This window comes from Streptomyces sp. NPDC101151, from assembly GCF_044768335.1.
GTDB lineage: Bacteria > Actinomycetota > Actinomycetes > Streptomycetales > Streptomycetaceae > Streptomyces.
In genome coordinates this window covers 1-46,843 of record NZ_JBIWPP010000053.1, presented here as the reverse complement: position 1 = coordinate 46,843, position 46,843 = coordinate 1, and the positions used below count along the sequence as shown (strand labels likewise).

Here is a 46,843-nt window from a genome sequence, read left to right as displayed (position 1 = left end):
CGGGGGCGGGGCGGCGCTGGCGGTCACCAAGCGTTTGTAGGGGGGGTAGTAACGCCCCCCCGCCCACTCACCCCGGGTGTCGACCGGGCGGGGGGTCCGGCACCCGCCGACCCCCGCGCCGTGGTTTGAGGCAGGCTGTGCGCATGAACGAGTCCGGCCGCGTGGAGGCCTTCAGCGACGGTGTGTTCGCCATCGCCATCACCCTGCTCATCCTGGAGATCAAGGTCCCCGAGGTCGGCGAGCACGGGAGTCTGTGGCACGCGTTGGGCGCGCAGTGGCCCTCCTACGCCGCGTACGTGGTGAGTTTCCTGGTCATCGGCATCATGTGGATCAACCACCACCAGCTGTTCAGCTACGTCGCCCGGGTGGACCGGACGCTGATGTTCCTGAACCTGCTGGTGCTCATGGTGGTGGCCGCGGTGCCCTGGCCGACGGCGATGCTCGCGGAGTACCTGCGCGAGGACAAGGCCTCGCACGTGGCCGCCGCCGTGTACAGCCTGGCGATGGTGGCGATGGCGCTCGCCTTCCAGGCCCTGTGGTGGCACCTCACCCGCACCGGCCACCTCTTCGACGCCCGGGTGGACACCCCCGCGGCCAGGGCGACCCGGGTCCGCTTCGCCCTGGGCTCCCTCGGCTATCCGCTGACCGTCGCCCTGGCCTTCGTCTCCGCGCCGCTGACCCTGGCCGCACACGGGCTGCTGGCCCTGTACTACGGCTTCAACCAGGTCCCGATGCCGACGCGTCGGGACCCGGCCACGCCATGAGGTTGGCGAGCAGATCGGCCTGCTCGACAGCGTCGTCGAGTGCGTGGTGCGTGTGGCGACGCCTCGACAGCAGGTGCCTGGGCATGGTGCCCTTCGCGACCGAACGCAGCGGAAGGCCCGCCTTGGTGGCGTACAGCGTCTTCATGTCCAGGCAGCCCGAGTGGCCGAAGGGGCTCTCGCCGGTGAAGCGGATCAGGTACCAGTACAGGAACGTCCAGTCGTACGACGCCGGATAGCCGCACATCACCGGCTGCGCTCCGACGCTCACCTCACGGACCCAGGCGGCGAACTCGCCGAGAGCGACGGCCGGTTCGGCACCCTCGGTCCGGAGCAGGTCCCGGTCCAGACCGCTGACCGCCAGGGCCTCCGGCACGAACTGATCGCTGATCGGGCGCAGTTCGCGGTAGAAGGTCAGCTGCTCCGGGTCGGCGGCCGTGAAGCCGTCGGCGTCCTGCGTCCCCGCGACGGCGGCCCCCAGGCTCAGCATCGAGTACGGGCCCGGAATCGGACCGTCCGCCTCGATGTCGACGGAGATGCAGCGGCCGGGTTTCACACGTCGTGCGGACATGGCACGGGAGCATCGCAGGCGGGAGGCGTCCTGCGCATCCGAATTCAGGGGCGGCGACCCGCCTGGCACGCGGTGGCCGCGGGCCGCCGGCCGGTGAAGTACGAGCGGGGCGGGACACCCATCAGGGCGCGGAAATCGGACGTCATGTGCGACTGGTCGTAGTAGCCGGTGGCGGCGGCCAGTTCGGACCAGGGGGCGGTCGTGGCCCGGTCGATGACCGTGCGGACGCGGTTGATGCGGGCATAGTGCTTCGGGGACACGCCGACACCCTCGGCGAACAGGTTGCGCAACTGCCGCTCGCTTACGGCCAGTTCGCGGGCCACGTCGCGAACCTGGCCGGGTACCCGGCCCGACCCGACGGACAGGGCGTCGACCCCGGCCCGCAGCAGCGCCGTACGGGAGGAGCCGGCGGTGTCGGACAGCAGCTCCGGGAGGACGTCCGCGAGACGGGACGCACCCTCCTCCGGGTCGAGCCACCGCGCCTGGGCGGCCAGCCGGCGCGCCGCCCGGCCCGGCAGCCGGTCCAACGGCACCACCCGGCCGACCAGTTCGGCCGCCGGAACGCCCAGCAGGGGAAGGGACGTGCCGGGGGCCAGACGCAGCTCGACACAGGACACGGGAAGTCCGGCGTCGTGGTACGCGGCACGCACCCGCGGGCCGACGGCCAGTACATCGCGGTGCCCGCCCCTGCCCACCCGTACGACGACCTTCGTCTCGGCGTCCGGGAGGTGCGCGAACGTCTCCTCGGAGGAGGCGGACCCGGAGAGGGCCCGGATCCCGGTGATCCACGGGCGCAGATCCTCGGGCACGGGCAGCGTCCGCTCGGCGGTGGTGTTCGTCACCTCTCCACCGTAAGCGCGCCGCACGAGCCGGCGGGTCGCCAACCGTGCCGGAATTTCCAAGAGTCCGGCCCCTCGCCCGCGCCACCGTGGTCCTCATGATCCTGGTTACGGGTGCCACGGGCACCACCGGCAGTGAAGTCGTACGACAGCTTGCGGCGCGCGGCGAGAAGGTGCGCGCCCTGACACGGGACCCGGCGCGGGCCGCCGTGCCCCCGGGAGTGGAGGTGGTGCGCGGGGACTACCTCGACGCGGATTCGCTGTCCCGCGCGATGTCCGGGGCCACGGCCGCGTACCTGGTGGGCGTTCCGGACGGAGAGGCACAGCACGACCGGGCCCTGGTGGCGGCGGCACGCGTGGCGGGGGTGCCCCGGCTGGTGCTGCTCTCGGCGATCGCAACGGGTGATCCCGACGTCGGTCCGTTCGGCATGTGGCACGCCCTGGGGGAGGAGGCGGTCAAGGAGAGCGGGGCCGAGTGGACCGTCCTGCGGCCCTCCACCTTCGCCTCGAACACCCTTGGCTGGGCACGGGCGGTCACGGCCGGGGAGCCGGTGCCGAACATGACCGGGGAGGGCGCGCAGGGGGTGATCGATCCCCGTGACGTGTCCGAGGTGGCGGCGCGCGCCCTGACCGAGGGCCGGTGGGCGGGGCGGACCTACACCCTGACCGGGCCCGAGGCGCTCACCGTCCCCGACCAGGCCGCCGTGCTCGCCGCCGTCCTGGGCCGCCCGGTCACCACACGCGATCTCTCGCCGGACGAGACGCTCGACCACCTGCGCACCGCGTGGGGTCTGGACGAGTCCGGCGCGGAGGCGGTGCTCACCGCCTCCGCGTACGTCCGTGACGGGCGCAGTGACCTCGTCACCGACGACGTGCCGGAGGTACTGGGCAGGCAGGCCCGGACCTTCCGGGAGTGGGCCCAGGATCACCAGGGGGCGTTCACGGCGGAGTGAGGGGGCGCGCGGCCGGCTTCACCCGTCTCGGCGGTGCCGGTGGCTCGATCCCGCGACTCCGGACTGATCCGCCGGACAGGCCTCAGAGACCGAAAAGGGCGAGGTCCGTCGCCACCTCCTTGAACACCTCCAGGGGATCGGCGATCAGCTTCCGTTCCTGGAGGTTCAGCAGGCCGCCCACCGCGGTCAGCTCCGCCGCCACCGTGCCGTCGGTCCTGCGTATCTCCTGCACAATGCGGAAGGTCTTGCCGTCACCCCATTCGAACGCGCAGGTCACGTCCACCTCGTCGCCGGCGAGCAGCTCGCGTTTGTAGCGGATCGTCGTCTCCAGGGTCACCGGGCCGACGCCCCGGGCGACGAGCCGGGCCTGGCTGATCCCGGTGGCCTGGAGCATCGACCAGCGGGCGTGCTCCGCGTAGTTCATGTACACCGACTGATTGAGGTGCCCCTGCACGTCGGTCTCGTAGCCGCGGACTGTCACACGGACGGAAAACGGTTCAGCCACTGCTTGCCCTTCTCGCGTTCGAATCTTTGATCGATCGATCTTGGCATGCCGGTCACACCCGGCGCGGGGAGGCCAGCAGATAGCGCACCCGGGTGCGCGGCTCGGTGTACTCACCGGCCTGCCAGCCCGCTGCCTCCAGTGTGGCCGCGCAGGACCGCAGGCTCTCGTCTTCCGCCGCGTACACGGCGACCGCCTCCGGCTGCGGGGTCGCGCGCACCCGGTAGCCGTCGCCGTCGGGGCCCGCCGGTCGGTGCCCGGCGGCCTCCAGGGCGAGTGCGGCGGCTTGCACCAGATGCGTCCGCTCCCAGGCGCACGGCCGGTCCGTCGCCCCGCCCGGGTCGGTCATCCGGCGCAGTTCAAGCAGCCCCTGCCAGGCGCTGTGCACCTCTCGCGGCCGGGCCGGACCCGACGCGGGCGCCTCCTCCTCGCCGCCGACACGCGCCGCGAACACCCCGGTGGAGGGCCTCGGTTCTTGCCGGGCCTCGGGCACCGCCTCCCGTATGCGGTGCCCCGCGGCGGTGAGGAAGTGGTCGTGCGGTGGCCGAGGGTGCCGGAAGGCGAGCCCCCGCTTCACCAGCGCGGTCAGCTGCGACTCCGTCCCGTGCAGCCGCCCGGTGACCGTGTCGGCAGCTTCGATCACCCGCCGCTGCGCGGCGGTCGGCGGTCGGGTCACGGTGTGCTCCCTCCGGTGCGTCGGCGCCCTGGAGCCGCCAGGTGGACGGCTCGGTCGAAGCGTACGACCGGGGTCTGACAGTGAGGATGTACGCGGCATCGCTCGGGGGTCTGACTCTGGGTCCGACTGGCGCTTCGGCTGCCTGTGTGTTGAATCGTCGGCCCGCGGGTGATTCCACTGCGTGTACGCGCGGGCGTCCGTGACCTCAGGGGCGTCCTGTCGATCACCCGGCGACGGGCGGTCCGGACGGCGGGGGCCGGCGGACACCCCCGGGGCGGCCGCGTGGCTCAGTCGTGCGGCCGGATGTTCCACCCCGCCACCACCGGCCGCCCGTGTTCCGTGCCGAGCCGGCACAGCGCCCCCGTCGCCAGCTGGAACAGGGCCCCGTGCTGCGGGTGCAGGCCGAGGCGGCGGGCGGTGAGGACACGCAGGAAGTGGCCGTGGGCGACCAGGACGACGACACCCTCGGTGTTGGCGAGAGCGGCGTCCACCTTGCCCAGCATCCGGTCGGCGCGCTCCCCGACCTGCTCCGGACTCTCCCCGGGGCGCTCGGGCGGGCCCGGTGCCACCCCGTCCGTGAACAGGAACCAGTCGGGCCGGGTGCGCTGGATCTCCACGGTGGTCACGCCCTCGTACCCGCCGTAGTCCCACTCGCGCAGGTCGGCGTCGACACGGGCGTCGTGGATCCCGATGAGTTCGGCGGTCTCCCGGGCCCGCTGCAGCGGGCTGACGAAGGCGGCGCCGATCCGGTGCGAGCGGATCAGCGGCACCAGCCGGCGCGCCTCCTCCCGGCCGTGCTCGGTGAGGGGTACGTCGGTCCAGCCGGTGTGCCGTCCGGACCGCGACCACTCGGTCTCACCGTGCCGGACGAGAAAGAGGTCACCCACGTCAGCACCCTTCCCGCTTGCCTTCAGGCACGGTGTCACACGGCCGCGGCGGCCCGCAGGACGGACTGGGCCAGACGGGCCGGGGCCGACCCCCGCCGGGACGACCGAGCGGCCCCCGTCAGTGGTCTCCTGCCGTCGGGCGAGTGGCCGCCGTCAGTGGTCCTCTGCCGTCGGGCGCGGGGCCGCCAGGGCCATGGATTCACCGCAGGCGTCGATCGAGGTCGTCCTGTGGTGCGTGTCCAGGACGGGGACGACGGTGCGGTCGGAGTCGTGCGGTGCCCGGACCACCGCCTCGCTCTGGCGCACGCACCAGGTGTCCGTACCGTTGGTGTCATGGGGCGTGTAGTGGATGTCGACGGTCGCCGTCGCCTTGCCGGCCAGCGGGAACGACGCGGGGTGCCCGTGCCCGGCGCCGTCGATGCTCTCCGCCTTGCCGTTGTGGATCTCGATCCCCGGATAGCCGTCGAACACGCAGGTGTCCGGGCCCTTGTTGACGGCCGTCAGCCGCGCGTTGGGCCGGCTGCCGCCCTTTTCCCCGTCGAGCAGGACCAGCGTCCACTTCAGTGAAGCGGTCCGGCAGTCGGCCGGTTCGGCGTCGTGCGCGTCGGTGGCGGTGGTGGTGCCGCAGGCCGTCAGGGCCAGGGCGGCCATGAGGACGGCCGTGCCGCCGGTCGGACGAGTCGAAGCTCGCATCGTTCCCCCTGGAACTCTGAGTGCGTGGGCGTTCATGTGCCCGGGTGGACCAGCGTGTTCTCGGTACCGAGGGCTGTGGCGCCGGTGTCGGCGTACAGGGTCGTGCCGCCGTCGGACCAGCGGACGATCAGGTCATTGCCGGTGCGGTCGGAGGTGTAGTCGCCCGCCGTCATGACCAGGCCGTGCTTCCACCGGTTGTTCGGGGCGCGCAGCCGCGACTCGGTGCCGAGTCCTGCCGCCGAGGTGCCCACGTGGGCGTCGAGTTCGCCGTCCGTCCAGCGCACGAGAACGTCCCAGTCCGCGCTGCCGCTGAAGTTCCCGCTGGTGAGCAGAGTCGCGTTCCTCCAGGTGCCGTTGGGCGCCCGCAGTCGCTTCTCGGTGCCGAAGGTGCCGGAGCCGACGCGGGTGTGGAGGGTCAGTTCGCCGTCGGCCCAGCGGACCAGCAGGTCGGTGGCGTACCTGTCGCCGCCGTGGAACTGCCCGGCCGCGATCTGGACGGCGTTCTTCCAGACGGAGCCGGGCTTCGCCATCCGGACCTCCCTGCCCAGGCCCGAGGCGCTGACGTCCGGGTAGAGGGTCACCTCGCCGTCGGACCAGCGCACCAGGAGACCGGAGAGTTCGCGGCCGGTGAAGTGACCTCCCGTGAGGGTTCGCGCGTGCGTCCAGGTGGAGTTGGCCGCCCGCAGCCGCTTCTCGTGCCGGAACCCGCCCTTGCCGTCTCCCGGATACAGGGTGGTCTCGCCGTCGGTCCAGACCACGATCAGGTCGCCGCGGTGGTCGCCCGTGTAGTCCCCTGAGGTCATCAGCCTCGCGTGCTGCCACAGCTTGGCTCCGCCCGGGAGCTTCGCCTCGACGCCCTTGTACGGGGGAAGGCCGGACGGCATGGGCTTGTCGGCGACGGCGTGGGCGAGGAGATCGGCGGCCTCGGCCCCGAATGCCGGGGCGTAGCTGATGTAGTCGACGTCGGCGTCGTTTCCGCCGCCGTTGTAGCCACCGAGGTTGCCGATGACATGGCCGGTGCGGGCGTCGTCCTTGTAGTCGGTGATCCACGGGCTGCCGGAGACACCGCCGTAGTAGCCGCCGCAGGTCATGGACATCTGCCGGTACCCGGGCAGCTGCTTCGTCGGGACGGTGCACTTGATGGCGCGTCCGGCGCTGTTGTGCGCGTGCGACGGGTACCCGACCACGGTGACGTTGCGGTGGGTGTAGCCGGACGGCCGGGCGAAGGTCAGTCCGCCTCCCACGGCGTCCTGCAGCTTCTTGCCGCGCTGGTTGGCCGACACGCGGGCGAACGCGGTGTCCAGGTCCGACCAGGGCTTCTTGGTGGTGGTCGAACCCCTGTCGGGGACGTAGCGGGGGTCGATGAAGATCTTCTGGATGTGGAAGATGCCGTAGGGCTGCTGGTCGGGACCGGCTCCCTTCACGAACTTGGGCACGAAGACGTAGTCGCTCCTCATGTTCAGCCCACAGTGCGCGGCGGTGAGCACGATGTTCTTCGACGCGGCGGCGATCACACTGCCTGTGCAGTGCCAGGCGGTGCCGCGCGGGCTGGAACCGAAGAAGGTCCCTATGAGCCGGGTCCCCGCGAACTTCGTGCCCTGGGGCCTGGCCGCTGCCGCGACCCCTGGCGGCTTCGACCCGGACGGCGCCGACCGGACCTCGTCCAGCGGCCGGGCGTCCGCCATGCGCTGCGCGGTCCAGTACCGGGCGGCTTTCCGGGCCTCCTGGCCCGCCTCCCGCCGCGGCGGCGCGGTCGACGCCACGGCGTCAGGCCTGGGGGTGCTCGATGCGACCGCACTCGGGCCGACGCCCGGTGCGACCGTGCCCGGTGCGACCGCGCTCGGTGCGAAGGACGCACGCGGCGAGGGCGGCTCCGCCCGTGCGGCCGGAGCCGCGAGTCCGAGCATGGCCGCGGCGAGCACGCCGACGACCATCCGTCGTCTTCGGTACGACAACAAGTCCGTTCCCCCTGGTGTCACGAAGGCCGGACCAGGAAGGACGAACTCCGCCCGCGCGACGCTGGTCAGGCGCGCACGGCCGAATTCGGTGCGTACTGCGGTGGATCCCCCTGGTCATGTCTGCCGCCGGACGACGGCAGTCCCGGGTGATCTTCGCACATGCTTGCGAGGTGCGGCGGTTCGGGCGGCAGGCCGGTGCGGGGACCGTCGGTCCGGGACGCTGCGCCTGTCCGCTACTGCCGGTAGCCGCTCAGGAACCGTCCGATCCGCCCGATCGCCGCCTCCAGGTCATCGGCGTGGGGCAGGGTGAGGATGCGGAAGTGGTCCGGCGCCGGCCAGTTGAAGCCCGTGCCCTGGACGACCTGGATCTTCTCCCGCAGCAGCAGGTCGAGGACGAACTTCTCGTCGTCGTGGATCCGGTGGACCTTCGGATCCAGGCGCGGGAAGGCGTACAGGGCGCCCTTGGGCTTCACGCAGGACACGCCCGGGATCTCGTTCAGCTTCTCCCAGGCCACGTTCCGCTGCTCGTACAACCGCCCGCCCGGAGCGGCGAGTTCGCCGATGGACTGGCGGCCGCCGAGCGCGGCCTGGATGGCGTACTGGGCGGGCGCGTTGGCACACAGGCGCATGGAGGCCAGCATGGTGAGGCCCTCCAGATAGTCCTTCGCGTGCTGCTTGGGGCCCGTCACCACCAGCCAGCCGGAGCGGAAGCCCGCCACCCGGTACGTCTTCGACAGGCCGCAGAAGGTGAGGACCACCAGGTCGGGGGCGAGGGCGGCGGCCGAGTGGTGGACTGCGTCGTCGTAGAGGATCTGGTCGTAGATCTCGTCGGCCAAGACCATCAGGCCGTGCCGGCGGGCCAGGTCCAGGATGCCCTCCACCACCTCCTTCGGGTACACCGCGCCCGTCGGGTTGTTCGGGTTGATGATGACCACGGCCTTGGTGCGGTCGGTGATCTTCGACGCCATGTCGGCGAGGTCCGGGTTCCAGTCGGCCTGCTCGTCGCACAGGTAGTGGACCGCCTTGCCGCCGGCCAGGGTCGTCACCGCCGTCCACAGGGGGAAGTCCGGCGCGGGGATGAGGATCTCGTCGCCGTCCTCGATCAGCGCCTGCACGGCCATGGACACCAGCTCGGAGACGCCGTTGCCGAGGAAGACGTCGTCGACGTCCACCTCCAGGCCCAGGCTCTGGTAGCGCTGGGCGACCGCGCGGCGGGCGGAGAGGATGCCGCGCGAGTCCGTGTAGCCGTGCGCCTGCGGCAGCATCCGGATCATGTCCTGGAGGATCTCCTCCGGCGCCTCGAAGCCGAACAGTGCGGGGTTGCCGGTGTTCAGGCGCAGCACGCTGTGGCCCGCCTCCTCCAGTGCGTTGGCGTGCTCGATCACCGGGCCGCGGATCTCGTAACAGACCTCGCTGAGCTTGTTCGACTGCCGGAACTCCATGCGCGCTCGCCCCTCCGGTTTCGTGTGTTACTTGGTTTTACCAAGTTCGAGCTTGGAAAGTCCAACAACATGTCTAGACTGCGTCGCATGCCACCACGCCGAAGCTACGACCAGTACTGTTCCGCAGCCCGCGCCCTCGACCTCGTCGGCGACCGCTGGACCCTGCTGATCGTCCGGGAACTGCTCGCCGGCCCGCGCCGCTACACGGACCTGCACGCGGACCTGCCCGGCGTGAGCACGGACGTACTCGCCTCGCGGCTGAAGGACATGGAACGGGACGGGCTCACCACCCGGCGGCGGCTGCCTCCTCCGGGTGCGGCCTATGTGTACGAACTCACCCCGAAGGGCCGTGAGCTGCTGCCCGTACTGCAGGCCCTGGGCCGGTGGGGGCAGACGGAGCTGGGGGAGCGGCGGCCCACGGACGCCGTGCGCGCCCACTGGTTCGCCCTGCCGCTCCTGCGCGCCCTCGAGGGCGAGGGCGTCGTCGAAGTCCGGCTGGAGGAAGGGGAGTTCCATCTGCGCGTCGGCGCCGAGGACGGGCCGGTGTACGGCGACGGGCCCGCGCCCGGCGAGGCGGACGCGCGGCTCGTGATGGACTCCGAGACCTGCGCCGCCCTCGCCCGCGGTGAGTCCACCCTGCCGGAGGCCGTCAACGCCGGGCGAGTCACCGTGACCGGTGACGGCACGCTCGCCAAGGCGCTGCGGGAGGCCTGAGCAAGCAGCCCGGGAACGGCAGTCCGGGACAAGCCGCCGGGAATACAGGCGGAAAAGGCAGAAGGCCCGCCGGGCAGGCGGGCCTTCGGGCGGCTCAGACGTTCGACGGGACCCGGGACGGCCGCCCCGAGCCGCGCGTGAGCGCGTACCCGCCGATGCCCGCGAGCGCGGCGAGCAGTCCGCCCACCGCGGTCCACACCCAGCGGTCGGACCACCAGCCGGAGGACCAGCCGTCGTCGGGCTCGATGCTCGACAGCACCGCCGACTTCGAACCGTCCTCCTTCGCCTCGGACTTGACGGCCACACCCGGGACGAGCGGCTCGGCCAGCGAGCCGTCCACGGCCGCAGCCCCGCCGATGTCCTTGCAGTCGACGCGCACCTCGGTGCTCACCGGCTGGCCGAGATCGGAGGAACCGAGGTCCACCACCGTCAGCCGGACGTAGTACGTGCCGGGCAGCGGGTCGTTGGCCCACGGCTCCGACCAGGCGCGCACCGTGCGCAGCACACAGGCGAGCTCGACCAGGGACGCCCCCTGCGCGGCGGCGCGCGTCGCCGCGCCGTACTGGCAGGACTGCCGGCGCCGCAGACCGTCGTAGACGTCGATCTGCCAGGTCTGCGTCCCGTGCGTCTCGGGCAGCTTCACGGTCGCCTTGACCGTCGGGCGCTGCCCGGCGTCCGCGGGGAACGACCAGTACAGGTAGTCGCCGGTGGAACCGGACGCGGTGGCCTGCTGCCCCTGCTCGATCTCGGTCGCCGTACGGAAGGACGTGCCGGCCCGGGTGGGCGCCTTGCCGTCGTCCGAGGCGCTCGGCGACGGAGAGCTGTCGGCCGCCGCGGGTCCCGCGGCCAGTCCGAGCGCCAGCAGCGTGGCACCCAGTACTCGCGTGATACGCATCAGTTCGTCCTCCAGACGGCGACCCGCCAGCGCGACAGCCAGCCCCACAGCAGACCGGCCACAAAGCCGGCCAGCACCAGCGCGCCCAGCAGCCACCAGCCGCGCCCCAGCCCGAAGGAGGCCACGTCGCCCGCCTTGCTCGGGCCGTCCACGACGTCGACGGTCAGCTCCAGCGGCAGACCCGGCGTCGTCTTGACGCCCGCGGCGGCCGAGAAGGAGTTGGTGACCTGCAGACACACCGTCTCGGCGGTGGCGGAGTCGTCGTCGCTCTCGGGCTTCGGATACCGCAGGCCCGTGGACACGACGTCCGTACGGCCGTTGCCGGCCGCCTCACCGCGCACGATCTCCCTGCCGTGCAGTGTCACCGCCCGCAGCAGCACCCCGTAGTCCGGGTTGACGGCACGGTCGTCCGACACGCTCACCGAAGCCCGCAGTTCCTGGCCCGGCTCGAGGTCCACCTTGTACCAGCGCTGCTGACCGAACTCCTCACGGTCCGTGTACAGCCCGGACTTGACCGACGGTGCCTTCGTGCACTCGCTCGCGCCCTCGGTCGCCACCGGCGACACCACCGGATCCGCCGCCCGGTCCACCAACTGCCCGACACGGTCGGTCAGTTCTTCCTTGTGCTGCACCGAGGTGTAGGTGCCGCCGGTCGCGTCCGCGATGCAGCTGAGCTGGTCGCGGGTCTTGGCGTCCGGCACCAGGCCGAGGGTGTCGATGGTCAGCCCGATGCCCTTGGCCGCTATCTCGCGGGCCACCTCGCACGGGTCGAGCGGCTGGCAGGTGTCCTCGCCGTCGCTGATCAGGACGATACGGCGGGTGCCGTCACCGCCGTCGAGATCGGCGGCCGCCTTCTGCAGCGCGGGACCGATGGGCGTCCAGCCGGTCGGCGCCAGGGTGGCCACCGCGGTCTTCGCCTCGGTCCGGTCGAGCGGGCCGACCGGGTAGAGCTGTGCGGTGTCCTTGCAGCCCGTCTTGCGGTCGTTGCCGCGGTAGTTGGCGCCCAGAGTGCGGATGCCCAGCCGGACCTCCTCCGGAGTCGCGTCGAGCACCTCGTTGAACGCCTGCTTCGCCGCGGCCATCCGGGTGCCACCGTCGATGTCCCGGGTCCGCATGGAACCGCTGACGTCCAGCACGAGTTCGACCTTCGGAGCGGCCTGTTCGGTCTCGTCGGCCGCGGCCGGGGCGGGAACCGCGAGCCCGGCCGTCAGGGCGGCGAGCAGCGCACAGACGCCCGCCGCCAGCCGTTGTCTTCTGATCATCGGCGGATCCTATTGATCAGAGGTGCCGGGCTCCAAAACGAGCGGGTTCGGCAGCGCGGTCCACTGGTCGCCGGGGGTGTCCGGGGAGAGCCGCATCAGCGTCAACGCCTTCGCGGGCAGCGGACCTTCGCGCAGGGCGGTCAGGTCCGGGGTGCGGGGCAGATCCGGCAGGACGGCCGACAGCGCCGCGCCCAGCGCCGGTCCCGAACCCGCCGTTCCGGCGAGCGCGCCCGCCACCAGGGAACCGAACAGCTTGCGGCGCAGCGTCGTCTCATCGTCCGTGATCAGCCGGCCGGTCAGCGCCGGCGGCGTGATGCCGTGGCGGGAGAGGCGGGCGGGGCTGATGCGGATGTCGGCGAGGTCGCGGTAGACGAGACGCAGAGGAGTGCTGTCGGCCGCGAGGACCACCAGGAGGTTCTGGCCGTGGGCCTCCAGGGCCACCCCGAGGTCGAGCAGCCGCAGACCGACCGTGAGGGCGAGGCGGGCGAAGGCGGCCAGCCAGCCCGGGGAGCCGGGGAGGGAGGTGGCGGGGAGCGCCGCCACCGGAATCACCCGCTCGCCCGGGCCCGCGTACACCTGCGGCGACTCCCGCAGCAGCGCGGCCAGATCGGGGGAGTGGGCGGTGGCCGCGCCCAGGGTGCGGGTGATGTGCAGCAGCCCGTCCGTGCGCGCGGCCAGGTCCGTGCCGAGGGCCGACAGCACCGCGGACGCCCCGACGGAGTACGCGGAGATGTCCCGTACCGAGGAGGTCAGCCGGGCGCTCAGCGCGGTCTTCACATGCGGGCCGTCGGGCAGGGCCAGAGTGCGCAGGGACATCAGCGGGTGCGCGGGGCGCCAGGGGGCGTACGAACGCTTGAGCACATGGGTCGCCTGCCAGGGGTGCACCGGCAGCAACAGATCCTTTCCGTCCCGCAGTTCCCGGGGCCAGTCGCCGGACACCAGGCACTCGGCGGCCGGCACCGCGACCGTCCCCAGTTCGACCACCTGCCGGTGCTCGGGACCGTAGGCCAGCTGGTCCGCCACCGAGAAGCCCGGCCGGGAACGGCAGTTGGGATGGAACGGATGGCCGTCCACCACCCGTTGCTCCCACTCCCAGTCCCGCGCGGACCACTCCTTCGGATGATCCGCGTCGGCCCGGGACAGCGCCAACGAGGCCACGCTGTGGCCGAGTTCGACCGCGAAACCCGCCGCGTGCGGCACCGGCAGATCGGTCATGAGCCGCGCCGGGTCGTCGTAGCGCTCCCGGTCCAGGCGCACGGCGGCGACGTGTCCGCCGGTCGCGTACGGGTCCGCGTGCGGGCCGTGCAGGGTCCGGCCGTCGGCCAGCCTGAGGGCCAGGCTGTGCGCCCCGCTGACCCTGCCCGTCACCCACGGCAGGGGCTCGTGGGCCAGCGCCCGCCACAGACGGGTCAGCACCGCCGCGCGGGCGCCCGGCAACTCGGCCGTGTACCGGGGCAGCAGGCCGGGCCGGACGGCGGCCAGCTCCTCGGCGACCTCGGCCTCGGCGGTGGGGGAGTGGTACACGGACGGCTCCTCACGTACGGGCAGCTCGGGGCACGATTGTCAGGGACGACAGACATACTGGTTGCTCGGGCCCCGGACGAAGAACGAATGGATCGCGTGGACCTCAAGCCCCCCGCCGACACCGTCGGACAGCGTGCCGACGCGTACGCGGCCGCCCCTCTGCTCAACTGCCTGCTGCGGGAAGTCGCCGAGCAGCTGCCGGACTCCGGGCGACGGCCGGTTCACCGCCTGCCCGCCACCGGCCGCCTGCTGCGTGTGCGGCCGGGGCGCCGGCCCGCCGACCCCGAGGTGTACGGCGCCGGGGCCTGGCACCGCCTGGGTCACACCGAGTTGGTCAAACTGGTTGCCGAGGAGCTGCTCCGGCACACCGGGGTGTCGGGCGGCGACCTGCCCGCCGAGATGATCGACAGCCGGGAGGCGGTCACCGCCCTGCTCGTCGCGCGGGCCCGGGCGACGGCGCCCGAGGACCCGTATCTGCGCTCCGAGCAGTCCCTGATCACCGGTCACCCCTTCCACCCCGCTCCGAAGGCCCGCGGCGGCGGCCCGGTCGCGGCCTGGCTGCCGTACGCCCCCGAGGCGCACGCGCACTTCCCGCTGGTGCTGCTCGGCGTCCGCGAGGACCAGGTGGCCGAGGAGGGCGACCTGCGCGCCCTGGACGCCCTCGGGACGGCCCCGCCCGGCTACCGGCTGCTGCCTGCCCACCCCTGGCAGCTCGCCCTCCTCGACCGCGACCTGGCGCCCGCCTTCGCCGACGGCCGGCTGGTCCGGCTCGGCACCACCGCCTTCGACGCCTGGCCGACGGCTGCGGTCCGCACGGTGTACGCGCCCCGGCGCGATCTCTTTCTGAAGTTCAGCCTGGATGTGCGCATCACCAACGACATCCGCCGGCTGTGGCGCCACGACCTGCTGAAACTGCGCCGCATCGACACCGCCGTCACCCAGGCCTTCGCCGCCATGGACTCGCCCGCGGCCTGGCTGAGCGACCGCGGCTACCGCACCGCCGTCTTCGCCTTCGAGGAACTGGCCGTGCTGGTGAGGGACGGGCTGCGCGGCCACCTCCGGCCGGCCGCCACCCCGCTGCTCGCGGCCGGCTTCACCGAGGGCTTCGAGGGCAGCCCGCCGGCCGCCACGGCCGATCCGGACGCCTGGTGGGAGGCGTACCTGCGGCAGGTCGTCCCGCCCGCCCTCACGGCGTTCCACGACCACGGGGTCGTCCTGGAGGCGCACCTGCAGAACACCCTGGTCGCCGTGGACGCGGCCGGCACCCCCGTGCAGGCGCTGTTCCGGGACGCGGAGGGCGCCAAGGTGCTGCCGGACGTCTCCCGCGCCGCCGGCTGGGAGCGGCTGGTGTACTGCCTGGTCGTCAACCACCTCAGCGAGATCGCCGCCGCCCTGGCAGAACACCACCCCGGCCTCGACCCCTGGCCCGCCGCCCGCCGTGAACTCGCCCGCCACGACCTGCCCGAGATCCCCGCCCTGCTCGCCTCGCCGACCCTGCCCGGCAAGACCAACCTGCTGCTGCGCTGGACGGGCGCGGACGGCGCCGACGCCCGATACCTGCCGCTGCCCAACCCCTTGGCGACCGGCTGACCTGCCCCACGCTGCCGGCGCGTCGCACGACGCGACCGCTGTCCGGGGCTGCATGCGGTTGCCTGCTCGGGCCCTCGCCGGCTGTCACGCTCGCTCACTATGCTCACTTCATGCCGGAAACCGGGAGCAAGGGACGCACCGCCGTCGACATGCCGGTCGCGACTCCCCGGATTATCCCCCGGCGAGGATCATGGCCGGCTCCCCGAGGTGAGCACGCCCGGGCCGGGACGCGGACTGAGGCTGGTGAGTCGTATGGGCTGGGAAAATGCTGACTGAAGTCACCGCAACCCGCTATGTCGCGCCCTTGCGGTCCGGTGGATCCGTGCCCGGAGTCGTCGAGGCCGACGACCTCGGCACGTACGTCGTGAAGTTCACCGGCTCGGCACAGGGCCACAAGGCGCTGGTCGCCGAGGTGATCGTCGGAGAACTCGCCCGCGCCCTCGGCCTGCGCTTCCCCGAGCTGGTCCTCGTCCGCTTCGACCCGGCCATCGCCGCCGACGAGCCGCACCAGGAGGTGCGCGAGCTGCACGGGGCCAGCGCGGGCATCAACCTCGGCATGGACTACCTGTCGGGCGCGAGGGACTTCACGCCCGAGATCGCGAAGACCTTCCCGGTGGACCCCCTGGAGGCGGGCAGGATCGTCTGGCTGGACGCCCTGACGGTCAACGTGGACCGTACGGTCCACAGCTCCAACCTCATGATCTGGCCGACGCTCGGCACGGCACCCCCGCGGCTGTGGCTCATCGACCACGGCGCAGCCCTCGTCTTCCACCACCGCTGGGACACCACGACCCCCGGCAAGAGGTACGACTTCCGCCACCACGCCCTCGGCCACTACGCCCCCGACGTCCGCGCCGCCGACGCCGAACTGGCCCCCCGGGTGACCGAGGAACTGCTGCGGGCCGTCGTGGCCGAAGTGCCGGACGCCTGGCTGGCCGAGGACGCCGGATTCGCCACGCCCGACGACGTCCGCGCCGCCTATGTCGACCACCTCCTCGCGCGCGTCCGGCTGTCCGGGGAGTGGCTGCCCACCGACTTCCCGAGCCGCGAGGAACTCGCGGCCGAGGAAGCCGCCCGTACGGCGAAGACCCGGCAGGGCCGCCCGGACTGGCTCAAGCGGGTCCCCGACCTGCACGGCAAGCCGGCGGCGGAACAGGATTGGTCGGTGCACCTCGGATGATCCAGCGCGTCCAGATCGAGTACTGCACACAGTGCCGCTGGCTGCCCCGCGCGGCCTGGCTGGCGCAGGAGCTGCTCACCACCTTCGAGACCGAGCTGACCGAGCTGTCGCTCAAGCCCGGCACCGGCGGCGTCTTCGTCGTCAGGGTGAACGACCAGGTCGTCTGGGACCGCCGCGAACAGGGCTTCCCGGAGCCCACGGCGGTCAAGCGCCTGGTGCGCGACCTCGTGGCCCCGGGCAAACCGCTGGGCCACTCGGACAGGGCCGCCGAGTGACACCGGCTCGGCCGGCGTCCTGTGAAGGGAACCCGGAGGACGAATCTCGACCTCACGTCGCGTCGGACGGCGGCCGTCTTGCGGGACAGTGACGCCGTGTATCTCAGGGAGCCCGGCTCCGGGCTGCGGAAGGTCGTCGCCGCCCGGGATCCCAAACCGATGCGGGTGGCCTGGCAGCCCGGTGGGGACCGGCTGGCCGTCTCGTTTCCCCACGGCCTGGTGGAGCTCGTGGATCCGGCCTCGGGACGGTGCGCCGCCGCGCTGTCCACGGCGTACGGCGTGGTGGACCGCATCCTGTGGTCCCCGGACGGTTCGCTGCTCGCGACGGTCAGCCATGACTTCGTGACGGTCACCTGCCGCATCGAGGTATGGGATCCCCTGACCGGGCACCGCGTCGCTCGGACCGAGGACGTCGAGCGCGGGACCGGCGTGCTGACCTGGAGCCCCGACGGCCGTCGTCCGGTGACCGCAGAGAAGGAGGGGCCCGTCGTGGTCCGGGACACCTCGACCGGGCGTCGGCTGCTCGACATCCCCGTGGGTGAGGGGTCCACCGCCGCAGCCGCCTGCTGGTCACCCGACGGCCGCCGGCTCGCCTTCCTCGACGGGGAGTCGGCGATACGGATCTGCGATGCCGACGACGGCACCCTCCTGGTGCGCTCCGCGGCCACCTACGGCAGGGCCGCCGTGCTCCTGTGGTCACCCGACGGCCGCCTGCTCGCGACCGCGGGGGAGGGGTGGGTCGCCTTCTGGCGGGCGTCCACGGGAGAGTGCCAGGCCGTGTCGCGGCTGGAGTGCCGGCTGCCGCTGGACGCGCACTGGTCGGCCGACGGCCGCTCGTTCGCCGTCATCGGCGAGGACCACCGCCGCTCCACCTGGTCGCTGCCGGACGGCATGGACGCCCGGGAGTGCGAAGCGCTCCTGGCGCGGTCGGCGGCCGAGCCGGGCGAGCTGACCGCCGAGGAGCGCCGGCGCCACGGGCTGCCCACGTGAGGGCCCCCGGCGCCGAGCGGTGCCGGGGGCGCGGGCGGGGTCAGCCGCGCAGTTGCTCGTACGCCGGCAGGGTGAGGAAGTCGGCGTAGTCGGCGTCGAGGGACACCTGGAGCAGCAGGTCGTGGGCCTCCTGCCAGTGGCCGGCCGCGAAGGCCTGCTCGCCGATCTCCTTGCGGATGGTGTCCAGTTCCTCGGCGGCGACCTTGCGGGCCAGCTCGGGCGTGGCCCTGTCGCCGTTCTCGAACTCGACACCCGCGTTGATCCACTGCCAGATCTGCGAGCGGGAGATCTCCGCGGTGGCCGCGTCCTCCATCAGGTTGAAGATGGCGACAGCGCCGAGGCCGCGCAGCCAGGCCTCGATGTACCGGATGCCGACCTGGACGGCGTTGACGAGCCCGTTGTACGTCGGCTTCGCGTCCAGCGAGTCGATGGCGATCAGGTCGGCCGCCTCGACGTGGACGTCCTCGCGCAGGCGGTCCTTCTGGTTCGGCCTGTCGCCGAGGACCCGGTCGAAGGACTCCATGGCGATCGGGACCAGGTCCGGGTGGGCGACCCAGGAGCCGTCGAAGCCGTCGTTCGCCTCGCGGTCCTTGTCGGCCCGGACCTTCTCGAAGGCCACCTTGTTGACCTCGGCGTCCTTGCGGGAGGGGATGAAGGCCGCCATGCCGCCGATGGCGTGCGCACCGCGCTTGTGGCAGGTGCGGACGAGGAGTTCGGTGTACGCGCGCATGAACGGGGCCGTCATCGTCACCGCGTTGCGGTCCGGCAGGACGAACCTCTGCCCGCCGTCACGGAAGTTCTTCACGATGGAGAACAGGTAGTCCCAGCGGCCGGCGTTCAGCCCGGAGGCGTGGTCGCGCAGCTCGTAGAGGATCTCCTCCATCTCGTACGCCGCCGTGATCGTCTCGATCAGGACGGTCGCCCGGACGGTGCCCTGCGGGATGCCGAGGTGGTCCTGCGCGAAGACGAACACGTCGTTCCACAGGCGGGCCTCGAGGTGCGACTCGGTCTTGGGCAGGTAGAAGTACGGCCCCTTGCCGAGGTCCAGCAGGCGCTGGGCGTTGTGGAAGAAGTACAGGCCGAAGTCGACGAAGGCGCCGGGGACCGCCTTGCCGTCGGCGTCGACGAGGTGCCGTTCGTTCAGGTGCCAGCCGCGCGGGCGCATGACGACCGTTGCCAGCTCCTCGTTCGGGCGCAGGGCGTACGACTTGCCGGTGCGCTCGTCCGTGAAGTCGATGCTGCGGGTGTAGGCGGAGATCAGGTTGACCTGGCCGAGGATGACGTTCTCCCAGGTCGGCGCAGAGGCGTCCTCGAAGTCGGCGAGCCAGACCCGTGCGCCCGAGTTGAGCGCGTTGATGGTCATCTTGCGGTCGGTGGGGCCGGTGATCTCGACGCGCCGGTCGTTCAGCGCGGCCGGGGCCGGGGCGACCTTCCAGGAGTCGTCCGCGCGGACGGCGGCCGTATCCGGGAGGAAGTCGAGCGTGGAGGTGCGGGCGATCTCGGCCCGGCGTTCCGCACGGCGGGCGAGGAGTTCGTCACGGCGCGGGGTGAACCGCCGGTGCAGCTCCGCCAGGAAGGCGAGCGCCGCGTCGGTGAGGACCTCCTCCTGCCGGGGCAGGGGCTCGGCGTCGACGATGGTCAACGGGGACGGCGCTGGTGCGGACATGAGCTGTCACTTCCTTCAGCGGTGGCACCGGGTGCCAAGGGGCACGAATGGGACAGTGGGCGCCCGCTGTGCGGTCGGACGCTTCTGAGCAGTGGATAGTAGTTTCCTCATTGTGGAACTTCAATGGTTTGTTGATGTCGAGATTCTCTGAGTCGAGGGAAGGTGGCGCTCGGTGCCACCCCGTTCACTCAAGGTGGCTCAGATCGGCCTCGGTGTCGATGTCGTAGGGCTCGGCCACGTCCGCGCACTCCACGAGCCTGAGCCGTCCCGCGCGGTCCTTCAGGTAGGCGCGGGCCCCGCGGTCGCCCGTGGCGGTCGCCGCGATGCCCGCCCAGTGGGCCGCGCCGAACAGGACCGGATGCCCGCGCTCGCCGTCGTAGGAGGCCGAGGCCAGCGAGCCGTCGCCGTCGTACGCGCCGAGTACCCGGGCGACCGCCTCGGGCCCGATGCCCGGCTGGTCGACCAGGCTCACCAGGGCCGCGCGCGCGCCCGTACCGGCCAGTGAGCCGAGCCCGGCGCGCAGGGAGGAGCCCATGCCCTCGGCCCAGTCGGGGTTGTCCACGAGGACGCAGCCGCTGAGGTCGGCGCGCGAGCGGACGTCGGCCGCCTGCGCCCCGAGCACCACGTGGATCCGCCGGCATCCGGCCGTGCGCAGCACGCCGACCGCGTGCTCGACCAGGAGTCGCCCCCGGTGTTCCAGCAGCGCCTTGGGCCGCCCGCCGAGCCGTCTGCCGCCGCCGGCGGCGAGCAGCAGCCCGGCGATCTCCTCACGATGGTCCCGCTCGTCCGTCATGCGTCCTGCATACCTGACGCGGGCCGCGGGGGCCGGTTTCCTTGGGCTGAATTTCGGTCCGCGCTGTGGCGCAGCCGGACGGCGTGGCGTTTACTGACCCGCGCACGACGGAGTGTGGGGGGAGAGCTGTGTTGCGGAGCTTGGGGCAGAGGCCAGTGACCGGCAGGGGCGAGGACCAGAAAGTGGCGGAACTGCGGACCGCGGTGTCCCGGCTGCGCCGCGAACTCGCCGCGCTTCCGTCGGAGTTCCCGGACCGGGGCATAGCCGAGGACGAACTGGCGACCCTGGCCGCGATGGCCGCCGGTGGCATGCCCGAGATTCCGCGTCTGCGCAGTTCCCTGTTACTCATCGCCGGCGCGATCGGCTCCGTCAGCGCACTGGCGCGGGGCCTCACGGAGGTCCGTGCGGCGGTGGACCTGTTCGGGGAGCCGCCGAGGTCTTGAGGGCGCCGGGCGGGCCTGCCGCCCGGGGTGCGGTGAACCGCGCGTCAAGCCCCCACGCGGCCGCAGCAGCCGCCGACGCCCGGCAGTCCCCCCGCTCTCGGGCGCGGTACTACGCGCCCGAACTGGCCAAGGCCTGGGACAGCTCGACGGCAATGCCCTGCAGTACCGGCACGATCTTCTCGGTGGCCGCTTCGGTGACCCGTCCTGCCGGCCCGGAGATGGAGATCGCGGCCGCCGTGGGGGAGTCCGGCACGGGCACCGCGAGGCAGCGGACGCCGATCTCCTGCTCGTTGTCGTCGACCGCGTAGCCCAGCTGCCGCACATCCTCCAGCGCCGCGAGGAAGCCGTCCGGCGTGGTGATGGTCTTCTCCGTCGCGGCCGGCATGCCGGTGCGGGACAGAAGCGCGCGGACCTCCTCGTCGGGCACGCCCGCCAGCAGCGCCTTGCCGACCCCCGTGGAGTGCGGCAGCACCCGGCGCCCCACCTCGGTGAACATCCGCATCGAGTGCTTCGACGGCACCTGCGCCACGTAGACGATCTCGTCGCCGTCCAGCAGTGCCATGTTCGCCGTCTCGCCGGTCTCCTCGACCAGCCTGGCGAGGTACGGGCGCGCCCAGGTGCCGAGCAGCCGGGAGGAGGACTCGCCCAGCCGGATCAGCCGCGGGCCGAGCGCGTACCGGCGGTTCGGCTGCTGGCGTACATAGCCGCAGGCCACCAGTGTGCGCATCAGGCGGTGGATGGTGGGCAACGGCAGTCCGCTGGTCGCGGACAACTCGCTCAGGCCGACCTCGCCCCCCGCGTCCGCCATCCGCTCGAGCAGATCGAAGGCACGCTCCAGGGACTGGACCCCGCCGCTGGCGGAGGACTTGGCGGAGTCGGTGGTGCTGGCGCTGGACGTCGGCACGGCGCGTTCCTTTCGGCGCTGGCAAGAAGGGCAGAAGCCTACCCGGCGGTCGGTTGACTGCCTGCTTGTGCGGTACCGCTCAGAAGTGTGCCTCTTGACGGCGAGGTGGCGGGAGTGAAGACTCCTTCAACAGAACGTTGAATTCCGTTACGTGGGTGAAAATCCCGTTTCCTGGAAGTAAGACGGCGGCAGAGAGAGGGGTTCGGGTGTCCGACGCTGAACTGGTGCTGCGCTCGACGCGTGTCATCACCCCGGAAGGGACGCGGGCCGCCACGGTCACGGTGTCCGCCGGCAAGATCACGGCCGTACTGCCGTACGACGCCGAGGTCCCGGCCGCGGCACGCCTGGAGGACGTCGGTGACCATGTCCTGCTGCCCGGCCTGGTCGACACCCACGTGCATGTCAACGACCCGGGCCGTACCGAGTGGGAGGGCTTCTGGACCGCCACGCGCGCGGCGGCGGCCGGCGGCATCACCACACTCGTGGACATGCCGCTCAACTCCCTCCCGCCGACCACCACGGTCGACCACCTGCGCACCAAGCAGGACGTGGCCCGGGAGAAGGCGCACATCGACGTCGGCTTCTGGGGCGGCGCCCTGCCGGACAACGTCAAGGACCTGCACCCGCTGCACGACGCCGGGGTCTTCGGCTTCAAGGCGTTCCTGTCGCCGTCGGGCGTGGACGAGTTCCCGCACCTCGACCAGGAGCAGCTGGCCCGGTCCCTGGCGGAGATCGCCGGCTTCGACGGCCTGCTGATCGTGCACGCGGAGGACCCGCACCACCTGGCCGCCGCCCCGCAGCACGGCGGCCCCCGATACGCGGACTTCCTTGCCTCCCGCCCGCGCGACGCCGAGGACACGGCCATCGCGAACCTCGTCGCCCAGGCCAGGCGCCTCGACGCGCGCGTGCACATCCTGCACCTGTCCTCCAGCGACGCGCTGCCGCTCATCGCCGCCGCCCGCGCCGACGGCGTCCGCGTCACCGTGGAGACCTGCCCGCACTACCTCACCCTGACCGCCGAGGAAGTCCCCGACGGCGCGAGCGAGTTCAAATGCTGCCCGCCCATCCGCGAGGCAGCCAACCAGGACCTGCTCTGGCAGGCGCTGGCCGACGGCACCATCGACTGCGTGGTCACCGACCACTCGCCCTCCACGGCCGACCTGAAGACCGACGACTTCGCCACCGCCTGGGGCGGCATCTCCGGCCTCCAGCTGAGCCTGTCGGCCGTGTGGACCGAGGCCCGCGGGCGCGGACACGGCCTGGAGGACGTCGTCCGCTGGATGTCCACGCAGACGGCCGCCCTGGCCGGCCTGCACGACAAGGGCGCCATCGAGGCCGGCCGCGACGCCGACTTCGCCGTTCTCGCCCCTGACGAGACCTTCACCGTCGACCCGGCCGGCCTCCAGCACCGCAACCGGGTCACCGCGTACGCCGGCAAGACCCTGTACGGCGTCGTGAAGTCCACCTGGCTGCGCGGCGAGCGCATCGTCGCGGACGGCGAGTTCACCGAGCCGAAGGGCACGCTGCTCAGCCGCCCCCAGTGACCCCACGCCCCCCGCACCCGCATCCGCCGACTCCCGAAAGGAACCCCTGATCACCGTGACGGCGATACCCACCTTCACCGGCGACGCGAACCCCTACGGAGGAGGCGACCCGTACGTGGACTACCGCACCGCCGACTTCCCCTTCACCCAGTACGCCAACCTCGCCGACCGGCAGCTCGGCGCCGGGGTCATCGCCGCCAACGACGAGTTCTTCGCCCAGCGGGAGAACCTGCTGGTGCCCGAGCGGGCCGAGTTCGACCCCGAGCACTTCGGCCACAAGGGCAAGATCATGGACGGCTGGGAGACCCGCCGCCGGCGCGGCGCCTCGGCCGAGCACCCCTGGCCCACGGCCGAGGACCACGACTGGGCGCTGGTCCGCCTCGGCGCGCCCGGCGTGATCCGCGGGATCGTGGTCGACACCGCCCACTTCCGCGGCAACTACCCGCAGGCGATATCGGTCGAGGCCGCGTCGGTACCGGGCTCCCCGTCCCCGGCGGAACTGCTGGGCGACGACGTGAAGTGGACGACGCTGGTCCCGCGCACGCCGGTCGGCGGCCACGCGGCCAACGGCTTCGCCGTCTCCGTCGAGCGGCGCTTCACGCACGTCCGCGTCAACCAGCACCCCGACGGCGGGATCGCCCGGCTGCGCGTGTACGGCGAGGTCGTCCCGGACCCGAAGTGGCTGGAGGTGCTCGGCACCTTCGACGTGGTCGCCCTGGAGAACGGCGGCCAGGTCGAGGACGCCTCCAACCTCTTCTACTCCCCGGCCACCAACACCATCCAGCCGGGCCGTTCCCGCAAGATGGACGACGGCTGGGAGACCCGCCGCCGTCGCGACCAGGGCAACGACTGGATCCGCTACGGACTGGCCGCCCAGTCACAGATCCGCGCGATCGAGATCGACACGGCCTACCTGAAGGGCAACAGCGCGGGCTGGGCGTCCGTCGCCGTCAAGGACGGCGAGAACGGCGACTGGGTCGAGATCCTCCCGCGCACCCGTCTCCAGCCCGACACCAACCACCGCTTCGTGCTGCCGCAGCCGGCCGTCGGCACGCACGCGCGCGTGGACATCTTCCCCGACGGCGGCATCTCCCGCCTGCGCCTCTTCGGCTCCCTGACGGACCAGGGCGCGACCACCCTGTCGACCCGCCACCAGGAGCTGGGCGGCTAGCGCCTTCTTCCGGATCAGGCCTTGCTCCGGGCGGCGGCGTCTCCTGGGCGACCCCGGCAAGATCCGGAAGACAGGCCCCGGGTCTGTCGGGCGGGTCGGGCGGGCTGCGGCAACGGTGCCCCATCAGCGCAGATGGGCGCACCATGCCCCGCGGCTCCGGGGTGATCCGCCGGACGGGCCCCGGCCGGCCCGCACACGCGTGGGGCGCGCCGGCCTGGACAGCACCGCTGCGCCCCACGTGTCCCTCCCGGACCGGGCTCGGTCATGGAGGGCTCAGGCCGCGTGCCCGCCGTCCACGGCGAACTCCGCGCCCGTGACGTACGCGGCCTCCGGCCCCGCCAGGTACGCCACCATGGACGCCACCTCGTCGGCCGTACCGAACCGCCCCAGTGCCGTCATCGCCGCCTGCGCGGACGCGTACGGCCCGTCCGCCGGGTTCATGTCCGTGTCCGTAGGTCCGGGATGGACGATGTTCGCGGTGATCCCGCGCTCCCCGAGTTCCCGCGCGAGCGCTTTCGTCAGCCCGACCAGCGCCGCCTTGCTCGTCGTGTACAGCGTCCCGCCCGGCCCCGGCACCCGCTGGGTCATGCACGTACCGATCGTGACGATCCGGCCGCCGGCCGGCATCCGCGCGGCCGCCGCCTGGGAGGCCAGGAACACTCCGCGCACGTTCACCGCGAGCACCAGGTCGACCTCCTTCACGGTCAGTGTGTGCAGCGGGCCCAGCAGACCCACGCCCACGTTGTTCACCAGCACGTCGAGCCCGCCGTACACCTCCGCCGTACGTTCCACCGCGCCCGCCGCCTCCGTCGCGTCCGCCGAGTCGGCGCGCAGCGCGACCGCCCGGCGCCCCAGTGCCTCCACGGCCCGTACGACGTCCTCGGCCGCCTCTTTGCCCTGTACATAGGTCACCGCCACGTCCGCACCGGCGTGTGCGAGCCGCAGGGCGACGGCCGCGCCGATGCCCCGGCTGCCCCCGGTCACCAGGGCCGTCTTCCCGTCGAGAGAACCGTGTGTCCACGTCGTCTTCGTCATGCGTCCATCCCAGCGGCCCGGCGCCGCGTCCGCTGGCGGCGAACGGACACCCAGATCCGGCCGTAGCCGGAACTCTCCGCTCCACCTTTTGCGTTCTCCCCGCGTGACCCTTCAGCAAGAGATCGTCGGCAACGCCATGCAGATGGCGGTCGTCAACCTGCACCCCGGCCAGACCATGTACTGCGAGGCCGGAAAGTTCCTGTTCAAGACGACGAACGTGACCATGGAGACGCGGCTGTCCGGCCCGTCCGGCAACGGCGGGCAGCAGAGCGGCGGAGGCGGCGGCATGGGCGGCATGCTGCGCCAGGCCATGGGCACCGCCATGCAGGTCGGTCAGCGCATGCTGGCCGGCGAATCGCTGGCGTTCCAGTACTTCACCGCCCAGGGCGGCGAGGGCACGGTGGGCTTCGCGGGCGTGCTGCCCGGCGAGATGCGCGCTCTGGAACTGGACGGCACGCGCGCGTGGTTCGCCGAGAAGGACGCCTTCGTGGCGGCCGAGTCCAGCGTCGAGTTCGGCATCGCCTTCCAGGGCGGCCGTACGGGCATGAGCGGCGGCGAGGGCTTCATCCTGGAGAAGTTCACCGGGTACGGCACGGTGATCATCGCCGGAGCGGGCAACTTCATCGATCTGAACCCGGCGGACTTCGGCGGCCGGATCGAGGTGGACACCGGCTGTGTGGTCGCCTTCGAGGAGGGCATCCAGTACGGCGTCCAGCGCGTCGGCGGCCTCAACCGCCAGGGCATCATGAACGCCGTCTTCGGCGGCGAGGGCCTGTCCCTGGCCACCCTGGAGGGAAACGGCCGGGTGATCCTGCAGTCCCTCACCATCGAGAGCCTCGCCAACGCCCTGAAGAAGGCCCAGGGCGGCGACAAGCAGGGCCCGACGGGCGGACTGTTCTCGACGCACACCGGCTGAACCGATGAGTTACGGGGGCGGGCGGGGTCTGAGGTGATGACAGCGGACCCCGCACCCGGAAGAAGGCACCCGTCATGGGCAAGCTCGTCTCCACCATCTTCGTCTCCCTCGACGGCGTCCACCAGGCGCCCGGCGGCCCCCAGGAGGACACCAGCGGCGGCTTCGACCAGGGCGGCTGGAGCTTCCCGTACGGCGACGAGGACTTCGGGCGGTTCGTCACCGAGGTCTTCGACCGTGTGGACGCCTTCCTGCTCGGCCGCCGCACGTACGAGATCTTCGCCTCCTACTGGCCGAAGGTGACCGACCCGGCCGACCCGGTCGCCGGCAGGCTCAACGCACTTCCGAAGTACGTCGTCTCCAGTACGCTCCGGGCGCCTGAGTGGTCCGGCACCACAGTGCTGAGCGGCGACCTCGCCAAGGAGGTCGCGGCCCTCAAGGAGCGCACGGACGGTGAACTCCAGATCCACGGCAGCGGCGCGCTGGTCCGCTCCCTGCTGGACCTGCAACTGATCGACACGCTGCACGTGCTGACCTTCCCGGTCGTCCTCGGCGCCGGCCGCCGCCTGTTCCAGGAGGGCGCGGTCCCCACCCGCTTCCGGCACGCCGGCGGGCGGGTCACCGGCGCGGGTGTCTCCATCCAGTCGTACGACCTGCTGGGCCGCCCGGAGTACGGGTCCTTCGCACTTCCCGAGGACGCCTAGCCCCCCGGGGAAACTCCTGGCCGAAGATCGGCACCGCCGGTACGGTGATCGCGCCCCGTGCGAGCCGCCGACGTCTCCGCACCCCTTCCGGAGACCGGGAGAGCCGCCCCCATGTCGTCGATCGCCGTACCGGGTGTCACGGCCGCGCCCCGCCGCGCCTGGCACACCGACCTGCCCGTCCTGCTCGTCGCGGTGTTCTGGGGCGCCAGCTACCTCGCCGCGAAGGACATCACCACCGCCCGCACGGTGATCGCCGTGCTGGTGCTGCGGTTCGCGCTCGTGCTGCCCGTACTGGCCGTCGCCGGACGGCGGTCCCTGCGCGCCCTGACCGGTGCCCAATGGCGCGGCGCGGCCCTGCTGGGGACGGTCCTGAGCGGGATCTTCCTGCTGGAGACGTACGGGGTGGTGCACACCTCGGCGACCAACGCGGGCCTCATCATCAGCCTCACCATGATCTTCACGCCGCTCGCCGAGACGGCGGTCACCCGGACCCGGCCCACGTCCTCCTTCCTGGGCGCGGCGGCCCTCTCGGTGCTCGGCGTCGTGCTGCTCACCCAGGGCGCCGGCTTCACCCGGCCCTCCCTCGGCGACCTGCTGATGCTGCTCGCCGCCCTGGCCCGCACGCTGCACGTCCTCGCGATGTCCCGGATCCGGTCCCTCCAGGACGCCGAGGCCCTGCCGCTCACCGCCGTCCAACTCGGCACCGCCGTCGCCGTCTTCGCACTCCTGTCGGCCGGCACCGGCCCCAGGCCGTGGGCGGCCGCGGCCGGCTTCGGGGTGCGGGAGTGGGCCGGGCTGCTGTTCCTGTCGGCGCTGTGCACGCTGTTCGCCTTCTTCGTGCAGATGTGGGCGGTCCGCCGTACCTCCCCGTCCCGGGTCAGCCTGTTGCTCGGAACCGAGCCGCTGTGGGCGGCCGCGGCCGGCATCGCACTCGGCGGGGAACGACTCGGAGCGCTCGGTCTCGCGGGTGGCGCACTGGTCCTTGTGGGGACCGCGTGGGGGCGGCGGGCCACAGGTTAACTTCCTGAAAACTCATCGGACTTGATGGGAAATTCTTCAACCTTGTCGTTGACATGCCAACGTCTACGCGCGTCATCATGGGTGCATGCGATTCCCCCCACGCGCAACTCGTATCGGCGCTGCAGCCGCCCTCCTGTCCGCCCTCCTCGTGGGCGGCACCGTCTCCGCCACCACGGCGGACGCCGCAGCCGCATCCGTCGGCAGCATCTGCTCCAGCGACCTGCCGTCGCAGGCGCACGACACCCTGGACCTCATCGACCAGGGTGGTCCCTTCCCGTACTCGCAGGACGGCACCGTCTTCTCGAACCGTGAAGGCGTCCTGCCCAAGCAGCAGTCCGGCTACTACCACGAGTACACGGTGAAAACCCCCGGCTCCCCCACCCGCGGTGCCCGGCGCATCGTGACCGGCGAGGAGTCCCAGGAGGACTACTACACCTCCGACCACTACGCCACGTTCGACCTGGTCGACTTCGGCTGCTGAGCCGGGCCGACAGGACCTGCGGAACGGTGCGCACAGCCGGGGGCCCGGCGGCCGGTCAGCCGGCCCCCCGGCTCTCCGCGGCGGCGAAGAGCGCGAACGCCAGCACCACCAGGGCGACACTCGCGTAGACCCCGTAGCCGTCGAGGAGGCCGAGCCGCTGCACGAGGCCGACATGCCAGTCGGTGAACTCGTGCACCAGGCCCAGCGCGCCCTGCATCAGGGCGATGAACCCGAGAACTTCCAGCAGCTGTTTCATGGCACGACTCTCGCCCCGCGGCTTCCCCCCACGCATCGGCCGCGGGGCGAGTTCTGTGCGCCGCAAGGCTGACGTCCCGCCGGGACCGGACCATCGAAAGTCCACGGCGGTGAGACTTTGGTCGGCGATCCGGCCCGCGGGGCGGTGGCCGGAGCCGATGCTGCGTAGATTTGTCGATCGTGAGTAGTGACGAGCCGGCGCGGACGCCGCAGGAGTTTGCGGGCCGCCGGTGGCTGTTCCCTTCCGCCCTGATGCACGAGCTGGACCCGGACGCCGGGATCCCGGGCCGACCGCCGCGGCGCACCGCGCGCGACTGGGTCGTCGACTTCTCCTGCTTCGTGCTGGCCGTCGTCGTCGGTGTGGCGGCAGCGCGGTCCCTGCCCGACGAAGCCGGCCTGCCGCACTCCCTCGCCGTTCTCGACCAGGTGCTGGGCGCCCTCGCCTGTGCGGCGCTCTGGCTGCGCCGCCGGTGGCCGGTCGGGCTCGCCGTCGCGATGATCCCGGCCGGGCTCCTGTCCAACACCGCGGGCGGCGCGGGGCTGGTCGTCATGTTCACCCTCGCCGTGCACCGGCCCTTCCGGTACGTGGCCTGGATCGGCGGCATCGGCCTCGCCCTGCTCCCGCTCTTCTACTGGCTGCGGCCCGACCCCGAGCTCCCGTACGCCGGAGTCGTCGCGTTCACCGCCCTTCTCACCCTCTCCGTCATCGGCTGGGGCATGTTCGTCCGCTCCAAGCGGCAGCTCATGCTGAGCCTGCGCGACCGTGCCCGGCGCGCGGAGACCGAGGCCCGGCTGCGTGCCGAGCAGGCCCAGCGACTGGCCCGCGAGGCCATCGCCCGTGAGATGCACGACGTGCTCGCGCACCGGCTCACCCTGCTCAGCGTGCACGCCGGTGCCCTGGAGTTCCGGCCGGACGCACCTCGGGCGGAGATCGCCCGGGCCGCGGGGGTCATCCGGGAGAGCGCCCACGAGGCGCTGCAGGACCTGCGGGAGATCATCGGCGTGCTGCGCGCGGGCGAGCCCGACGACGCGGCCGGGGGAGGCCCGCAGCCGACGCTGGCCGCGCTGGACGCCCTCGTCGCCGAATCCCGTGAGGCGGGCATGAAGGTCACCCTCGACCACCGCGTCACCGACCCGGCCGCCGTCCCCGCCTCGATCGGCCGCACCGCCTATCGCATCGCCCAGGAGGCCCTGACCAACGCCCGCAAACACGCACCCGGCACCGAGGTCACCGTCCAGGTCACCGGCGCCCCCGGGTCCGGCCTGACGATCGCGGTCCGCAACCCCGCCCCCGCATCGGACGTCCCGCCGGTCCCCGGCTCCGGACAGGGCCTGATCGGCCTGACCGAACGCGCCACGCTGACCGGCGGACACCTGGAGCACGGGGGCACCGCGGACGGCGGGTTCGAGGTGCGGGGCCGGCTGCCGTGGGTCGCGAGCTGAGGGACCCGGCGGGACCTGCCGCCGACGCGGGCCCTGGCCCACGGCGGCCCACCGACCGGCGCGCACGTGATTACGTAACCCCCATGACTGCGACTGCGATCAGACTCCTCCTCGTGGACGACGACCCCCTGGTGCGCGCCGGACTCGCGCTGATGATGGGCGGGGCCGCAGACATCGAGATCGTCGGGGAGGCCGCCGACGGAGGTGAGGTCGAGGACGCGGTCGAGCGGACCCGGCCGGACGTCGTGCTCATGGACATCCGGATGCCCTCGGTGGACGGGCTCACGGCCACCCAGCGGCTGCGGGAGCGGGCGGACCCGCCCGAGGTCGTGGTGCTCACCACCTTCCACGCCGACGAGCACGTGCTGCACGCCCTGCGCGCGGGTGCCGCCGGGTTCGTGCTCAAGGACACCCCGCCCGCCGAGATCGTCGACGCGGTGCGCCGGGTCGCCGCCGGGGAGCCGGTGCTGTCGCCCGCCGTCACGCGCCAGCTGATGCGGCACGCGGCCGGCACCGCCGCCGACTCCCGGCAGGCACGCGCGCGGGATCGGCTCGATGCGCTCAACGACCGCGAGCGGGAGGTCGCCGTCGCCGTCGGCCGGGGCCTGGCCAACGCCCAGATCGCCGCCGAACTCTTCATGAGCGTGGCCACCGTCAAGACGCACGTCTCCCGCATCCTCGCCAAGCTCGGCCTCAACAACCGGGTCCAGATCGCCCTGCTGGCGTACGACGCGGGACTTCTGGACGAGGACGGGCACTGAACGGGCCCCCTGCGCGTTGTCCCTGCACCGGGAGGTGCCCGGTGAGCCTCGGGGGAGTCCGGAAGGGGAACGATGGACAGGCAACACGTGGTCGATCTGGGGGAGTTCGGAGACTCCTTCCACCGGGATCCGCATCCGGTGTACGCCCGTCTGCGGGAGCAGGGCCCGCTGCACCGCGTTCGGCTGCCGGGAGCGGACGAGGGCTACTCGACCTGGCTGGTCGTGGGGTACGAAGAGGCGCGCGCGGCCCTCGCCGACCCCCGGCTGGCCAAGGACGGCGACAAGATCGGCGCGACCTTCCTGGACGAGCAGATGATCGGCAAGCATCTGCTGGCCACCGACCCGCCACAGCACTCCCGCCTGCGCGGCCTCGTCACCCGCGCGTTCACGATGCGCCGGGTGGAGCAGCTGCGCCCGCGGATCCAGCAGATCACCGACGACCTGCTGGACGAGATGCTGCCGCGCGGCCACGCCGACCTCATCGACTCGCTCGCCTTCCCGCTGCCCATCACCGTCATCTGTGAACTCCTCGGCGTGCCGGACATGGACCGCGCGGAGTTCCGGAAGATGTCCACGGAGATGGTCGCCCCGACCGACGGGGACACGGAGTACGCCGCGGTGGTCCGCCTCGCCGAGTACCTCACCGAGCTGATCGAGGACAAGCGGTCCGCCGGACCGACCGACGACCTGCTCAGCGACCTGATCCGCACCACCGCCGAGGACGGCGACCGGCTCTCCCCGCAGGAACTGCGCGGCATGGCCTACCTGCTGCTGATCGCCGGCCACGAGACCACCGTCAACCTCATCGGCAACGGCGTCCTCGCCCTCCTCACCCACCCCGAGCAACTCGCCGCCCTGCGGGCCGACATGAGCCTCCTGGACGGCGCCGTCGAGGAGATGCTGCGCTACGAGGGCCCGGTGCAGAGTGCCACTTTCCGGTACGCGGCCGAGACGCTGGAGATCGCCGGCAGGGTGATCGAGCAGGGCGAGCACGTGGTGGTCGGTCTCACCGCCGCCCAGCGAGACGGCGACCGCTACAGCGATCCGCACCGGTTCGACATCCGCCGCGACACCCGCGGTCACCTCGCCTTCGGTCACGGCCTCCACTACTGCCTGGGCGCTCCGCTGGCCCGCCTGGAGGGCCGTATCGCCGTCGGCACCCTCCTGGGGCGCGCCCCCGGCCTGGCGCTCGACGGTTCCCCGGGCGACTGGCTGCCGGGCATGCTGATGAGAGGGGTGCGCAGCCTTCCGGTGCGCTGGTGAGGCTTTCGTCGAGCCGGTGATCCGCCCGCGGGATCAGCCGTGCGACGACTGTGCCCGGTCCTGGATCTCCGCCAGCCGTACCGGGCGGCGCTCCCGCCGGGACACCTCGCAGGCCTCGGCGATCCGCAGCGCCTGCAGGGCCTCGTGGCCGTCGCACGGATTGGGCCGCCCGCCGCGCAGCAACTCGATGAAGGCGCACAGCTCGGCCTCGTAGGCGGGCCCGAACCGATCCAGGAAGCCGGACCACGGCTTGTCCGCGGCGGGCGGCCCGGTCGGTTCGGTGGAGGCGACCGGCGTACGGTCGTCCAGGCCCACCACGACCGTGTCCCGCTCCCCGGCCAGCTCCATGCGGACGTCGTAGCCTGCGCCGTTGAGCCGGGTCGCCGTCGCTGTGGCCAGTGTGCCGTCGTCCAGCGTGAGCAGGGCCGCGCCGGTGTCGACGTCGCCGGCCTCGCGGAACATGGCGGGCCCGGCGTCCGAGCCGGTCGCGTAGACGTCCACCACCTCACGGCCCGTCACCCAGCGCAGCACGTCGAAGTCGTGGATCAGCGTGTCCCGGAACAGCCCGCCGGACAGCGGCAGCCACTCGGGCGGGGGAGGGGACTGGTCGGAGGTGGTCGCCCGTACGGTGTGCAGCCGCCCGAGCCGTCCGGAGCGCACCGCCTCCCGGGCGCCCGCGTAGCCCGCGTCGAAGCGCCGCTGGAAGCCCATCTGGAGGACGGTGCCGGCCGTCTCGACCTCGGCGAGCGCGGCCAGCGTGCCGGGGAGGTCCAGCGCGATCGGTTTCTCGCAGAAGACCGGCAGGCCCGAGCGCGCTGCCCGACCGATCAGTTCGGCGTGCGCCGCCGTCGCCGTGGTGATCACCACCGCGTCCACGCCCCACTTGAAGATCTCGTCGACCCCGGGCGCAGCCGTCTCGCCCAGCCGGTGTGCCAGCTCCTGCGCCCGCGCCGGATCCGCGTCCGTCAGGATCAGCGATCCGACCTCACGGTGGCGGCTGAGCGTGTTCGCATGAACGGTGCCGATGCGGCCCGTACCGATGACCCCGATGCGCATGGAATCAAAGTGAGGGCGGACCCCGTACGCTGTCAATGCAAATGTCCGGACAATCGGACTACACAACTTCCCGTCAACCATGCACGGGGCTACGCTCGGGCCCGTGCCGAAACCAGATGTGGACCCGACCGTGTCACTCGACCTCCGTGTGGACCGTAGCTCCCCGGTGCCGTTGTACTTCCAGCTCTCCCAGCAGCTGGAGGCCGCCATCGAGCACGGCAGCCTCACGCCGGGCAGCCTGCTGGGCAACGAGATCGAGCTGGCCGCCCGGCTCGGCCTGTCCCGGCCCACTGTCCGCCAGGCCATCCAGTCCCTCGTCGACAAAGGTCTGCTGGTCCGCCGGCGGGGCGTGGGTACGCAGGTCGTGCACAGCCAGGTCAAGCGACCCCTGGAACTGAGCAGCCTCTACGACGACCTGGAGGCGGCCGGCCAGCGCCCCGCGACCAAGGTCCTCGTCAACACCGTCGTCCCCGCCTCCGCCGAGGTCGCCGCCTCGCTCGCCGTCGCCGAGGGCAGCGACGTCCACCGCATCGAGCGCCTGCGCCTCGCGCACGGCGAGCCGATGGCGTACCTGATCAACTACCTGCCGCCCGGCCTGCTCGACCTGAACACCGACCAGCTGGAGGCCACCGGCCTGTACCGGCTGATGCGCTCCGCCGGGATCACCCTGCACAGCGCCCGCCAGTCCATCGGCGCCCGGGGCGCCACCGCCGCCGAGGCCGAGCGGCTCGCCGAGGCCGAGGGCGCCCCGCTGCTCACCATGCAGCGCACCACCTTCGACGACACCGGCCGCGCGGTCGAGTTCGGCGACCACACCTACCGCCCGACGCGCTACTCCTTCGAGTTCCAGCTGCTCGTGCGCCCCTGAGCAGCCGCCCGCGATTCGTCGCAATGTCCGGACAATGCGACGGTCGGGCGCTCCCCGGTCGTGTCATGGGTGTGCCCCGTGTTCGATACTGGAGCGTTTGGGGCCGCTGAGCTGATCACCGGCCCCTTGCGTACGTACGAACACGGCAAGAAGGGCACGGCCTCGTGGCACGGTTTCGGACCTGGGTAGGCATCGCGGTGGCGGGGGCGCTCAGTCTCACCCTCGCCGGCTGCAGCAGCACCGGCGGCAAACGGGCCGAGGACGCCCGCAAGGCTGCCGCCGCCCAGGGCAGGGCGGCGGTGAACACGCCCCGCTGGACCTTCGCGATGATCACCCACTCGGGAGACGGCGACACCTTCTGGGACATCGTGCAGAGCGGCGCCAAGCAGGCCGCCGTCAAGGACAACATCAACTTCCTGTACTCGCACGACGACGAGGCCCAGCAGCAGGCCCAGCTGGTGGACGCGGCCGTCGACAAGAAGGTCGACGGCATCATCGTCACCCTCGCCAAGCCCGACGCCCTCAAGGCCGCCGTGGCCCGCGCGGAGAAGGCCGGCATCCCGGTGATCACGGTGAACTCCGGCTCCGAGGAGTCCAAGGCCTTCGGCGCCCTCACGCACATCGGCCAGGACGAGACCGTCGCCGGCGAGGCGGTGGGCGACGAGCTGAACAAGCGCGGCAGGAAGAAGGCCCTGTGCGTCCTGCACGAGCAGGGCAACGTCGGCCACGAGCAGCGCTGCGACGGTGTCGGGAAGACGTTCCGCGGCACGGTGCAGAAGCTGTACGTCAACGGCACCAACATGCCCGACGTGCAGTCGGCCATCGAGGCCAAGCTCCAGGCGGACAAGTCCGTCGACTCCGTCGTCACCCTCGGCGCCCCCTACGCCGACACCGCCGTGAAGGCGAAGACCGACGCGGGCAGCAAGGCAGAGGTCGACACCTTCGACCTCAACGCCAAGGTCGCCGCCGAACTGAAGGACGGCACCCTCGGCTTCGCCGTGGACCAGCAGCCGTACCTGCAGGGCTACCAGGCCGTCGACCTGCTGTGGCTGTACAAGTACAACAGCGACGTCCTCGGCGGTGGCCGGCCCGTGCTCACCGGCCCGCAGATCATCACCAAGGACCAGGCGGGCGCGCTGGCGGAGTACACCGAGCGGGGCACCCGATGAGCGCGCCGACCGACGCGAAGGTCCCCGGCGAGAAGGTCCCCGGCGAGAAAGTCCCCGGCGAGAAGATCCCCGCCGAACCGGCCGCTGCCGCAAAGTCCCCGGACCAAAGGACTGTGCGGACCCCCACGCTGCGGCGGCTGCTCGCCCGTCCGGAGCTGGGCTCGGTGGTCGGTGCCCTCGCCGTCTTCGCCGTCTTCGCCCTCGCCGCCGACGGCTTCCTGCACGCGGCCAGCCTCAGCACGGTCCTGTACGCCTCCTCGACCATCGGCATCATGGCCGTACCGGTGGCCCTGTTGATGATCGGCGGCGAGTTCGACCTGTCCGCGGGCGTCCTGGTGACGTCGTCCGCACTGATCTCGTCGATGTTCAGCTACCAGATGACGGCGAACACCTGGGTCGGCGTGGGCGTCTCGCTCCTGGTCACCCTCGCCGTCGGCGCCTTCAACGGCTTCGTGCTCACCCGCACCAAGCTGCCCAGCTTCATCGTCACGCTGGGCACCTTCCTGATGCTGACCGGCATGAACCTCGGCTTCACCAAGCTGATCGACGGCACGGTCTCCACCAAGACCATCGCCGACATGGAGGGCTTCCCGAGCGCCCACGCCGTCTTCGCCTCGACCCTCACCGTCGGCGGTGTCGGCTTCAAGGTCACCATCCTGTGGTGGCTCGGCCTGGTCGCCCTCGCCTCCTGGATCCTGCTGCGCACCCGCGCCGGCAACTGGATCTTCGCGGTCGGCGGCAACCAGGACGCGGCCCGCGCGGTCGGCGTCCCGGTCGCCAAGACCAAGATCGGCCTCTACATGGGCGTGGCGTTCGGCGCCTGGATCTCCGGTCAGCACCTGCTCTTCTCCTTCGACGCCGTCCAGTCCGGCGAAGGTGTCGGCAACGAGCTGATCTACATCATCGCGGCCGTCATCGGCGGCTGTCTGATCACCGGCGGCTACGGCAGCGCGGTCGGTTCGGCCGTCGGCGCACTCCTGTTCGGCATGACCAGCAAGGGCATCGTCTTCGCCGAATGGAATCCCGACTGGTTCAAGTTCTTCCTCGGAGCGATGCTGCTCCTCGCGACCCTGCTCAACGCCTGGGTCCGCAAGCGCGCGGAGGCCGACAAGTGACTCTCGTCCAGCTGGCCGACGTCAGCAAGCACTACGGCACCGTCCGTGCCCTCGAAGGCGTCTCGCTGGAGGTCAATCGCGGCGAGATCACCTGCGTCCTCGGCGACAACGGGGCCGGCAAGTCCACCCTCATCAAGATCATCGCGGGCCTGCACCGGCATGACGGCGGCACACTGAGCATCGAGGGCGAGGAGACGACCCTCGCCTCCCCGCGGGAGGCCCTCGACCGCGGTATCGCCACCGTCTACCAGGACCTGGCGGTCGTCCCCCTCATGCCGGTGTGGCGCAACTTCTTCCTCGGCTCCGAGCCCCGCAAGGGCAAGGGCCCCTTCAAGCGCCTGGACATCGACTTCATGCGCGAGACGACCCGGGCCGAACTCCTCCGCATGGGCATCGCCCTCCGCGACGTCGACCAGCCGATCGGCACCCTGTCGGGCGGCGAGCGTCAGTGTGTCGCCATCGCCAGGGCGGTCCATTTCGGCGCGAAGGTCCTGATCCTCGACGAGCCGACGGCCGCACTCGGTGTGAAGCAATCCGGTGTGGTCCTCACATATGTGGCGGCGGCACGCGACGAAGGCCTGGGTGTCGTCCTGATCACCCACAACCCCCACCACGCGTATTTGGTGGGCGACCGCTTCGTACTGCTGCGCCGGGGCACGATGGTGGGCAACTACACACGGGACGAAATCGGCCTGGACGAGCTGACCAAGCAGATGGCGGGGGGAGCCGACCTGGACGCCCTGGTCCACGAACTGCAGCGCATCTGAGGGGCGCGGGGAGCCGCGCGACCAGCCGCGGACGGCCCGGACTCGGCAACGGACGCGCGCCCCCTCCTCCTGCCCCGCGCAGCACTCACCGTGAGCGTGCGGCAGAATCGACAAACGATGAGCACCTATCGCGACCTCACCGCCCCCATCGGCTCCCGCCGGGCCCCGGTCCTGCGAACCGTCGGCACACGAGAGCGCCGGTCCCACCTGACCGCCCCCCGTGTCCCCACCGTCGGCATCGACATCGGCGGCACCAAGGTCATGGCGGGCGTGGTGGACGCGGACGGCAACATCCTGGAGAAGCTCCGCACGGAGACACCGGACAAGTCCAAGAGCCCCAAGGTCGTCGAGGACACCATCGTCGAACTGGTCCTGGACCTGTCCGACCGCCATGACGTCCACGCCGTCGGCATCGGCGCCGCCGGCTGGGTCGACGCCGACCGCAACCGCGTCCTGTTCGCGCCCCACCTGTCCTGGCGCAACGAGCCGCTGCGCGACCGCCTCGCCGGCCGCCTGTCCGTACCGGTCCTGGTGGACAACGACGCCAACACCGCCGCCTGGGCGGAGTGGCGCTTCGGCGCCGGCCGCGGCGAGGACCACCTGGTCATGATCACGCTCGGCACCGGGATCGGCGGCGCCATCCTGGAGGACGGCCAGGTCAAGCGCGGCAAGTACGGCGTCGCGGGCGAGTTCGGCCATATGCAGGTCGTGCCCGGCGGCCACCGCTGCCCGTGCGGCAACCGCGGCTGCTGGGAGCAGTACAGCTCGGGCAACGCGCTCGTCCGCGAGGCCAAGGAGCTGGCCGTGGCGGACTCCCCGGTGGCCTACGGGATCATCGAGCACGTCAAGGGCAACATCGACGACATCACCGGCCCGATGATCACCGAGCTGGCCCGCGAGGGCGACGCCATGTGCGTGGAGCTGCTCCAGGACATCGGCCAGTGGCTCGGCGTCGGCATCGCCAACCTCGCCGCCGCCCTCGACCCGTCGTGCTTCGTGATCGGCGGTGGCGTCAGCGCCGCCGACGACCTGCTCATCGGCCCGGCCCGGGACGCCTTCAAGCGCCACCTCACCGGCCGCGGCTACCGTCCCGAGGCCCGCATCACCCGCGCCCAGCTCGGCCCCGAGGCCGGCATGGTGGGCGCCGCCGACCTGGCCCGGCTGGTCGCCCGGCGGTTCCGGCGGGCCAAGCGGCGTCGGGTGGAGCGGTACGAGCGCTACGAGCGGTACGCCCAGGCCCGCCGCGACCGGGACACCGCATGACCGCGTCGCTGCCCCATCAGGCCGCGCCACCGGACGAGCCGCGCGGGCCGTCCGAGAACCCGCGCCACAAGGCCAGGCGCAGGGCGCTGACCCTGCTGATCATCGTGCTGCTCATCGGCGTACCGGCGGGCTACCTGGTGATCTCCGCCAACCAGAGCCGCAACAGCGGCAAGGACAAGGAGGCGAAGTACTCGGCGACCGGCCTCACCCCGGGCTGGCCGTCGAAGGTGCAGCGCCGCCTCTACCAGGTGGCCGTCCCGCACCCCGCCGACTACATCGCCTACTACGAGACCAACAACTGGAAGACCAGCCGTCTGTACGTCCAGTTCCGCACCAACAGCGCCGGCCTGGACAGCTTCCTCGGGGCCATGGGAGTGCGCCGGGACCAGCTGAAGAAGGACGACGTCACCATCGGCCCCCGCGACCAGAAGGTCTCCGGCTGGAACTTCACCGGCACCGGCCCCTGGTCGGGTCTCACCCACAAGCAGAAGAACCCGGCGCCCACCCAGGACGTCGTCGTGAACATGTCCGACCCGAACTTTCCGATGGTGTACGTCGTCTCCCGCACGGTGCCCTGACAGCCGTCTCGGCCGGTCGCCCGAGCCGGTTGCCGGACCCCGCCCGTAGAGTCGGGGACGTCTGATCCGAAGTACGGGCGGGAGGTGGCAGGACGTATGAGCGGCGGCACGGCCGGGGTGGCCGAGCGCACGGGAGACCCCCGGGACGCGGCGGGGAACGCGCCGCCGGTGCGTCTCGCGTCCGTCTATCTGCCCGCGCCCCTGCCGCGCGCGGGCCGTTTCGCCTTCTGGGACCCCGACGGCGGCCCGCTGCCCACCGGCGGCGACACCGAAGAGCTGACCGTCGTACGACGTCATGGAACGAGCGTGCGCCGCCGGCAGGTGCCCGCGCTGACCCTGCCGCTCGCCGAGGCCCTGCCGCTGCTGGTCCGGGCCCGCCGCGACCCGGCCGCCCACCCGGCCACGGCCTGCTGGGGCGCCGCCGCCGTGCACGCGCTGCGGCTGGTCGCCCGCGGCCGTCTGCTGCCCGGCCTGACCCCGAGCGGCCACGATGCATGGCGGGCCGGCCCGCTGGGACCCGACGACATCGCCCACCTGCGCGCGGTGGCCGCGGCCCTGCCCCCGGAGGGCCACGCCGTGCCGCTGCCCGACCCCGGCCCGCTCCGGCTGCCCGAGCCGGAGGCACTGATCCGCTCCTTCCTGGACGCGGTCGCCGACACCCTGCCCCGCACCCCGGCCGCCCCCCACACCGCAGGCCGTCCCTTCGCCGCCCGCGAGCCCCAGGCGCTGCCGGGCGCCCACGACTGGGCGGCGGAGGTCGCCGCCGGTATGGACGCGGGCGTACGGATCTCGCTGCGTCTGGACCTGTCCGCCCACGACGTCTTCGACGCCGGTGCCGCCGAAGGCGCGCGCGCCGCGGGGGCGGCGATCGTCCAGGTGCACAGCCTCGCCGACCCGACCCTGGTGGCCGACGCGGCGGCCCTGTGGGCGGGGGAGGCCGACGCGGCCTTCGGGCCACGCGCGCGCGTGGATGCCGCCCTCGCCGTACGGCGCGCGGCCCGTGTGTGGCCGCCCCTGGACCGGCTCGCCGAGCAGGAGGTCCCCGAGGCGCTCGCGCTGTCCGAGGAGGAGCTGGGCGAGCTGCTCGGCGTGGCGGCCTCCAGGCTCGCCGCCGCCGGGGTGGCCGTGCACTGGCCCCGGGACCTCGCCCGCGACCTCACCGCCGCCGCGGTGGTACGGCCCGCGCCCGGCTCGGCGACCGACGGTACCGGGTTCTTCGAGGGCGAGGACCTGCTCCAGTTCCGCTGGCAGCTGGCGATCGGCGGTGATCCGCTCAGCGAGGCCGAGATGGACGCGCTCGCCGAGGCCCACCGGCCGGTCGTACGGCTCCGGGACCGCTGGGTACTGGTCGACCCGGCCCTGGTCCGCAAGGCCCGCAAACGCGAACTGGGCCTGCTCGACCCGGTCGACGCGCTCTCCGTCGCGCTCACCGGTACGGCCGAGGTCGACGGCGAGAGTGTCGAGGCCGTCCCCGTCGGCGCGCTGGCCACCCTGCGCGACCGTCTCACGGCAGGCCTCGCCCCGGCCGAACCTCCCGCCGGCCTCGCCGCCACCCTCCGCGACTACCAGCTGCGCGGTCTGGCCTGGCTCGACCTCATGACCACCCTCGGCCTCGGCGGCTGCCTCGCCGACGACATGGGCCTCGGCAAGACGATCACGCTCATCGCCCTGCACCTGAAGCGAGCCCGCACCGAGCCGACCCTCGTCGTCTGCCCCGCGTCCCTGCTGGGCAACTGGCAGCGGGAGATCACCCGGTTCGCGCCCGGCGTCCCCGTGCGCCGCTTCCACGGCCCCGACCGCTCCCTGCAGGGCCTGGCCGGAGGCTTCGTCCTCACGACGTACGGCACGATGCGCTCCACGGCCGCGCACCTCGCCGAGCAGTCCTGGGGCATGGTCGTCGCCGACGAGGCCCAGCACGTGAAGAACCCGTACTCCGCGACCGCCAAGGCACTGCGCACCATCCCGGCCCCCGCGCGCGTGGCCCTCACCGGAACCCCGGTGGAGAACAACCTCTCCGAACTGTGGGCCCTGCTCGACTGGACGACGCCCGGGCTCCTCGGCCCCCTGAAGTCCTTCCGCGCCCGGCACGCACGCGCGGTGGAGAACGGCGAGGACGAGCAGGCGGTGGAGCGCCTGGCCCGGCTGGTACGGCCGTTCCTGCTGCGCCGCAAGAAGTCCGACCCGGGCATCGTCCCCGAGCTGCCGCCCAAGACCGAGACGGACCACCCGGTCCCGCTCACCCGGGAACAGGCCGCGCTGTACGAGGCGGTGGTGCGCGAGTCGCTGCTGGCCATCGAGACCGCGGACGGAATCGCCCGCAGGGGCCTGGTCCTCAAGCTGCTCGGCGCCCTGAAGCAGATCTGCGACCACCCCGCGCTGTACCTGAAGGAGGACACACACGCCGATCGCGCGGTGTCCCGCTCCGGCAAACTCGCCCTCCTGGACGAGCTGGTGGACACCGTGCTCGCCGAGGACGGCTCGGTGCTCGTCTTCACGCAGTACGTCGGCATGGCACGCCTCATCACCGCCCACCTGTCCGCCCGCGCGATCCCCGTGGACCTCCTGCACGGCGGCACACCGGTGGCCGAGCGCGAGCGCATGGTCGACCGCTTCCAGGACGGCGAGACTCCCGTCCTCGTGCTCTCCCTCAAGGCCGCAGGCACCGGCCTGAACCTCACCCGCGCGGGACATGTCGTCCACTTCGACCGCTGGTGGAACCCGGCCGTCGAGGAACAGGCCACCGACCGCGCCTATCGCATCGGCCAGACCCAGCCCGTCCAGGTCCACCGCCTGGTCACCGAAGGCACGGTCGAGGACCGCATCGCCGAGATGCTGGAGGCCAAGCGCGCCCTGGCCGACGCCGTCCTCGGCTCCGGCGAGGCGGCCCTGACCGAACTGACCGACCGGGAGCTGTCCGACCTGGTCTCGCTGCGGAGGACCTCGTGACGACCGGGGAACAGCGTCCCGGCGACGCTGCCCGCCAGGCCCTGCGGGCGGCCCGGGAGCGAACGGAGACCGACCGGGAGGAACCGGCGGAGGAGACGACGCCCGAGCGCGCGGCCGAGCAGTCCGGCACCGTGGCACCGAGGCCGGCGGATGCCGTGCGGGCGGCTCTGCGGTCGGCCGCACCGGCCCGGCGGGGTGAGGACGCAAGGACGGACGAGAGCGGCGACTCCGGCGGGACAGCGGACCGGGACGGGACCGGCGCCATGACGGACTCCCGTGCCGCGGGTGACCGCGACGCGCCCAACGCCGCCCCCACCGCACGGCCTGCGGGACGTCCCGCCGACGCGGCGAGACAAGCCCTCCGGTCCGCCCGCCAGGAGGCGGTGCGTGCCGCGGCGGAGGAGACGGGCTCCCGGCGTGGCACACGTACACCGGCGCGGCCCGCCACGTCCTCACCCGCCTCCGCGCGCCCCGGCGAGGCATCCCCGACCGCCCGCGTCAAAACCGCCCACGACATGCGGCAGTTCCTTACGAGCGCCTTCCGCATGCCCTCCTCGGCCGACACCCCGCAGGACACGGACGACAACGACGCCCCCGGCAGCGACACCGGCCTCGTCGAGCCCCGCCCCCCGGCCCCGGCACCTCCACAGCTCCCCGCCACCATGGCCACCCCCCACCGCGACTCCGAACTCCGCCGCACCTTCCCGGCGTTCCCGGCCAGAGCGACCTCCACCGAGGACTCCTCGTTCGCCGAGACCTGGTGGGGCAACGCCTGGGTGAACGCACTGGAGCAGGGCGCGCTGGACGTCAAGCGGCTGGTCCGCGGCCGGGGTTACGCGGACCATGGCCATGTGGACGCCATCACCGTGACCCCGGGACTGGTGCTGGCATATGTGCGGGGGAGCCGCCCACGGCCGTACCGGGTGCAGGTGCGGCTGCGCACCCTGGAGGGCGAGGGCTGGGAGCGGTTCCTGGACGCGGCCGCCGACCGGCCGGGGCACATCGCGGCGCTCCTGGACAAGGAGCTGCCCCAGTCCCTGGCCGACTGCGGTGTGCCCCTGCTGCCCGGTCCCGGCGACCTCGCCCCGCGGTGCAGTTGCCCCGACTCCGGCCACCCGTGCAAGCACGCGGCCGCCCTCTGCTATCAGACGGCACGCCTCCTCGACGCCGACCCCTTCGTGCTGCTCCTGCTGCGAGGCCGGGGTGAGAAGGAACTGCTCGACGCGCTGTCCCGCCGCAGTGCCGCCCGCGCGGCCCGGGCCGCCCAGCAGGGATCACCACGGTCCCTGCCCGGCGTCCGTGCCGCCGACGCCCTCGCCCCGCGCCGATTCCCGCCGCTGCCGGGCCCGTTGCCCGTGCCACCGCACCCGGAGCAGCCCCCGGTGTACCCGGCCGCGCCCGGCGGACCCGACCCCTTCGCCCTCGACCAGCTGGCCACCGACGCAGCCGCCCGCGCACACGCACTGCTCGCCACCGGCCGTGACCCGGTGGGCGAACTGACCCTGTGGCAGGACGCGGTGCGCCTCGCCGCCGCCCGCCCCGGCTCCGGCCTGACCGCCACCACCCGCACCCTGTACTCCACACTGGCCGCGGCCGTCGGCCGCACCCCGGCCGATCTGGCCCGCGCGGTCGCCGCCTGGCGACAGGGCGGGCTCGAGGCGCTGGCCGTCCTCGAGGAGCCGTGGGATCCGCCGGCCGGCCGCTTCGACCGGGCCCGCCCACTCCTGCTCGCCGCCGACCTCCCGGCCTTCCGCCCCTGGCGCAACCACCTCACCCACCCCCGCGGCCATGTCCAGCTCCGCCTGGGCAGGGACGGCCTGTGGTACGCCTACGAGTCCGAGCCGGGCCACGACGACTGGTGGCCCCGCGGCACCCCCGACCTGGACCCGGTCGGCACCCTCACGGGCCTGGGCACACCGGACGACCTCTGAGGCCGGCTCCGGCAGAGCGCACCAAACCCTGAGGTCTGTCCGGTGATCCCCGGCTGGCGCACGACGACAGCTACGGCACCTCACCACGTTGTCGGATCGCCCGAACACGCCCAGAACGAGGACGACCCTCCGCCTTGCGAGGCACCGCATCCGACGCCGCGCGCTGATCCACCGGTGATTACGGGACAGCCTTAGGACCGGGCAGCCACGGCAGCGACGCCGGACGCGCGCAGCTTCCGGGCCAGGAGTTCCATCTCGGGAAGAGTGCCCGACCAGTCACCGCACAGCACCCGGTGCAGAACGCTCCTTGCCTGCACGAGGTCGATACCGAATTCGGCGCGCAGCACGCGCATGATCGCGACCCTGCTCGCCGACGGACTGCTGACGCGCAGCCTCGCCGGCCCGTGCTCGGCGAGCATCTGGTCCCGGCGCTCGCGCGGCAGGTCGCCACCGCAGACGGCCACCGCGAAGCCACAGCGGAACACGTCTCCTCGACGTCCCACCGCAACCGGCCGCCCACGAGGGCCTGGACACCCCGGCACTCCAGCTCCGCACCGCAGTGCCGACACACCTCGGAGTACCCGACGGATTCGAGAACCGTCTGCTGCTCCCTCCCCACCTCCAGTGGGTACGAAGCCAACAGCCGCCCCTGCTTGAGCAGTTGCCGCTCCCTCCGTCTCCCCGGCCGCCTCCTCGATGTGACGGTCCGGCATCCGGTGAAGGATGTGTGAGAGTTCCCTGGTGATTCCAGGGTGGCTCGGTGCGCGCAGTGGTGATGGTCCAAAGGCCGCCCGCTCGGGCGTGGTTGTCGGCGCGGCCTGCGGTCCTCGACCGGCACGCGGGAGTCAGGTCCCGTCGTCCGATCTCCAGGCTGCCAGGTTGAGTTGTCGTGGCGTCAGATGCGAAAGTCCTTCGGACGAGGTGAGTTGGCAGCGGTTTTCCGCCTTGGGAACCTGTGAGATGGCTCACCGAGATGAGCGCGACGGACGGGAACCTTCGAGCGTGATCACCATGAGTGATGACGGTCGGTAGTTCGAAGCGGATGTTCCTCTTCGTTGCCGCCGGCGTGGTCACTCTCTGTTCGCTGCCCCTGAGGGGCGTGGCGGCATGCCGCCAGCGGTGCGTTCGGGTCGCATCAAATGATGTTGACAATGAGTCCTGGGTTCGGCATAGGCTGCTGATGATGATCGAGATCATTTAGCGTTGCTCGCAGTCGGGGAAAACTGCGTTAGGCTGCGGAAGCGGCGTGCAGCTGCGAGAACTCATTCTTCGACGGCGAACGGGGGCCGGAGATGAAGTCGTCGGATTCTGCCATTTTGCGGAACGGTGCTATTGCGGTAATCGGCATGTCCTGTCGCTTTCCGCAGGCGTCGAATCCGGCAGAATTCTGGCGTTTGCTCAGAGATGGCGTCGATGCTGTCTCCGAGATGCCGCCGGAGCGCTGGGACGTAGCTCAGCTATACGCCGCCGATACTTCTGTACCTGGTAAGTCGAACTCCCGCTGGGGCGGCTTTCTGGAGCGAGTCGACACATTCGACCCGGCATTCTTCGGGATTTCCCCGCGAGAAGCCGCCGCAATGGACCCGCAGCAGCGGTTGATGCTGGAACTCGGCTGGGAAGCCCTGGAAAACAGCGGGATCGCGCCCCCCAAATTGCGCGAGAGCCGTGCCGGTGTCTTCGTCGGCGCGATCTGGGACGACTACGCGGCGTTGGCCAGGGGGCGCGGGCTCGACGGCATTGGCCAGCACTCGCTGACCGGCCAGGCGCGCAGCCTCATCGCCAACCGCGTCTCCTACGCTCTTGGCCTGCGCGGACCCAGTCTCGTGGTCGACACCGGACAGTCCTCGTCGCTGGTGGCGGTCCACCAGGCGGTGCAGGCACTGCGGCACGGAGAGTGCTCACTCGCCCTGGCGGGCGGAGTCAACCTCATGCTGTCGGACGCGGGCGCCGTCGAAACGTCGAAGTTCGGTGGAATGTCGCCGGATGGGCGATGCCGGACGTTCGATGCCGACGCGAATGGCTTTGTGCGCGGAGAGGGCGGCGGCCTCGTCGTCCTGAAGAGACTGTCCGACGCACTCGCCGACAATGACCGGGTTCTCTGTGTGATCCGGGGCAGTGCCGTCAATAACGACGGGGGTGGCGAAGGGCTCACGGCGCCTCGCCAGGCCGCGCAGGAAGATGTCCTGCGTGCAGCCTATGAACAGGCCGGGGTCGACCCCGCGACGGTTCAATACGTCGAACTCCACGGCACCGGCACACGGCTTGGTGACCCGGTGGAAGCCGGCGCGCTGGGCGCGTTTCTGGGAGCCGCCCGACGCGACCGCGATGGATCGGCGCTGCGCGTTGGTTCCGTGAAGACCAATGTGGGGCATTTGGAGGGTGCTGCGGGTATCGCGGGACTTTTGAAAAGTGTTCTGGCGATTCGTTTCGGAGAGCTGCCGGCAAGCCTTCATTTCCACTCGGTAAACCCCTCCATACCGTTGGAAGAATTGCATCTGCGGGTGCAGACGGAGCTGGAGAAGTGGCCGCTGCCGGGCGAACCAGCCGTGGTGGGTGTGTCCTCGTTCGGCATGGGAGGCACCAACTGTCACGTTGTGCTCGAAGGCCCGCCGCTACTCGAAGTAAGCGCGGACCCCGCCGAGACCCCCGCTGATCTGCAGCAGCGCATCGAGCCTGTTGTGGTGCCTTGGGTGGTTTCGGGTCGTGGTGTTGAGGCGTTGCGTGGGCAGGCGGGGCGGTTGGTGTCCTGCGTCGAGGGTGACGTGGGGTTGTCGCCGGTGGATGTCGGTTGGTCGTTGGCGTCGGGGCGGGCGGTTTTCGAGGACCGGGCTGTGGTGCTGGCGTCGGACCGGGACGCTCTGGTGTCCGGGTTGGGTGCGTTGGTGCGTGGCGAGGACGCTGTTGGTGTGGTGTCGGGCTCTGTGGGGGGTGCGGCTGCTGGACCTGTTGCGGTGGTGTTCTCGGGTCAGGGGAGTCAGCGGGTGGGTATGGGGCGGGAGTTGTATGCCTCGTATCCGGTGTTTGCGTCTGTGTTTGATGAGG

Annotated in this window: 44 protein-coding genes; 26 read left to right on the top strand and 18 right to left on the bottom strand. The window is 72.0% G+C overall.

Annotated features, from left to right (window positions below; all coding sequences use genetic code 11):
* Positions 1–143: 143 nt before the first annotated feature.
* Positions 144–764, top strand: coding sequence for a TMEM175 family protein (locus ACIRU3_RS43465; RefSeq protein ID WP_404069283.1), 621 nt, complete (start codon positions 144–146; stop codon positions 762–764).
* Here ACIRU3_RS43465 and ACIRU3_RS43460 read toward each other — a convergent pair.
* Positions 718–1,332, bottom strand: coding sequence for an exonuclease (locus tag ACIRU3_RS43460; RefSeq protein ID WP_404069281.1), 615 nt, complete (start codon positions 1,330–1,332; stop codon positions 718–720). The genes ACIRU3_RS43465 and ACIRU3_RS43460 overlap by 47 nt on opposite strands.
* A gap of 44 nt (positions 1,333–1,376) precedes the next feature.
* The gene (locus ACIRU3_RS43455) at positions 1,377–2,174 is read right to left on the bottom strand and encodes a helix-turn-helix domain-containing protein (RefSeq protein WP_404069279.1); all 798 of its coding nucleotides are present in this window, start codon (positions 2,172–2,174) and stop codon (positions 1,377–1,379) included.
* A 95-nt stretch (positions 2,175–2,269) separates the two neighbouring features.
* On the opposite strand from ACIRU3_RS43455, the gene ACIRU3_RS43450 reads away from it, so the two are divergent.
* Positions 2,270–3,124: an NAD(P)H-binding protein gene (locus tag ACIRU3_RS43450; protein WP_404069277.1), complete on the top strand. Its 855-nt coding sequence runs from the start codon at positions 2,270–2,272 to the stop codon at positions 3,122–3,124.
* Positions 3,125–3,206: 82 nt separating this feature from the next.
* Here ACIRU3_RS43450 and ACIRU3_RS43445 read toward each other — a convergent pair whose 3' ends face one another.
* The 6 genes from ACIRU3_RS43445 to ACIRU3_RS43420 all read right to left on the bottom strand — a co-directional run bounded on the left by ACIRU3_RS43445 (position 3,207) and on the right by ACIRU3_RS43420 (position 9,282).
* Positions 3,207–3,629, bottom strand: coding sequence for an acyl-CoA thioesterase (locus ACIRU3_RS43445; RefSeq protein ID WP_404069275.1), 423 nt, complete (start codon positions 3,627–3,629; stop codon positions 3,207–3,209).
* 52 nt (positions 3,630–3,681) lie between these two features.
* Positions 3,682–4,302, bottom strand: coding sequence for a hypothetical protein (locus tag ACIRU3_RS43440; protein ID WP_404069273.1), 621 nt, complete (start codon positions 4,300–4,302; stop codon positions 3,682–3,684).
* 287 nt (positions 4,303–4,589) lie between these two features.
* A complete protein-coding gene (locus ACIRU3_RS43435; protein ID WP_404069271.1) occupies positions 4,590–5,189 on the bottom strand; it encodes a histidine phosphatase family protein in 600 nt (199 codons plus the stop codon).
* A 153-nt stretch (positions 5,190–5,342) separates the two neighbouring features.
* Positions 5,343–5,882 (bottom strand): DUF4232 domain-containing protein, encoded by a 540-nt coding sequence (locus ACIRU3_RS43430; RefSeq protein ID WP_404069269.1) that lies wholly within the window; start codon positions 5,880–5,882, stop codon positions 5,343–5,345.
* 32 nt (positions 5,883–5,914) lie between these two features.
* Complete coding sequence (locus ACIRU3_RS43425; protein ID WP_404069267.1) at positions 5,915–7,816, bottom strand: trypsin-like serine protease; 1,902 nt, start codon at positions 7,814–7,816, stop codon at positions 5,915–5,917.
* Positions 7,817–8,073: 257 nt separating this feature from the next.
* Positions 8,074–9,282: a pyridoxal phosphate-dependent aminotransferase gene (locus ACIRU3_RS43420; protein ID WP_404069265.1), complete on the bottom strand. Its 1,209-nt coding sequence runs from the start codon at positions 9,280–9,282 to the stop codon at positions 8,074–8,076.
* Between the two features lie 87 nt (positions 9,283–9,369).
* Between ACIRU3_RS43420 and ACIRU3_RS43415 the strand changes: the two genes are divergently transcribed.
* Positions 9,370–9,996, top strand: a complete 627-nt coding sequence (locus ACIRU3_RS43415; RefSeq protein ID WP_404069263.1) for a winged helix-turn-helix transcriptional regulator — start codon at positions 9,370–9,372, stop codon at positions 9,994–9,996.
* Positions 9,997–10,090: 94 nt separating this feature from the next.
* Here the strand turns inward: ACIRU3_RS43415 and ACIRU3_RS43410 are convergent, their stop codons facing one another.
* The 3 genes from ACIRU3_RS43410 to ACIRU3_RS43400 are packed head-to-tail and all read right to left on the bottom strand — an operon-like array spanning position 10,091 to position 13,677.
* The gene (locus ACIRU3_RS43410; RefSeq protein ID WP_404069261.1) at positions 10,091–10,891 is read right to left on the bottom strand and encodes a hypothetical protein; all 801 of its coding nucleotides are present in this window, start codon (positions 10,889–10,891) and stop codon (positions 10,091–10,093) included.
* Positions 10,891–12,153: a VWA domain-containing protein gene (locus ACIRU3_RS43405; RefSeq protein WP_404069259.1), complete on the bottom strand. Its 1,263-nt coding sequence runs from the start codon at positions 12,151–12,153 to the stop codon at positions 10,891–10,893. Before ACIRU3_RS43405 ends, ACIRU3_RS43410 begins: the two co-directional genes overlap by 1 nt.
* A 9-nt stretch (positions 12,154–12,162) precedes the next feature.
* Positions 12,163–13,677, bottom strand: coding sequence for an IucA/IucC family protein (locus tag ACIRU3_RS43400; RefSeq protein ID WP_404069257.1), 1,515 nt, complete (start codon positions 13,675–13,677; stop codon positions 12,163–12,165).
* 87 nt (positions 13,678–13,764) lie between these two features.
* Here ACIRU3_RS43400 and ACIRU3_RS43395 point away from each other — a divergent pair, with 87 nt between their 5' ends.
* The 4 genes from ACIRU3_RS43395 (at position 13,765) to ACIRU3_RS43380 (ending at position 17,712) form a co-directional block, all read left to right on the top strand.
* Positions 13,765–15,267, top strand: a complete 1,503-nt coding sequence (locus ACIRU3_RS43395) for an IucA/IucC family protein (RefSeq protein WP_404069255.1) — start codon at positions 13,765–13,767, stop codon at positions 15,265–15,267.
* A 265-nt stretch (positions 15,268–15,532) separates the two neighbouring features.
* Positions 15,533–16,447, top strand: a complete 915-nt coding sequence (locus ACIRU3_RS43390) for a HipA family kinase (RefSeq protein ID WP_404069253.1) — start codon at positions 15,533–15,535, stop codon at positions 16,445–16,447.
* The gene (locus tag ACIRU3_RS43385) at positions 16,444–16,722 is read left to right on the top strand and encodes a SelT/SelW/SelH family protein (protein WP_404069251.1); all 279 of its coding nucleotides are present in this window, start codon (positions 16,444–16,446) and stop codon (positions 16,720–16,722) included. The genes ACIRU3_RS43390 and ACIRU3_RS43385 overlap by 4 nt, the downstream gene beginning before the upstream one ends.
* A gap of 96 nt (positions 16,723–16,818) precedes the next feature.
* Positions 16,819–17,712, top strand: coding sequence for a WD40 repeat domain-containing protein (locus tag ACIRU3_RS43380; protein ID WP_404069249.1), 894 nt, complete (start codon positions 16,819–16,821; stop codon positions 17,710–17,712).
* Between the two features lie 40 nt (positions 17,713–17,752).
* Here the strand turns inward: ACIRU3_RS43380 and aceB are convergent, their stop codons facing one another.
* Together aceB and ACIRU3_RS43370 are read right to left on the bottom strand one after the other, a co-directional pair.
* A complete protein-coding gene (gene aceB, locus ACIRU3_RS43375) occupies positions 17,753–19,378 on the bottom strand; it encodes a malate synthase A (protein ID WP_404069247.1) in 1,626 nt (541 codons plus the stop codon).
* A gap of 184 nt (positions 19,379–19,562) precedes the next feature.
* Entirely contained in the window at positions 19,563–20,171 is a 609-nt protein-coding gene (locus tag ACIRU3_RS43370) for an NTP transferase domain-containing protein (protein ID WP_404069245.1), read from the bottom strand.
* A 128-nt stretch (positions 20,172–20,299) separates the two neighbouring features.
* Here ACIRU3_RS43370 and ACIRU3_RS43365 point away from each other — a divergent pair, with 128 nt between their 5' ends.
* Positions 20,300–20,614: a DUF5955 family protein gene (locus ACIRU3_RS43365; RefSeq protein WP_404069243.1), complete on the top strand. Its 315-nt coding sequence runs from the start codon at positions 20,300–20,302 to the stop codon at positions 20,612–20,614.
* A 109-nt stretch (positions 20,615–20,723) separates the two neighbouring features.
* On the opposite strand, the gene ACIRU3_RS43360 is transcribed toward ACIRU3_RS43365, so the two are convergent.
* A complete protein-coding gene (locus ACIRU3_RS43360) occupies positions 20,724–21,518 on the bottom strand; it encodes an IclR family transcriptional regulator (protein ID WP_404069241.1) in 795 nt (264 codons plus the stop codon).
* A gap of 206 nt (positions 21,519–21,724) precedes the next feature.
* Between ACIRU3_RS43360 and allB the strand changes: the two genes are divergently transcribed.
* Together allB and alc are read left to right on the top strand one after the other, a co-directional pair.
* The gene (allB, locus tag ACIRU3_RS43355; RefSeq protein WP_404069239.1) at positions 21,725–23,062 is read left to right on the top strand and encodes an allantoinase AllB; all 1,338 of its coding nucleotides are present in this window, start codon (positions 21,725–21,727) and stop codon (positions 23,060–23,062) included.
* Between the two features lie 55 nt (positions 23,063–23,117).
* Entirely contained in the window at positions 23,118–24,233 is a 1,116-nt protein-coding gene (alc, locus tag ACIRU3_RS43350) for an allantoicase (RefSeq protein ID WP_404069237.1), read from the top strand.
* Between the two features lie 273 nt (positions 24,234–24,506).
* Here the strand turns inward: alc and ACIRU3_RS43345 are convergent, their stop codons facing one another.
* Positions 24,507–25,268 (bottom strand): SDR family oxidoreductase, encoded by a 762-nt coding sequence (locus ACIRU3_RS43345; RefSeq protein WP_404069235.1) that lies wholly within the window; start codon positions 25,266–25,268, stop codon positions 24,507–24,509.
* 103 nt (positions 25,269–25,371) lie between these two features.
* On the opposite strand from ACIRU3_RS43345, the gene ACIRU3_RS43340 reads away from it, so the two are divergent.
* The 4 genes from ACIRU3_RS43340 (at position 25,372) to ACIRU3_RS43325 (ending at position 28,386) form a co-directional block, all read left to right on the top strand.
* Entirely contained in the window at positions 25,372–26,184 is an 813-nt protein-coding gene (locus ACIRU3_RS43340) for an AIM24 family protein (RefSeq protein WP_404069233.1), read from the top strand.
* 74 nt (positions 26,185–26,258) lie between these two features.
* Entirely contained in the window at positions 26,259–26,885 is a 627-nt protein-coding gene (locus tag ACIRU3_RS43335) for a dihydrofolate reductase family protein (RefSeq protein WP_404069231.1), read from the top strand.
* A 111-nt stretch (positions 26,886–26,996) separates the two neighbouring features.
* Positions 26,997–27,905, top strand: coding sequence for a DMT family transporter (locus ACIRU3_RS43330; RefSeq protein WP_404069229.1), 909 nt, complete (start codon positions 26,997–26,999; stop codon positions 27,903–27,905).
* A gap of 85 nt (positions 27,906–27,990) precedes the next feature.
* A complete protein-coding gene (locus ACIRU3_RS43325; RefSeq protein WP_404069227.1) occupies positions 27,991–28,386 on the top strand; it encodes a ribonuclease domain-containing protein in 396 nt (131 codons plus the stop codon).
* Between the two features lie 55 nt (positions 28,387–28,441).
* Here ACIRU3_RS43325 and ACIRU3_RS43320 read toward each other — a convergent pair whose 3' ends face one another.
* Positions 28,442–28,642, bottom strand: coding sequence for a hypothetical protein (locus tag ACIRU3_RS43320; protein WP_404069225.1), 201 nt, complete (start codon positions 28,640–28,642; stop codon positions 28,442–28,444).
* Positions 28,643–28,821: 179 nt separating this feature from the next.
* On the opposite strand from ACIRU3_RS43320, the gene ACIRU3_RS43315 reads away from it, so the two are divergent.
* The 3 genes from ACIRU3_RS43315 (at position 28,822) to ACIRU3_RS43305 (ending at position 32,108) form a co-directional block, all read left to right on the top strand.
* The gene (locus tag ACIRU3_RS43315) at positions 28,822–30,084 is read left to right on the top strand and encodes a sensor histidine kinase (RefSeq protein WP_404069223.1); all 1,263 of its coding nucleotides are present in this window, start codon (positions 28,822–28,824) and stop codon (positions 30,082–30,084) included.
* An 83-nt stretch (positions 30,085–30,167) separates the two neighbouring features.
* A complete protein-coding gene (locus tag ACIRU3_RS43310; protein WP_404069221.1) occupies positions 30,168–30,845 on the top strand; it encodes a response regulator in 678 nt (225 codons plus the stop codon).
* A gap of 72 nt (positions 30,846–30,917) precedes the next feature.
* Positions 30,918–32,108 carry a cytochrome P450 gene (locus ACIRU3_RS43305; RefSeq protein WP_404069219.1) on the top strand — a complete coding sequence of 397 codons (1,191 nt, stop codon included), beginning with the start codon at positions 30,918–30,920 and terminating at the stop codon, positions 32,106–32,108.
* A gap of 33 nt (positions 32,109–32,141) precedes the next feature.
* Here the strand turns inward: ACIRU3_RS43305 and ACIRU3_RS43300 are convergent, their stop codons facing one another.
* Positions 32,142–33,164 (bottom strand): Gfo/Idh/MocA family oxidoreductase, encoded by a 1,023-nt coding sequence (locus ACIRU3_RS43300; RefSeq protein ID WP_404069217.1) that lies wholly within the window; start codon positions 33,162–33,164, stop codon positions 32,142–32,144.
* A 130-nt stretch (positions 33,165–33,294) separates the two neighbouring features.
* Here ACIRU3_RS43300 and ACIRU3_RS43295 point away from each other — a divergent pair, with 130 nt between their 5' ends.
* The 8 genes from ACIRU3_RS43295 to ACIRU3_RS43260 all read left to right on the top strand — a co-directional run bounded on the left by ACIRU3_RS43295 (position 33,295) and on the right by ACIRU3_RS43260 (position 43,801).
* A complete protein-coding gene (locus ACIRU3_RS43295) occupies positions 33,295–34,032 on the top strand; it encodes a GntR family transcriptional regulator (RefSeq protein ID WP_404069285.1) in 738 nt (245 codons plus the stop codon).
* Positions 34,033–34,196: 164 nt separating this feature from the next.
* Positions 34,197–35,201, top strand: a complete 1,005-nt coding sequence (locus tag ACIRU3_RS43290; RefSeq protein WP_404069215.1) for a sugar ABC transporter substrate-binding protein — start codon at positions 34,197–34,199, stop codon at positions 35,199–35,201.
* Positions 35,198–36,316: an ABC transporter permease gene (locus tag ACIRU3_RS43285; protein ID WP_404069213.1), complete on the top strand. Its 1,119-nt coding sequence runs from the start codon at positions 35,198–35,200 to the stop codon at positions 36,314–36,316. Before ACIRU3_RS43290 ends, ACIRU3_RS43285 begins: the two co-directional genes overlap by 4 nt.
* Complete coding sequence (locus ACIRU3_RS43280; RefSeq protein ID WP_404069211.1) at positions 36,313–37,083, top strand: ATP-binding cassette domain-containing protein; 771 nt, start codon at positions 36,313–36,315, stop codon at positions 37,081–37,083. Before ACIRU3_RS43285 ends, ACIRU3_RS43280 begins: the two co-directional genes overlap by 4 nt.
* A 117-nt stretch (positions 37,084–37,200) precedes the next feature.
* Entirely contained in the window at positions 37,201–38,346 is a 1,146-nt protein-coding gene (locus tag ACIRU3_RS43275; RefSeq protein WP_404069209.1) for an ROK family glucokinase, read from the top strand.
* Complete coding sequence (locus ACIRU3_RS43270) at positions 38,343–38,924, top strand: sugar kinase (protein ID WP_404069207.1); 582 nt, start codon at positions 38,343–38,345, stop codon at positions 38,922–38,924. The genes ACIRU3_RS43275 and ACIRU3_RS43270 overlap by 4 nt, the downstream gene beginning before the upstream one ends.
* Positions 38,925–39,020: 96 nt before the next feature.
* A complete protein-coding gene (locus tag ACIRU3_RS43265; protein ID WP_404069205.1) occupies positions 39,021–41,870 on the top strand; it encodes a DEAD/DEAH box helicase in 2,850 nt (949 codons plus the stop codon).
* On the top strand, positions 41,867–43,801 hold the full coding sequence (locus ACIRU3_RS43260; protein WP_404069203.1) for an SWIM zinc finger family protein: 1,935 nt from the start codon (positions 41,867–41,869) through the stop codon (positions 43,799–43,801). Before ACIRU3_RS43265 ends, ACIRU3_RS43260 begins: the two co-directional genes overlap by 4 nt.
* 191 nt (positions 43,802–43,992) lie before the next feature.
* Here ACIRU3_RS43260 and ACIRU3_RS43255 read toward each other — a convergent pair whose 3' ends face one another.
* The gene (locus ACIRU3_RS43255; RefSeq protein WP_404069202.1) at positions 43,993–44,286 is read right to left on the bottom strand and encodes a hypothetical protein; all 294 of its coding nucleotides are present in this window, start codon (positions 44,284–44,286) and stop codon (positions 43,993–43,995) included.
* Between the two features lie 807 nt (positions 44,287–45,093).
* On the opposite strand from ACIRU3_RS43255, the gene ACIRU3_RS43250 reads away from it, so the two are divergent.
* Positions 45,094–46,843: type I polyketide synthase (locus tag ACIRU3_RS43250; protein WP_404069200.1), on the top strand; the 1,750-nt coding region annotated here is incomplete at its 3' end.

What these genes read in the sequence shown, in the direction of transcription:
- ACIRU3_RS43465 (WP_404069283.1), top strand. Translation starts at nt 144, where the DNA reads ATGAACGAGTCCGGCCGCGTGGAGGCCTTCAGCGACGGTGTGTTCGCC.
- ACIRU3_RS43460 (WP_404069281.1), bottom strand. Translation starts at nt 1,332, where the DNA reads ATGTCCGCACGACGTGTGAAACCCGGCCGCTGCATCTCCGTCGACATC.
- ACIRU3_RS43450 (WP_404069277.1), top strand. Translation starts at nt 2,270, where the DNA reads ATGATCCTGGTTACGGGTGCCACGGGCACCACCGGCAGTGAAGTCGTA.
- ACIRU3_RS43430 (WP_404069269.1), bottom strand. Translation starts at nt 5,882, where the DNA reads ATGCGAGCTTCGACTCGTCCGACCGGCGGCACGGCCGTCCTCATGGCC.
- ACIRU3_RS43425 (WP_404069267.1), bottom strand. Translation starts at nt 7,816, where the DNA reads ATGGTCGTCGGCGTGCTCGCCGCGGCCATGCTCGGACTCGCGGCTCCG.
- ACIRU3_RS43420 (WP_404069265.1), bottom strand. Translation starts at nt 9,282, where the DNA reads ATGGAGTTCCGGCAGTCGAACAAGCTCAGCGAGGTCTGTTACGAGATC.
- ACIRU3_RS43415 (WP_404069263.1), top strand. Translation starts at nt 9,370, where the DNA reads ATGCCACCACGCCGAAGCTACGACCAGTACTGTTCCGCAGCCCGCGCC.
- ACIRU3_RS43410 (WP_404069261.1), bottom strand. Translation starts at nt 10,891, where the DNA reads ATGCGTATCACGCGAGTACTGGGTGCCACGCTGCTGGCGCTCGGACTG.
- ACIRU3_RS43405 (WP_404069259.1), bottom strand. Translation starts at nt 12,153, where the DNA reads ATGATCAGAAGACAACGGCTGGCGGCGGGCGTCTGTGCGCTGCTCGCC.
- ACIRU3_RS43395 (WP_404069255.1), top strand. Translation starts at nt 13,765, where the DNA reads ATGGATCGCGTGGACCTCAAGCCCCCCGCCGACACCGTCGGACAGCGT.
- ACIRU3_RS43390 (WP_404069253.1), top strand. Translation starts at nt 15,533, where the DNA reads ATGCTGACTGAAGTCACCGCAACCCGCTATGTCGCGCCCTTGCGGTCC.
- ACIRU3_RS43385 (WP_404069251.1), top strand. Translation starts at nt 16,444, where the DNA reads ATGATCCAGCGCGTCCAGATCGAGTACTGCACACAGTGCCGCTGGCTG.
- aceB (WP_404069247.1), bottom strand. Translation starts at nt 19,378, where the DNA reads ATGTCCGCACCAGCGCCGTCCCCGTTGACCATCGTCGACGCCGAGCCC.
- ACIRU3_RS43370 (WP_404069245.1), bottom strand. Translation starts at nt 20,171, where the DNA reads ATGACGGACGAGCGGGACCATCGTGAGGAGATCGCCGGGCTGCTGCTC.
- ACIRU3_RS43345 (WP_404069235.1), bottom strand. Translation starts at nt 25,268, where the DNA reads ATGACGAAGACGACGTGGACACACGGTTCTCTCGACGGGAAGACGGCC.
- ACIRU3_RS43335 (WP_404069231.1), top strand. Translation starts at nt 26,259, where the DNA reads ATGGGCAAGCTCGTCTCCACCATCTTCGTCTCCCTCGACGGCGTCCAC.
- ACIRU3_RS43330 (WP_404069229.1), top strand. Translation starts at nt 26,997, where the DNA reads ATGTCGTCGATCGCCGTACCGGGTGTCACGGCCGCGCCCCGCCGCGCC.
- ACIRU3_RS43325 (WP_404069227.1), top strand. Translation starts at nt 27,991, where the DNA reads ATGCGATTCCCCCCACGCGCAACTCGTATCGGCGCTGCAGCCGCCCTC.
- ACIRU3_RS43320 (WP_404069225.1), bottom strand. Translation starts at nt 28,642, where the DNA reads ATGAAACAGCTGCTGGAAGTTCTCGGGTTCATCGCCCTGATGCAGGGC.
- ACIRU3_RS43310 (WP_404069221.1), top strand. Translation starts at nt 30,168, where the DNA reads ATGACTGCGACTGCGATCAGACTCCTCCTCGTGGACGACGACCCCCTG.
- ACIRU3_RS43305 (WP_404069219.1), top strand. Translation starts at nt 30,918, where the DNA reads ATGGACAGGCAACACGTGGTCGATCTGGGGGAGTTCGGAGACTCCTTC.
- ACIRU3_RS43300 (WP_404069217.1), bottom strand. Translation starts at nt 33,164, where the DNA reads ATGCGCATCGGGGTCATCGGTACGGGCCGCATCGGCACCGTTCATGCG.
- ACIRU3_RS43285 (WP_404069213.1), top strand. Translation starts at nt 35,198, where the DNA reads ATGAGCGCGCCGACCGACGCGAAGGTCCCCGGCGAGAAGGTCCCCGGC.
- ACIRU3_RS43275 (WP_404069209.1), top strand. Translation starts at nt 37,201, where the DNA reads ATGAGCACCTATCGCGACCTCACCGCCCCCATCGGCTCCCGCCGGGCC.
- ACIRU3_RS43270 (WP_404069207.1), top strand. Translation starts at nt 38,343, where the DNA reads ATGACCGCGTCGCTGCCCCATCAGGCCGCGCCACCGGACGAGCCGCGC.
- ACIRU3_RS43265 (WP_404069205.1), top strand. Translation starts at nt 39,021, where the DNA reads ATGAGCGGCGGCACGGCCGGGGTGGCCGAGCGCACGGGAGACCCCCGG.